A 56703-nucleotide genomic window follows, 5' to 3' on the forward strand; every position below is an offset into this window, starting at 1 on the left:
CGCGAAGGCGGTGTCTCAGGCGACAGTGATATCGACTGAGACACCGCCTTCGCGAGCAAGCCCGCTCCCACCGGTACTGCGCAAGCTTCGGGTCTACGGTTCGACTTGCGACCACTGCTTGTTCAGGCGCTTGTCGGAGATCGGCACTTTGGTCCCCAATTGCTGGGCAAACAGCGACACCCGGTATTCCTCCAGCCACCAGCGATACAACTCCAGCTGCGGATCGCGCTTGCCTTCCTGGGCGTGTTTGTTGGCACGGGTCTGGTATTGCGTCCACAGGCCGCTCAATTCGCCGCTCCAGACCCGGTCCCGCTGGACCTGGGCGCCGATTTTTTCGAAACGCTGCTCGATGGCCTTGAGGTAACGCGGCAACTCCTTGAGCCACTGCATCGGTGTTTCCCGGACAAACCCCGGATACACCAGATGGCTGAGTTGCTGCTTGATGTCGTTCAGGGCCACGGCTTGCGCCAGATCGATCTTGCCCTTGAAGCGCTTTTGCAGGCCATGCCAAAGCTTGAGGATTTCCAGGGTCAGCTTCGCCACACGCTCGGCGTGCTCGGTCCAGGCACCACGCTTGCGTTCGGCCAGCGACGCCAACCCGGCGCCATCGCGTGGCAGCGGGTCTTCGCCTTCGAGAATGCAGCTGTCGAGGCTGGCCAGCAGAATGTCTTCCACCAGCGCATCGACACGCCCCATGTCGCGGTACAGCAGGCCAAGTTCGGTCAGGCCCGGCAACTTGCCACGGAGGAATTTTGCCGACTCGGCCAGTTGCTGCATCAGCAAGCGTTGCAGGGCACGGCGATGCTGGAACTCGGCTTCGGCCGGGGTCGAGAAACGCCCTTCCTTGACCGTGCCGGCCTCCTCCACCAGCGCCGGATACACCGTCATCGACAGCCCGGCGATCTTCTGCTGAGTTTTCTCGGCCACGGCGGCGAACACTTTCGGCTCCACCGGCTGCTGGTTCTTCGCGGTTTGCGGCACCGCCAATGCGGCCTGGCTGGCCTCGGCGAAACGTGCAGTCAGTTCGGCCAGATCGCGCCCCTCACCGAGGAACTTGCCCTGGCCGTCGACGATTTCCAGGTTCATCCGCAGATGATTTTCGACCTGCTGCACCGCCTCGGCCCAGGCTTCATCGCTGACCCGCGCACCGGTCATGCGCAGTAGCTCGCGGCCCAACGCCTGGGGCAGCGAGCCCTCGGCAAAGGTCATGCGCTGCAAGGCGGCCTTGACGAAGTCCGGCACCGGCACGAAGTTCTTGCGCAAGGCCTTGGGCAGGTTGCGCACCAGCGCAATGCACTTGGCTTCGATGACACCCGGCACCAGCCATTCCAGGCGCTCCGGTGGCAGCATCGGCAACAGCGGTGCCGGCACGCGCAGGGTCACGCCATCCCGTGGATGGTTGGGTTCGAAGTGGTAGCTCAGGGCCAATTCCAGATCGCCGATGTGCAGCGTATCCGGGTAATGCTGGGCGGTGACTTCACTGGCTTCGCGGGCCAGCACGTCTTCTTCGCGCATGATCAGCAACTGCGGATTTTTCTGGCTGTTGATCCGATACCAGCTGTCGAAAGTCGCCGTCTGATGGATCTCCGCCGGCAACCGCGCATCGTAGAAGGCGTACAGGGTTTCTTCATCGGCGAGGATGTCGCGACGGCGGGCCTTGGCTTCCAGTTCGTCGAGTTGTTCCAACAACTGTTTGTTGTCCGTCAGGCATTTGGCCCTGGACTGAATCTCGCCGCGCACCAGCGCTTCGCGGATGAACAGTTCGCGGGACACTACCGGGTCGACCGGGCCGTAATGCACCGGCCGGCGCCCGACCACGATCAACCCGAACAGGGTGATCTGCTCGAACGCCACGACCTGGCCGCGCTTCTTCTCCCAATGGGGCTCGAAGTGGTTTTTCTTGATCAGGTGCCCGGCCAGCGGCTCGATCCAGTCGGCGTCAATCTTGGCGACCATACGTGCATAGAGCTTGGTGGTTTCCACCAGCTCGGCGGTCATCAGCCATTGCGGGCGTTTCTTGCCGATGCCCGAGGACGGGTGAATCCAGAAGCGCCGCTGACGCGCGCCAAGGTAATCGCCCTCTTCGGTTTTCTGGCCGATCTGGCTCAGCAACCCCACCAGCACGGCTTTGTGCAGTTTCGGATAGTCCGCCGGCTCTTTATTGAGGCTCAACTGCATGTCGCGGCAGATCAGGCTCAACTGACGATGGGAGTCGCGCCATTCGCGCAGGCGCAGGTAATTCAGGAAGTTCTTGCGGCACCAGTTGCGCAGCGGGCTGGCGGTCAGCGCCTGACGCTGCTCTTCGAAGCCGCGCCACAGATTGACCAGTCCGGCGAAGTCCGAGTCGGCGTCTTTCCACTGAGCGTGAGCCTGATCCGCCGCCTGCTGACGCTCCGGCGGACGCTCGCGCGGGTCCTGGATCGACATGGCGCTGGCAACGATCAGCACTTCCTGCAAGCTGCCGAGTTTCGCCGCTTCGAGCAGCATGCGGCCCATGCGCGGGTCCACCGGCAGACGCGCCAATTGGCGACCGAGGGGCGTCAACTGGCTGTTGCGATCCACCGCCGAGAGTTCTTGCAGCAAGTTGTAACCGTCGCTGATGGCCTTGCCATCCGGCGGCTCGATGAACGGGAACGCGCTGACCTCGCCAAGGCGCAGATGCAGCATCTGCAAAATGACCGCCGCGAGGTTGGTACGCAGGATTTCCGGATCGGTAAATTCCGGGCGTCCGAGGAAATCCTCTTCGCTGTACAGGCGCACGCAAATGCCCGGCTCGACCCGTCCGCAACGGCCCTTGCGCTGGTTGGCGCTGGCCTGGGAAATGGCTTCGATGGGCAGGCGCTGGACCTTGGCGCGGTAGCTGTAGCGGCTGATGCGTGCGGTGCCGCTGTCGATCACGTAGCGGATGCCCGGCACGGTCAGCGAAGTTTCCGCAACGTTGGTCGCCAGTACCACGCGACGGCCCGGGTGCGACTGGAAAATCCGCTGTTGCTCGGCCGGTGATAGCCGCGCGTATAACGGCAGGATTTCGGTGTGCTTGAGCTGAGCCTTGCGCAGCATGTCGGCGGCGTCGCGAATCTCGCGCTCACCGGGCAAAAACACCAACACGTCACCGGGACTGCGACGCTCGCTGCGCTCATAGGCGGCGATTTCGTCGAGGGTGGCGAGGATCGCCTGATCCACGGTCAGGTCGTCCTCGACACGATTGCCCTCTTCGTCCTGCTCAAGCGTCAGCGGGCGATACCAGGTGTCCACCGGGAAGGTGCGCCCGGACACTTCGACAATCGGCGCATCGTCGAAGTGCTTGGAAAAGCGCTCCAGATCGATGGTCGCCGAGGTGATGATGACCTTCAGGTCCGGGCGGCGCGGCAGCAGGGTTTTCAGGTAGCCGAGCAGGAAATCGATGTTGAGGCTGCGTTCGTGGGCTTCGTCGACGATGATCGTGTCGTAGCGTTCCAGATAGCGGTCGTTCTGGGTTTCCGCCAGCAGGATGCCGTCGGTCATCAGCTTGATCAGGGTATTGGAATCGCTCTGATCCTCGAAACGCACCTGATAGCCGACCAACGCGCCCAGCGGCGTGCCGAGTTCTTCGGCAACCCGGCTGGCCACGCTGCGCGCAGCGATCCGCCGTGGCTGGGTGTGACCGATCAGGCCATGCTGGCCGCGACCGATTTCCAGGCAGATCTTCGGCAACTGGGTGGTTTTACCCGAACCGGTTTCGCCAGCGATGATCAGCACCTGGTGCTTTTCCAGCGCTTTCTTGATTTCGTCACGCTTGGCGGCAATCGGCAAACTGTCGTCGTAACGAATCACCGGCAGGCTGGCCTTGCGCGCCAGCACCTGCTCGCAGGACGTCTGCATCCGCGCCACCCACTGGCCCAGCTTGGCCTCGTCGGGTTTCTTGCGCAGCTCAAGCAACTGCCGCCGCAGCCGGTGGCGGTCGGCGAGCATGGCGTGATCGAGGTTTTTCAGCAGTTTGTCGATGGAGGGCGATTCGTCGGTCATCGGGTACGCAATTCAGTCGTCTAGTGGCGCAGGGTGCGGATTGTCGCAGATTTGAAGGACGAGCGAGATCCCTTGTAGGAGCTGGCTTGCCAGCGATGGCGGTGAATCAGTCACATCATGGGTGTCTGTCAGCCCGTCTTCGCTGGCAAGCCAGCTCCTACAAGGGGGTGAGGTATTACTCGTTATCGAGGCCCTTGCGGCGGTATGGGAATACATCGATCACTTTGCCGGCGCGAATCGCCTCCTGCAGGCTTTTCCAGTAATCAGCGTTGTACAACTCGCCATGCAACTGATCGAACAATCTGCGCTGCCCCGAGTCGGCAAACAGGAACGGCGGAAACTCTTCCGGGAATACGTCCAGCGGCCCGATCGAATACCACGGCTCGGAGGCCATTTCGTCCTCGGGGGTGCGCGGCGCCGGAATGTGGCGGAAGTTGGCCTCGGTGAGGAAGCAGATCTCGTCGTAGTCGTAGAACACCACCCGGCCGTGACGGGTAACACCGAAGTTCTTCAGCAGCATGTCACCGGGAAAGATGTTGGCCGCCGCCAGTTGCTTGATTGCCAGTCCGTAATCTTCCAGGGCTTCGCGCACCTGCGCCTCATTGGCGTTTTCCAGATACAGGTTTAGCGGGGTCATGCGGCGTTCGGTCCAACAGTGGCGGATCAGCACCGTGTCATCTTCCACCGACACCGTCGACGGTGCGACTTCCAGCAGTTCTTCCAGGCACGCCGGATCGAACTTGCTCAGCGGGAAACGGAAGTCGGCGAACTCCTGGGTATCGGCCATGCGCCCGACGCGGTCGACGCTCTTCACCAAACGGTACTTTTCGATCACCGTGGCGCGGTCAACGTTTTTCGACGGCGAGAAACGGTCCTTGATGATTTTGAACACGGTGTTGAACCCCGGCAGGGTGAACACACTCATGACCATGCCGCGTACGCCGGGGGCCATGATGAACTGGTCGTCGGTGTTAGCCAGGTGATTGATCAGCGCCCGATAGAACTCCGACTTGCCATGTTTGTAGAAGCCGATCGAGGTGTACAGCTCGGCAATGTGCTTGCCCGGCAGGATGCGCCTGAGGAAGCCGATGAACTCGGCGGGCACCGGCACATCCACCATGAAATACGAGCGGGTGAACGAGAATATGATCGACACGTCCGCTTCGTCGGTGATCAGCGCATCGATCTGGATGCCGCGACCTTCGAGGTGCAGCAATGGAATTGCCAGCGGCCATTGCTCATCGGTGGTGTAGATACGCCCCACCAGGTATGCACCTTTATTGCGGTACAGCACCGAGGAAAACAACTCGACGCTCAGCTCCGGGTCCTTGCACACCCAATCCGGCAGGTTCTCGCGCAGCTGCGCTTCGAGGCGTTGCAGGTCACCGGGCAGGTCGGCGTAATCTTCGCTGAAGCGGTAGTCGGCAAAGATGCTGGCGAGCATGGCCGACAATTGGCCTTGCGGCTTGTAGGTGCGGGTTTGCGCGGCCCGGGCACGGCGCAGGCTCGGCCGGGTGGTGTGGATGAACATGCAGCCGTCGCTGATCAGGTCATGGCTGAACAGCCCGCAGAAGATCGAGTTGTACCAGGTCTCGGACAGTTCATCGTCGAAGCGCAGGTCGATCAGGCTGATGTAGGCGCTTTTGACCAGCGGCCAGCAACTGACGTCCAGCGTGTCGGTGTCGAACGCGGTGCGCAATCGCTCCACCGTTTCACCGACCTTTTCTTCGTACAGATTGATCCGTGCCGCCGACGCCGATTGCGTCTCTTGCCACCGGGCCTGTTCGAAGCGGGCCCGGGCGCCATCGGTGATCTGGCGAAAATGCTCGCGGTAATCGTCAAAGCCATCGAGGATCAAGCGGGCGATGTCGGCGGCTGGCCACTGCTGCGGCATGGTGAGACCTCTGCGGGAATTCGGAAGGCTGAGCTTAGCCAGTGAACCGGGTGCAGGAGAAGCGTAATTTTCCCGGCGAATTGAATGCCCGGTTTTCGGTTGCCATCGATCACACACTCAGCAACACTTTCGCCCCTCCATCAAGGAAGGACCGCGCTGTGAACACCGTCGATATTTTCCGTTTACTGTCCCTGGCGGCCATTTGGGGAGCGAGTTTCCTGTTCATGCGCATCATCGCCCCGGTGATTGGCAGCATTCCTACCGCTTTTTTTCGTGTATCAATAGCCGCCGCCGGACTGCTGGTGATTCTTGGGCTGATGCGCATCAGTTGGGATTTCAAGGGCAAACTCAAGACTGTGATGCTGCTCGGGGTGATCAACTCCGGGATTCCAGCGACGCTCTATTCGGTGGCCGCGCAGGTGCTACCTGCCGGTTATTCGTCGATTTTCAATGCCACGACGCCATTGATGGGCGTGCTGATCGGCGGCCTGTTTTTCCATGAAAGGCTCACTGGCGCCAAGCTCGGCGGCGTGTTCCTGGGGTTGTTTGGCGTGGGGGTGCTGACCCGTGCCGGTCCGGTGGCGTTCGATATGGAACTGCTGATGGGAGCCGTTGCCTGCCTGCTCGCGACCACTTGCTACGGCTTTGCGGGGTTTCTGGCCCGGCGCTGGCTCGATCAGGCCGGTGGCCTCGACAGTCGTTTGTCGGCACTGGGCAGCATGCTCGGCGCGACGTTGTTCCTGCTGCCGCTGTTCGGCTACAGCGTGTTCAGCCAGCCACCGGCGAGCTGGGGCGGCTGGAGCGTCTGGCTTTCGTTGCTGGGGTTAGGTTTGGGCTGCACAGCGTTTGCCTACATTATTTACTTCCGGCTCCTGAGCTCGATTGGCCCGGTGAAATCGATGACCACGACCTTCTTGATCCCGCTGTTCGGCGTATTGTGGGGGGCGCTGTTTCTCGATGAGCCATTGTCGATGGCGCATATCTATGGCGGGTTGTTGATTGCACTGGCGTTGTGGTTGGTGTTGAAGCCGGCTGCTGTGAAAACTGGCCTGGTGGCTGACCGGTAGGATTGTTGCGAGGCGGCTGATCAGACGCCAAAAATCACAAAGGCCCGGAGCAATGCTCCAGGCCTTCTCGGGTTTACGCCGATTTACGGAACACAAACACCAGTCCGACGATGATCAACAGCATGCCGAACAGGCTCAACAGCGCCAGGCGGTTGCCAAAAATCAGGTAGTCCATCACCGCCGTTACCGCCGGCACCAGATAAAACAGGCTGGTGACGTTCACCAGATTGCCCCGGGCGATCAAGCGGTACAGCAACAGCGTCGCCAGCACCGACACCACCAGTCCCATCCATAGCACCGGCAGGAAGAAACCGCTGCTGTGTTCGAAGTGAAACGGCTGGAAGGGTACGAAAGCTCCGCACAACAACAGCCCTGCGAGGTACTGCACCGGCAGCGTGCCGAGGGGATTGTCGGTGATGCGTTTTTGCATGATCGAACCAAACGTCATGCTCGCCAACGCCAGTAAACCGAAAAGCATCCCGGCCAGCGACATCCCGGCCAGTCCGATGCCCTGATAGACCACCATGATCAAACCCGTCAGCCCCAGGGCCAGACCGAACATCCGGCTCCAGGAGCGCTGACGCTCCATCAGCACCACGGTGAGGATCGGCTGCACACCCATGATGGTCGCCATCACCCCGGGCGTGACTTTCAGGTCGAGGGCCAGCAGATAGAAAATCTGATAAGCCCCCAACAACACCACACCGGTGGCCATCGCATACAGCATCGGTTTGTCGCCCTTGGGCAACTTCAGCTTGAGCAACGGCACCAGCAACACCAGACCGCAGAGCGCGATGACGAAACGAAACATCAGGAAGGCGAAGGGCGACGCGTGGGCCAGCCCCCATTTGGAGAATATCGCCCCGCTGCTCCACAGCAGAACGAACAGGCTCGTGGACGCCGCCGCGAGCGCGGACTTTTTCGAAAGGACAAACATGAATACCACCTGTAGTCAGGCAAAAAGCCAACTCAGCAAGAGCTGAAGTTCAGTAGTTTTTTCAGGCGGGCATGGGACAGCAGATGAAAGCTGATCAGCCCGAAATGCCAACGCCTGGCGGTGATACGACTGCGCACACCGGCGTGCTACTGACAGGTGGGGGGTAATGACTGATCTGCCCGGGCTGCTGATTCCCGCACGGCACGACACCAGCGTTGACCGCTGAATCGACTACCGCGTTGATGTGGAATGCAGGCATTGGGCTGATCTTTGATCGAGGAAGAAAAAAGTGAGTCCGAAACTCACCGCGCGCCGACTATAACCAGCCCTCGACATGGATTGCAACGACTTGGTCAAAAGGCCAGTAACGACAAGTACAAGGGCGCTGCCTAGGCTTGAGAGCAACTGCAACGCCCACGATGGGGAATGGAATGCAAGAGATCACATGCCAAGGGAAAGGACTCATCTTCGGTATCAGCTGTACAGGTCGAGAGCAAGGAAGCTTGCGGGCATCAAGACCGCCCAATTGCAACATAGACTGGAGCTGGCCGGCCCAACGGAACTCGATTTATCGAGGGTACGCTTCGAAGCGATCAGCACACAGGCACTGAATACTTGGGAGCGCTGGGAGGATTCACACTTTTCATGGGGTGAGGTTGCCGGGTGGAAAGCGAAGGAGCCATTAGCCTTGGACATTGCCATCTGGTTCGATGAACAACTGTGCGGGCTATGCTTCGCCAATCCAAACAACAGTCGGCAAAGAATCCGCATTGTGCGATTGGAGGGATGTCCTGCAAAGGCTCACCCTCTAAAAAAACGTATCGCACCACTGTCCATACTGGTCATCGAGCAATACGCCCGAATCATCGGCAGCACGCTAATGGAAGTTCAAGAGCCGCTGGACGGAGCAGTTTCAATTTATAAACGACTCGGCTTTGACTTCGACGCTGATCGCCGACTTGTCAAAGCTGTGGAGAGCCTAGTATCGTGAAAAATGTTCAATTAACAGTCAACTCTGGAGGAAATATGCGCAAAGCGATTAAAAAGCCTTCCTCAAGAAAGCGTTCCCCCCCAGTGAAAAATAGAGACGCGGCTCTGGAGCTGACAGCCAGTGAGCGCCGAATACTGCAATTCATCGCAACAGGTATCGACGACGAACCTGTCGGCGTTCTCGCAGGCGCTTCCTTTAAATTTTCGTCATAAAAAAACCGCTCCCAGTGAGCGGTTTTTTATTGCGTGACTGACCTTAGCCAATCAACCAATACCCCAACAACGTCAGCACCACCACCGCCAGCACCGGTCGCAATACGCGGTAGGCTTTGGGATTGCGGCGTTTCCATTGCTTGACCACACCGCTGAATTTATCGCTGGAGTTCTTGCTCCAGGCGTAAGCCTTGTTAATCCCGCCAACACGCTCGTCATCGAGGTTTTGCGGCGCAGTTGCACGCCCCAGCCAAGCGCTGATGTTGCGATTGATGCGGGTCATGAGGCGGTTGCTCAGCGGACGCTCGATATCGCAGAACAGAATAACGCGGGTCTTTTCCGTTTCGTTCTTGACCCAGTGCACATAGGTTTCGTCGAACATCACGTCTTCACCATCGCGCCAGGCGTAAACCTGTCCGTCGACAAAGATGCGGCAATCGTCGGAGTTCGGTGTCGACAACCCCAAGTGGTAACGCAGGGAACCGGCGAACGGATCGCGATGCGGGTTGAGGTGGCTGCCGCCCGGTAGCAACGCGAACATGGCGCCTTTGACGTTGGGAATGCTGCTGACCAGCTCCACGGTTCTCGGGCACAGGGCTTCGGCAGAAGGCAGCGGTTTGTCATACCACTTGAGGTAGAAACGCTTCCAGCCCTTCTTGAAGAACGAGCCAAAACCGGCGTCGTTGTTCTTTGCCGCCGCGCGGATATACCCCTCGTCGAACAAGTGCATCGCTTCGTCGCGAATCACTTCCCAGTTGTCCTTGAGCACATCCAGTTCCGGGAACTTGCTGCGGTCCAGGTACGGTTTCGAAGGCACACCGGAAAACAGGTACATCAAGGCGTTATAGGGTGCGAACAGTGCCGAATGGTTAACGAACTGACGCAAAACCGGTAGACGCGCCTTGCCGCGTAAATGCACATAGAGGGTGCTGCCGAGAAACAGCAGCAACAACGAGGCCTTCGCGGCAAACGATAAGGTCATCAACAACTCCTTTGAAGATAAACGACATTGCGCCATGCCCATTACCCGGCATGGCTGCCGGCATGATAAACACTACCGACCCGGTGAAAAACCCGCACTTTTCAACATTCAATGTTGATGAATGTGCAACAAAGCATTTCTTAACATAAGACGCCTGAACGCCGGCTGATGCAAATCCATCATCAACCGGACCAGATCAATAGATCGCAACCAGCGAAAACGCCTCAGGCATCACCGCCAACCTCGACCCGCCAATGTTTAGCGCTTACTGCTGATTCTCCTGCTCGGTAAACAGATCACTGAACAGCATGCTCGACAGGTAACGCTCACCGGAATCCGGCAGGATCACCACAATGGTCTTGCCCTGCATTTCCGGAGTTTCCGCCAATCTTACGGCCACTGCCATGGCGGCACCGCAGGAAATCCCGCACAAGATTCCTTCTTCCTGCATCAAGCGCAAGGCCATGGTCTTGGACTCTTCGTCACTGACCAGCTCCACCCGATCGACGATCGACAAATCGAGGTTCTTCGGCACAAAACCGGCACCGATGCCCTGGATCTTGTGCGGGCTCGGCTTGATTTCTTCACCGGCCAGGGCCTGGGTAATCACCGGCGACACCGCCGGTTCCACTGCCACCGAGAGTATCGGCTTGCCCTGGGTATTCTTGATATACCGTGAAACCCCGGTGATGGTTCCACCTGTTCCGACGCCTGCCACCAGCACGTCGACCGCGCCGTCGGTATCGTTCCAGATTTCCGGGCCAGTGGTTTTTTCGTGGATGGCCGGGTTGGCCGGGTTGTCGAACTGTGCCGGCATGAAGTACTTCGACGGATCGCTGGCAACAATATCACCTGCTTTATCGATGGCGCCTTTCATGCCTTTGGCCGGCTCGGTCAACACCAGCTCGGCACCCAGTGCCTTGAGCACTTTGCGGCGTTCGATACTCATGGATGCCGGCATGGTCAGCATCAGTTTGTAGCCACGGGCGGCGGCCACGAAGGCCAGGCCGATGCCGGTATTACCGGAGGTCGGCTCAACGATGGTCATGCCTGGCTTGAGTTTGCCGCTGCTTTCGGCATCCCAGATCATGTTCGCGCCGATCCGGCACTTGACCGAGTAACCCGGGTTGCGCCCTTCGATCTTGGCCAGAATGGTCACACCACGCGGCGCAATGCGATTGATCTGCACCAGCGGCGTATTGCCGATGGAGTGGGCGTTGTCAACGAAAATGCGGCTCATGGCTGGGTCCTTAACGACAGCATTGAAATAGGGCATCAAGGTAAGCCTCTTGCCCGCATGCGTCCAGTCAGGTCGAACGTCCGCTTATCGGTGCAGTCAATGGCTTTGGATCGACAGAGATTTGCCGCCATGAAACGTCGAAACAGCTGGCCCCTGCGGCCCCTCATCGGCAACGCCCACCAGCAAGATATCAGCGCGTTCCAGGCGTTTTTTGCAGATTTTATGCAATGGATTCATCCAGGCGTTCAATGCGCAGTATGAACGGCCCAAGCTGGATGCAGACTGAGTCACAGAGTGACGCCTCATTCAGAGACTGAATAAGCCGTCTGCGTTCACAGTCGACCGGGCGGCGCGTTATAGTCGGGGCTGACTCTTTTATTGTGCCCCCCGCCCTGCCTCGCTCAGGTCGGCGTTACCGTTCGAGGATTAGCAGATGAAGTTCGAAGGCACCCAGGCCTATGTCGCCACCGATGACTTGAAGCTGGCGGTCAACGCCGCCATCACCCTGGAGCGGCCGTTGCTGGTCAAGGGCGAACCGGGCACCGGCAAGACCATGCTCGCCGAGCAACTGGCCGAATCCTTTGGCGCCAAGCTGATCACCTGGCACATCAAGTCCACCACCAAGGCTCACCAGGGCCTGTACGAGTACGACGCGGTCAGCCGCCTGCGCGATTCGCAGCTCGGCACGGAAAAGGTCCACGACGTTCGCAACTACCTGAAAAAGGGCAAGCTCTGGGAAGCCTTCGAATCCGAAGAACGGGTCATCCTGCTGATCGACGAAATCGACAAGGCCGACATCGAATTCCCGAACGACCTGCTGCAAGAACTCGACAAGATGGAGTTCTATGTTTACGAGATCGACGAGACCATCAAGGCCAAGAAGCGCCCGATCATCATCATTACCTCCAACAACGAAAAAGAGCTGCCGGATGCGTTCCTGCGCCGCTGCTTCTTCCACTACATCGCTTTCCCGGATCGCGTGACGATGCAGCGGATCGTCGACGTGCACTATCCGGACATCAAGAAAGACCTGGTCAGCGAAGCGCTGGACGTGTTCTTCGATGTGCGCAAGGTGCCGGGCCTGAAGAAGAAGCCTTCGACCTCCGAGCTGGTGGACTGGCTGAAGCTGCTGATGGCTGACAACATCGGCGAAGCGGTGCTGCGCGAGCGCGATCCGACCAAGGCCATTCCACCGCTGGCCGGCGCTTTGGTGAAAAACGAACAGGACGTGCAACTGCTGGAGCGTCTGGCGTTCATGAGCCGTCGCGGCACCCGCTAAGAGGCTGACGCCATGCTGCTCAACCTGTTCAATGAAATGCGCGCAGCCAAGGTACCGGTCTCGGTGCGTGAGCTGCTGGACCTGATCAACGCGCTGAAACAGCGCGTGACCTTCGCCGACATGGACGAGTTCTATTACCTGTCCCGGACGATCCTGGTGAAGGACGAACGGCATTTCGACAAGTTCGACCGCGCGTTCGGTGCCTACTTCAATGGCCTGGAAAAACTCGACGACCACCTGCAGGCGCTGATTCCCGAAGACTGGTTGCGCAAGGAGTTCGAACGCTCGCTGACCGATGAAGAGCGCGCGGCGATCCAGTCCCTCGGCGGCCTGGACAAGCTGATCGAAGAGTTCAAGAAACGCCTCGAGGAACAGAAGGAACGCCACGCCGGTGGCAACAAGTGGATCGGCACCGGTGGTACCAGCCCGTTCGGTTCCGGCGGTTTCAACCCGGAAGGCATTCGGGTCGGCGACGCCGGCAAGCGCCAGGGCAAGGCGGCCAAGGTCTGGGACCAGCGCGAATACAAGAACCTCGATGACTCGGTCGAGCTGGGCACCCGCAACATCAAGGTCGCCCTGCGCCGTCTGCGCAAATTCGCCCGTCAGGGCGCGGCGGAAGAGCTGGACATCGATGGCACCATCGATCACACCGCCAAGGATGCAGGCTTGCTGAACATCCAGATGCGGCCGGAACGGCGCAACACCGTCAAGCTGTTGCTGCTGTTCGACATCGGCGGCTCGATGGACGCACACGTGAAAATTTGCGAGGAGTTGTTCTCGGCCTGCAAGACCGAGTTCAAGCATCTGGAGTACTTCTACTTCCACAACTTCATTTATGAATCGGTGTGGAAGAACAACATGCGCCGCACTTCCGAGCGCACTTCGACCATGGACCTGCTGCACAAGTACGGCGCCGACTACAAAGTGATCTTCATCGGCGACGCCGCCATGGCGCCCTACGAAATCACCCAGCCGGGCGGTAGCGTCGAGCACTGGAACGAAGAAGCCGGCTACGTGTGGATGCAGCGTTTCAAGGAAAAGTACAAGAAACTCATCTGGATCAATCCGTATCCGAAGGACACCTGGGGCTATACCTCATCGACCAACATCGTGCGGGACTTGATCGAAGACCAGATGTATCCGCTGACCCTTCGCGGGTTGGAGGAAGGGATGCGGTTTCTTTCCAAGTAATCCCCCCTCGCTCTGTAGGAGCTGGCTTGCCAGCGAAGGCGTCCGATCTGTCGCTACAAGGATCAAGATTGCTTTCGCCGGCAAGCCGGCTCCTACAGGGGGTCACCTGAACCGGTGCAGATATTCGACATGCTCGCGGTGCGCAACATCCTGCACCACCGGCCGCAACCTCACCGATGCACCCGGCAAGCACTGCGCCAGCCGCGCCAGCGCCAACGGCGTCAACGCCCCCAACCGGGGATAACCACCAATGGTCTGCCGATCATTGAGCAGCACAATCGGCTGTCCGTCCGGCGGCACCTGGACGGCCCCCAACGGAATACCTTCGGAAATCATCGGTTTGCCCTGGTACTGCAACGCCGTACCCAACAGGCGAATCCCCATCCGGTCGGCACGGCTGTCGAGGTTCCACATGCTATTGAACGCGTCGAACAGGCTTTGCCCGCTGAACTCGCCAATCTGCGCACCGAGCACCAGATCCAGCACTGGGTCACGGGTGAAATCCGGCAAGCATTCGCTTGGCAACTCCCGCAGTAATACCAGCGAGTTCCCCGAGTAGCTCAATGACGCGCCTTTACCCAGCGCATGGCCCATTCCGTCCAGGCCACCGAGCTCCTCACGGACCACCGTCGCGCTACTGCCCAGCACTTTCGGCGCATCAAACCCACCCGGCGCCGCCAGATAAGCCCGGGCGCCGAGCAACGGCTGAGTGAATTGCAAACGCTGGCCTTTGTGCAGCCTGAAACTGCGCCACGGGGTCAAAGCCTCGCCGTCCACCCGCGCGCCAAGATCCGCTCCGGCCAAGGCCAGCACACAATCGTCCTCGGCAACGACGGTGAACCCGCCAAGAGTGATTTCAATCACCGGCTTATCCAGTCCGTTGCCCAACAGCCAGTTGGCCCAGGACATCGAACACCAATCAGCCGCTCCGCCCTGGGTCACGCCCAGATGGCGCACGCCGAATCGACCGGCATCCTGCAACAGGCACAGAGCCGTACTCGCTTCAATCTTCAGACGGCTCATGCCTGGACCTCCAGTGGCGTATCGTCACCGCCCAGGTTAATGAACTCGGCATGGCCGATCGCTTCGAATCGTACGGTGTCACCTGGCTGCATCAGGCTGTAACCGTCACGGTTGCGATCGAATAATTTGGCCGGCGTGCGGCCGATCAGGTTCCAGCCGCCCGGCGACACCACCGGATAAGCCGCTGTCTGTCGTTCGGCGATGCCGACACTGCCGGCGGCGACTTTCTTGCGTGGTGTGTTCAGACGCGGCGCCGCGAGCATCTCGTCCACCAGCCCCATAAAGGCGAAGCCCGGCGCAAAGCCCAGGGCGAACACCTGATATTCACGCTCGCAGTGACGACGGATCACCTCCTCCACCGCCAATCCGCTGCGCTGCGACAACAGGCTCAACTCTGGACCAACACTCAAGTCGTACCACACCGGCAACGCATGACAGGTACCGCGAGTACGCGCGTTGGGCGACAGATCGATCAGCGCCTGGGCAATCAATTCCCGTGCTTGGCTCGGGCTCAATGCAGTCAGGTCGTAATGCACCATCAATGTGGTGTAGGACGGCACCAGATCGATCAGGTGCTCACCGAATGCCGTGCGCAGACTTTCACTGGCCGCCAGCATCCACGGCATGTTGCTTTCGGCGATTTCATCGAACAGGCGCACCATCAGGCAATCCAGCGCCACCACTTCCACCCGCAGCTTCATGACGCACTCTGCCGATTCAAGGCTTCACGGATGCGTTGCACGGCAGCGACCGAACTGGCGTTGTCACCGTGCACGCAGAGGGTGTTGGCCTGCAAGTGCAGGGCACTGCCGTCGCTGGCGGTGAGGTGATCGCCACGGGCAATGGTCAGCGCCTGCTCGATGATTTTTTCCGGGTCGTGATGCACCGCGCCCGGCAGTTGTCGCGAGACCAGCCTGCCGGCGCTGTCGTAGGCACGATCGGCAAAAGCCTCGAACCACAGCGTCACGCCGTATTCATCGCCCATTTGTTGGGCAGCGCTGTTGTCACGGGTCGCCATCAGCATCAATGGCAGAGTGCGGTCATAGGACGCCACCGCTTGCAGCACGGCGCGCAACTGCGCCGGGTTGGCCATCATGTCGTTGTACATCGCGCCATGGGGTTTGACGTAACTGACCCGGCCACCCTGGGCCCGGCAGATACCGTCGAGGGCGCCGATCTGGTAATGCAGAATGTCTTGCAGCTCCTGGGGGGCATACGCCATGGAACGGCGGCCGAATCCCACCAGATCCTGATAGGCCGGATGCGCGCCAATTTGCACACCGTGGCTGAGGGCCAGGCTGACGGTCTTGCGCATGATGCTCGGGTCGCCGGCGTGAAAACCGCAGGCGATGTTGGCGCAATCGATGAAGGGCATGATTTCTGCGTCCAGACCCATGGTCCAGCTGCCGAAACTCTCGCCGATGTCGCAGTTCAATAGCAGGCGGCTCACGCTGAACACTCCTGTAGGCTTTGTTCTTTTTAGCTGCGGGACATATCTGTAAGACATGCCCGCAGGTTATCAGTTACTGGGCGTCGAGTTGCTTGCCACGGGTTTCCGGCAAACTCAGGGCCGCGAGTATCACCACACCGTAGGAAACCGCCGCAAAGGCACCAATGCCCACACTCAGCGGTACGGTCTGGCTGAGCAGTCCGATCAGCAGCGGGAACAACGCCGCCAGCGCCCGGCCGATGTTGTAGCAAAAACCCTGGCCCGAACCGCGAATGCGCGTGGGGAACAACTCGGTCAGAAACGCGCCCATGCCACTGAAAATTCCCGAGGCGAAGAAGCCCAGCGGAAAGCCCAGCCACAGCATCACGCCGTTGCTGACCGGCATTTGCGTGTACAGCAACACAATGGTGAACGAGCCGACGGCGAACAGGATGAAGTTCTTTTTACGTCCGAGGATGTCGGTCAAATAGGCGCTGATGACATAACCCACGTAGGAACCGATGATCACCATCGCCAGATAACCGCCAGTGCCGAGTACGCTCAAACCACGCTCGTTTTTCAGGAACGTCGGCAGCCAGGACGTGATCGCGTAGTAACCGCCCAGCGCACCGGTGGTCAGCAACGAAGCGCGAATCGTGGTGAAGAGCATGCCGGGGGCGAAGATCTCGTAGAACTTCGAAGGATTGCTCGGCGCCTCCTTGGCTTTGGCTTCACGATAGATTTCCGGATCCTTGACCAGGCGGCGGACAAAAATCACGAAGATTGCCGGTACGATGCCGAGGATGAACAGCGCACGCCAGGCGTCTTCCGGTGGCAATACCGAGAATAGCAGCGCATACAGAATCGCGGTCAGTCCCCAACCCAACGCCCAACCGGACTGCACCATGCCCACGGCCTTGCCACGGTCCTGGGCACGAATGACTTCACCGATCAACACGGCGCCGGCTGTCCACTCGCCGCCAAAACCGAAGCCCATCAGGGTCCGCGCAATCAGCAGTTGCTCGTAGCTCTGGGCAAAGCCGCAGAGGAAGGTGAAGAAGGCAAACCACAGTACGGTCAGTTGCAAGGTGCGTACACGACCGATGCGATCGGAAAGAATTCCCGCCACCCAGCCACCGATGGCCGAGGCGATCAGTGTGCTGGTGTGAATCAGCCCGGCCTGGCCGGTGGTGATGCCCCACATGGCAATCAGGGTCGGCACCACGAAGCTGAGCATCTGGGTGTCCATGCCATCCAGGCCATAGCCGATCTTGCAGCTCCAGAAGGTGCGGCGTTCCTGCTGATTGATGTTGCGGTACCAGTCGAAAGGTCCAGGGCGAGCCGTGGCTTTCGCAATGACGGGGGTGTCGGGCGCACTCATGGCAAATCTCCGCGCTGATTTTATTGGTATTGTTCTGAGCCCCGACGACGCCTATCGTGGGAACCGGATGCGTCGATTCTTGGACGCGCGCCCCTGCTGAGTCCAACTAATAAAACCCCGCCTTAGGCATAAGAAATCTTTATCCCATGAACCTGAAGTTTCTCGAGACCTTTGTCTGGGTCGCCCGACTCAAGAGTTTCCGCCTGACCGCCGACAAGCTCTTCACCACCCAGGCCTCGATTTCCAGCCGTATTGCAGTGCTTGAAGGCGAGCTCGGAGTGAAGCTGTTCCTGCGTGATTCGCGCGGCGTGAGCCTGACGCCGGAAGGTCTGAAAGTGCTCGATTACGCCGAGCAGATGATGGACACCATGCAGGCGCTCAAGCAGTCGATCGAGACCCGTTCGAGCAAGGCCGGACGGGTGCGCATCGGCGTGATGGACACGGTGATCCATACCTGGCTCAGCCCGTTGGTGGCGCAGATGACCGATCACTACCCGTTGGTGGAAATCGAGCTGGTCGCCGATACCTCGCTCAACCTCTGCGATCAGCTGCAAAAAGGCTTTCTCGATGTGATTCTGCAAACCGACCTGCTGCGTCAGGAAAGCGTGCGCAGCCTGGAACTGGCCAGCCACCCGATTGGCTGGATCGTCGCCAGCAACTCGATCTACAACCGCAACTACACAAACGTCGCCGAACTGGCGCGTGAGCGAATCATTACCTACTCGAAAAACTCCCATCCTCATCAGGACGTGCTCAGCCTGATGCAAGCCAACGGCGTGCTCGCGCCACGGCTCAACTGCGTGAACTCGGTGTCGGCGATAACCCGATTGCTGCGTGACGGCTTCGGTATTGGTGCGTTACCACCGGTGCTGGTCAGCGAAGAATTGGCCCGCGGCGAATTGACCTTGCTGGCGATCGACCAACGCCCGCCCAACCTGCAAGTAGTGGTGTCATGGCGGGTCGGCGCAGAGTGGGTCGAAGAGATCGTGACGTTGTGTCAGCACGTGGTGGAACACTATGCGCAGAAGGTGGGCGAGCACTACATGGTCTTGAGCAAACCCCAGGCCAGACTCTGAAAAGGAGCTTTCCACATCACAAGTAGTAATTACTATCATTTGCATTATTATTTTGAAAATGTATTCTCTGCGCGCATTCAGCTAAACCACTGTCCAGAAGGAGTCGGACTTGATGCGCGCTTACACGCAAAAACAGCAGCAATTGCTCTCGCACTGGAGCGAAGCCCTCGGCACTCAGGCCTTCCAGTCCCACCGCATCACCCTCGACCATTTGAGCAATGCCCTGGAGCCCGCCGCGCAGCGCTGCTTCCAACGCCTGATCCAGGCGCTGTTTCGCGAAGGTCTGATCAACCCCGACGCCTGCGAATACGACGATAACAGTCGTTGCTGGCTGCCGCTTGGCGACGGTGCGCACCTTTGCTTCGATCACCTGTCGGGCGGAAGAATGAACAGCTGGGACGTGCGCGGCAGCATCGTCCTGCACACCCCCGACAGCCTGCCCCACAAGATCCAGTTGCCCAGCGAACTGCTCGCGCACCTCAGCACTCAGCTCAACCCGCCCGCCTCCCCGCAGGTACTGGAACGTCTGGCCTGCGAGCTGGACGATAGCTACAGCAACGACACCCTGTGCCTGGCGTTCCACCATGGATGGACCGAGCGCCTGAGAGAGCAGATCGACACCAGGCACGACAACAATCTGCTCGCCTGGCTCAAAGCCAGCCCCGACCACCAGAACCCGACGTCACTGCTCGAACAGTGGGGCACGCTCGGCCATCCCTGGCATCCGAACTACAAGACCAAACTGGGCTTGAGCGCCGCGCAAGTCATCGCTTTCTCGCCGGAATTCGAAGCGAGTTTTCCGATTGTGCTGTGCGCCCTGCACCGTCAGTACACACACGTCGAGTCACTGGCCGGTACCGCCGATTACTGGGACTGGTGGCAGGGACACTTCCCGCAGGCCGCCGAACAATTGCAGCGCCATTTGCAGCAGCGGGGCCTGGAGGTAACGGACTACCTCCCGCTGCCGTCGCACCCATGGCAGGCCAATGAAGAACTGCCCAATTTGTTCGCCGGCGAGATCGCCGACAACCTGCTGATCATCACCGACATCGTTGCCTTCACTGGCCACCCGACCATGTCCTTCCGCACGGTCGTACCAGAGGCCAGCCGCGTTGCGCCGATGGTCAAGCTGCCGGTGGCCCTGCGACTGACCAGCGTGCAGCGCACCGTGTCGCCGCGCTCGGCCCGGATGGGACCGCGCATCAGCCAACTGATACTGCAGATTCTCGATCATGAACCGCAGATTCAGCGCCTGCTGAACATCGTGCCGGAGCGCATCGGCGTGCACTACGCGCCACAACCGGCCAATGACGAACGGTCCCGGCATGCCGCTGTGCTGTACCGCGATAACCCGCTGACCCTGCTGCAGGAAGGCGAACTGGCCGTGCCGGTCGGCAGCCTGTTCGCCGTCAACGAATTCGAACAACCGTTGCTGCGTGACTGGGTGCAACTGGCTCAGGGCCGTGACGACAGCGAGGCCATGCTGGCGTTCTTCGATGATTACCTGTCGATTGCCGTCCCGAGCCTGCTGGGCATCTACCTGATGTATGGCGTGGCGTTCGAAGCGCACCAGCAAAACAGCTTCATGGTGATGGGTTCTGACGGGCAGTTGAATCGGCTGTTGCTGCGTGACTTCGGCGACATTCGCATTGATCGCAAAACCCTGCACGCCAAGGGCCTGGATATCCCGCTGCACGATCCGAAAATGACCCTGTACGACGACGCCGGATTTGTCCGCGACAAACTCCTGCACACCACGTTCATGTGCCACCTCGGTGAGTTGACGTTGCTCTGCGCCCGCCACTGGAATGTGCCGGAAAATAGCCTTTGGGAACGCTTGGCTACGCACGTTGAACAGTGCTTCGAGAGCGTGCGCGGGCACGTCGAACCGGCACGCTGGGAAAGCGAGCGCCAGGCCCTGCTGGAACAGGATTGGCCGGCCAAATCGTTCATGCGCATGCGCTTGCACGACAGCCACGCCGACATCGTCGGACGCCTGAGTAATCCGCTGCGAACCAACGCCGATGCTCGCTGAGGGTCGTGCGTTGCGACTGCTGATCGTCATCCAGTTTGTCTCCATGGGTGCCATGGAAATGAGCGGCCCGTTCTGGCCCTTGCAGATCCAGCATCTGCTTGGACCAGAGGGCGCCGGCTACACCGCGCTGCTGTCGGCGCTGGTCTATGCCGGCCCGATGCTGGCGGCCATGCTACTGACGCCCGCGTGGGGACGGTTGGGTGATCGCACCGGGCACAAGCCGATGATCATTCGGGCGTTGCTGGCACTTGCGCTGTGCCAGGGGCTGGCGGCCATGACCCTCGACCCGTGGCTGCTGGTGGGCATTCGCGTGATGCAAGGCGCATTGGCCGGGTTTCTCGCTGCCGCGCAAGCCTATGCCCTGGCCTGCTGCGACAGCTCCCGGCGCGGTCACACCCTGGCCCGTCTGCAATCGGCGACCGCCGTCGGCTCGTTGATCGGCCCGGTACTGGGCGGCTGGCTGATGGACATCTCGGGGTTTGCCCTGCTCTGTTATGGCGCGACGGCGATTTGCCTGCTGTGTGCACTGGGGAGTTTTTTCCTGCCGGCCGACAAGGCGCGAGCCTCGACAAAGAAACCGGTGGCGCCAGTGGCCCTGCCCAAAGGCTGGCTCGGTGGAATCCTGTTGGTGATCGTGTTGATTCAAGCCGCGAAGATGATGCCGCAACCCTTCTACGCGCTGTACGTCGCCGACATTCTGCACGCGCCGAGCTGGCTGATTGGCGCAACTTACGCCGCGAGCGCCGCGACCCTGGCCATTTCCGCACCGCTGTGGGGGCGTCTGTTCGACCGCTGGCAGCCGGCTTACACCTTGCGCGTCATTGAAGGCGTTGCCTGGCTCTGCGCCCTGACGCTAGCGGCCACGGCACTGGCTAACGAATGGCTGGGTTTTCTCGTCAGCCGGTTGGTCTGGGGCATCTGGCAAGGCGCACTGCTCCCCGTCGCCTATGCACTGATCGCCAACACCGTGTCTTCAAGCCAGCAGGGTTTTGCCCTCGGCCTGGGCAACAGCGCGGCCAAGGCTGGCGCCCTGCTCGGTGCCGTCCTCGGCGGGATCGGCATGGGGCTGGTCGGGCTGGCCCACAGTTTCTGGCTGGTGGCGCTGACCTACGCACTGGCCGCCATCGGGATCCGCTGGGTGCGCTCATTCACCTCCACACCTGCCCCCGCAGTTTTATCTACCCACACTTATCACGACTAAAAAAAAGACTTTCTCATGACCCGAACCAAACTTTCTTTGCTGATTCCGCTGCTCGGCTCCGTCAGCGCCCAGACCTGGGCCGAGGACACCGAACAGCAACCCGGCACATTGACCATGCAAGCCACCGTCGTTTCCGCGACTCGCAGCGAAGCGACGATTGCCTCGATTCCAGGCTCGGTCCAGGTGATCGACGAACAACAGATCCGCCAACAGAGTGGCGCGGGGCGTCGGGTCTCCGACATTCTGGGGCAACTGGTTCCCGGCCTGGCGCCATCCAGCGGCGGGATGAGTAACTTCGGCCAGACCCTGCGCGGGCGCAACATGCTGGTGTTGATCGACGGCGTGTCGCAGAACGCCACGCGTGACAACTTCCGCCAGCTCAACAGCATCGCGCCGGCCAGCATCGAGCGCATCGAGGTGGTTTCCGGCGCCAGCAGCATTTATGGTGCCGGTGCTTCGGGCGGCATCATCAACATCATCACCAAGCGCAATCAGGGCCAGGACCTTGCCTACAGCAGCAAACTGGGCCTGACCAGCGGCAACAACCTCAACAGCAAAGGTTTCGCCTACGAGGCCTTTCAGAGTGCGACCGGGCGCAAGGATGCCCTGGACTGGTACGTGTCCGCCGACCTGACCCAGCGCAACGATCAGTACGACGGCAACGGCAATCGCATCCCTCAGGACACCTCCCAGGGCAGCAACATGGACACCGAAACCTATGACCTGCAAGGTCGTTTCGGTTACGAGCTGGATGCCGATAAAAAACTCAGCCTGTCGCTGCAGGACTACAAGGACCAGCAGGACACTGGCTACACAAAAGACCCGAAAAACCTGCAACAGGCCGTGGCAGTCAAAGGACTGAAACTCGACGACCAGCCCTACACCCATAACCAGGCAGCCAACCTCAACTACACCGACAACGACTTCTACGGCCAGGGCCTGCAACTGGAAAGCTACTGGCGCCGGGCCGACGCGCTGTTCTTCCCGGACCTGTCGCGGGGCAAGGCCGGGATCGCCGACAACAACAGCGTGCAGGATGTTTACGGCCTGCGCGCGGCCATCGACACGCCGTTGCCGGCCATCGGCAGCGCCACCGGCAACCTGGTCTGGGGCGCCGACTATGATCACGAACGCTCCCGTCAGCGCGGTGACCAATACACCCTCAATGGGCTGACCTACACCAAGACTGGCACCACTTACGAGATGGGCCCGGACATCGAAACCACCACCAAGGCGCTGTTCGGGCAAATGTCCTGGGACATCGGTGACTGGACCTTGCGTGGCGGTGTGCGCCGCGAATGGATCGAAAGCGAGGTCTCCGACAGCATCGCTTACGGTCAGATCGTCCAGACCGGCGTACGCGCCATCCTGCCCGGTGACACCCTCAAATACGACGCTACGCTCTATAACCTGGGCGCGGTCTATCACCTGAGTGAAAACCAGGACGTCTTCGCCAATTTCAGCCAGGGGTTTTCGCTGCCGGACATCCAGCGCTTCTTGCGTGACGTGAACAGCACCTTCGACATCCAGAGCCTCAACGCCCAGGCCATCAAGGTCGACAGCTATGAGCTGGGCTGGCGCGGTAACTGGGACCGGTGGCAGGCCGACGTCACCGTCTATGAAAACACTTCGGACGTGACCCAGTTCTACGATGCCAATGACCGTGTATTGCGTCTGATCAACCAGAAGGAACGGGTTCGCGGCATCGAAAACAGCCTCACCTACCTCGCGACCGATCACTGGTCGGTGGGTGGCACCTATGCCTGGGCCAAAGGCGAGACCGAGCAGAACGGGAAATGGATCGATCTGCCGGCAACACGCATTTCACCGGCCAAAACCACGCTGTTCGTCGGCTACACCGAAGACGACTACAACCTGCGCCTGCAAGGCATGCACCTGTCCAGCTACGACGCTGCCGCCAAGGACAACAACGGACGCGACATCGAAGGCTATACGCTGGTGGACCTGCTCGGCTCCGTGTACTTGCCGGTCGGTCGTCTGGAAGGCGGGGTGTACAACCTGACCAACCGCACGTACGTCAATCTGTTCGCCCAGGCCAACGCCAGAGCACCATTCCCCAACGCCGAAGGCCGTACCTTGAGCATGACCTATTCGGTTGATTGGTAATTAAGCAAGGAGCCGGCTTGCCGGCTCCTTGACGTTCGACGGTGTTACAAACCGCGTAAATCCCGCTCTTCGATCGGCCGGCTCTGGCGCAGGCGTTTGCCGCCCAGCACCACCCAGTCGATCAAGCGATACAGGCATTCAAGGCCGAACGACAGCAGCATTGCGCCACTCATGCCCCAGACCATCGCTTCGGGCGTCAACAGAATCTGGTAGCTGTAGCCATTCCAGGTTTCCTTGCGAATGTCCGGATCGGCAGCCAGCACCACTTGCAGGAAGCGGATATACCACGGCCCCTGCATCGCCTGGAATTGCTTGTCCAGCGCCAGTTGACGGGTCAGCAGGTTGCTCAGGCTGTCGGCGTCGCTGCGGAAGATCGGGTCTTCGCTGGCGCGGTAATGGGCCACCAGGGCCTGCATGTCACCCTTGAAGAACTGATTGGCGGTGTTCTGAAAGCCGCTCAACCCGGCTTGCGCCTCGATCAGATGGGCTTCGACACGCTTGGCGTAATCGTTGATGAAGCCTGGCACCTGGACACCGATCAACAGGCCCGCCGCAAATAACACCAGCCGTAGATAACTGAGCAACATGGAAAGCAGATCCTTATTCGGTCTTGCCCTGGCTGACGCATTCGCCGCGTCGCCACAGGCTCCATTGGCCCGGTTCGTAGCGGGTCCAGGTTTCGTTTTCGGTCAGGGGTTCGGTGGCAATGACGGTAACCACATCGTTGGGCGTGGTTTCGGCTTGAAAGTCGACGATCACGTCGACATCTTTCAAACGCGCCGGGCCAAACGGTGCGCGACGGGTGATTTGCGCCAGTTTGGTCGAGCAATAGCAGAACAGCCAGTCACCATCGCTGAGCAGGCAGTTGAATACGCCTTTGCTGCGGTACTCGGCGCAAGCGGCCACCAGATCCGGCAGCAGCGCTTCGACCTCGACCGGCTCGGGGAATGCCGCACGCACACGGTTGAGCAAATCGCAGAACGCCGCTTCGCTGTCAGTATCGCCCACGGGGCGATAGAAACTGGCCGCTGGCTGCAAATCCGCCAACTGGCCGTTATGGGCGAAACACCAGTTGCGCCCCCATAGTTCACGGACGAACGGATGGGTATTGGACAGGCAGACCTTGCCGACGTTGGCCTGGCGGATGTGCCCGATCACCACTTCGCTCTTGATCGGATAGCGCTGCACCAGGTTCGCGACTTCCGACTCGCAGCTCGCCGCCGGGTCCTGGAACAGCCGCAGCCCGCGGCCCTCATAGAAGGCAATACCCCAGCCATCGCGGTGCGGGCCGGTGCGTCCGCCGCGCTGCATCAGCCCGGTAAAACTGAACACGATATCGGTCGGGACATTGGCGCTCATGCCCAATAACTCACACATGCTCGGACTCTCGCTCAATCGCAGGGGCAAGGTTACAGACGGGGTTCGACTCGCATCCGCTGAGGACTGCTCGGCACGGGAGGCCGACCGTAACGATCATCGCCGGCACCGCCGAACGGTTGATCATCCTCAGGCTCGTCGGCGCGGACGGCAGCCTTGGCGACGGCCTCACGCTCCTTGCGGGCGTTGGAGGCGCGTTCGATGGGGAAACGGATCGCCACCAGCACCAGATAGAGGCCGAATGCGATCATGCCGTACATGAGCAGATCGGAAATCGCCCGCCAGGCGTTGTTGCCGACCTTGAACAGCAGGTCGAGCGCGGTGATGGCGACGGCCGGTGCGACTTTATCCTTGACCGGGTCGATGATGGTCGGGCTGAACAGCAGCACCGCCATCGCCAGCCGCAGTGGCTCACGTAGCCAGCGCCACATCCAGCGGGTCAAGCGCATCCACACCAACAGGCAGCCCAAAGCGGCAAAGGCGTAGAGGCCCCAAGCGATCAGATAGTCGTTCTCGGTCATGGTGTCCATGGCAAGGCAGGCAAAGAGGCGCTTATGATAACGGCTTTTCGCCCGTCAGGCTGCATCAATGCCTGACTGTTGAGCGTTATCCATGTGGGAGCGGGCTTGCTCGCGAATGCGGCTTATCATTCAACAATGATATTGACTGACCCAACGCCTTCGCGAGCAAGCCCGCTCCCACAGGTTGCCAAACCCCTATTCCGTACACTGCTCGAGAACCCTTCATGCCCCTATCCGCCAACACTTGCGACGCTCCAATTGCCCACAAGGCTGAAGGTTCCGACCCGTATGCCTGGCTGCAAGAGCGCGACACCGATGCAGTGCTCGACTACCTCAAGGCTGAAAACAGGTATCAGGAAGCGCAAACCGCCGACCAGGCCGGATTGCGCGAAACCCTGTTCGAGGAGATCAAGGGGCGGATACTCGAGACCGATTTGTCCCTGCCCTCGCCATGGGGACCGTATCTGTATTACACCCGCACCACGGCGGGTGACGAATACGCCCGGCACTACCGCTGCCCGCGCCCGGCCGATGACAGCCTGACCCTCGACGAAAGTCGCGAACAACTGCTGCTGGACCCGAACGAACTGGCCAACGGCGGTTTCTTTTCGCTCGGGGCGTTCAGCATCAGCCCGGATCACCAGCGCCTGGCCTACAGCATCGACTCCAGTGGCGACGAGATTTACACGCTGTTCGTGAAGGAACTGTCCGACGGCCGTGTCAGTGAGCTGGAATTCCAGGACTGTGACGGCAGCATGACCTGGGCAAACGACAGCCTGACGTTGTTCTTTGGCGAACTGGACGACACCCATCGCCCGCACAAACTGTACCGCTATCGCCTGGACGGCACCGCGGCCGAAGAAGTGTTCCATGAGCCGGACGGCCGCTTTTTCATGCATTGCTACCGCTCAAGCTCCGAACAGCAACTGCTGCTGTCCGTGGGCAGCAAGACCACCAGCGAAGTCTGGGTCCTCGATGCCTCCCAGCCCCAGCAGGCGTTCACCCGCCTGGCGCCACGGGTTGAAGATCATGAGTACGACGTCGACCACGGCGCACTCGACGGTGTATGGACCTGGTTCATTCGCAGCAACCGTGACGGCATCAATTTCGCCTTGTACACCGCCGTCGATACCGGCACCGCGCCGACCGAAGCCGACTGGCAGAACCTGATCCCCCACAGCGACACGGTGATGATCGACGGCATCAGCCTGAACACCGGGGCCATGACCCTCAGCCTGCGGGTCGGCGGCTTGCCGGTCATTGAAGTTCACCCCCAAGGCCTGGCGCCCTATCGCGTACAACTGCCGGATGCAGCCTATAGCCTGCACGTGCAAAACAGCCTTGAGTTCGACAGCGCAAGGATCCGCCTGCGTTACGAGGCATTGAACCGTCCTGCGCAAATCCGTCAGCTTGAACTGGCGACCGGCGAGCAGAAAGTGCTCAAGCAAACCCCGGTACTCGGTCCGTTCGACGCCGATGCCTACGTCAGCCAGCGCCTGTGGGCGACCGCACCGGACGGTACGCAAGTGCCGATCAGCTTGGTGATCAAACGCGATGACCTCGGCAAACCCGTGCCGCTGTACCTCTACGGCTATGGCGCCTATGGCGAAAGCCTCGACCCGTGGTTTTCCCATGCACGCCTGAGCTTGCTGGATCGCGGCATGGCGTTTGCCATTGCCCATGTGCGTGGCGGCGGCGAACTGGGGGAAGCCTGGTATCGCGCCGGCAAGCAGGAGCACAAACACAACACCTTCAGCGACTTCATCGCCTGCGCCGAACACTTGATGGCCCAGGGATTTACCAGCGCTTCGCAACTGGCGATCAGCGGCGGCAGCGCCGGTGGTTTGCTGATCGGTGCGGTGCTCAATCAACGGCCGGAGCTGTTTGGTGCCGCCATCGCCGAAGTGCCGTTCGTCGACGCACTCAACACCATGCTCGACCCTGACCTGCCGTTGACCGTGACGGAATACGACGAGTGGGGTAACCCTGAAGAGCCGGACGTCTATGATCGGATCAAGGCCTACGCCCCGTACGAAAACGTCACCGCGCAAGCGTATCCGGCGACCCTGGTGATCGCCGGCTACAACGACAGTCGCGTGCAGTATTGGGAAGCGGCCAAGTGGGTGGCGAAATTACGCGCGACCAAGACCGACAGCAATCCCCTGCTGCTCAAGACTGAACTGGGCGCCGGGCATGGCGGGATGAGTGGTCGGTATCAGGGATTGCGTGACGTAGCACTCGAATATGCATTTTTGTTCAAGGTTTTGGGTATTGCCTGAGGAACTTGGCGCGGTGTGCCGGTCTTAATTGCGCACACCGACGGCCGATACAACACAAACCCCATGTGGGAGCGGGCTTGCTCGCGAAGGGGCCGTAACATTCAGCAGAGATGTTGACTGACACACCACCTTCGCGAGCAAGCCCGCTCCCACAGGGGATGTGCAGTGAATTCAAGTCAGCAACAATCACAAAAAAGACCGTGACGACATGTCCGAATCAACCTTCCTGAACAACGAAATTCGCGACTGGCTGATGGATTGCGGCCTGTTCAATCAACTGCTGCCGGCGGACTTCGCCGCGGCTTCGGGCTACTTCAGTATCAGCACCATTGCCCAGGGCGAGGAGATCTTCCAGGAGGGCGATGCTGGCAGTTTCATGTGCATCATCCATACCGGCCAGGTGGCGGTGCAGAAAACCACCGCTGACGGACAACGAGTCACCATCGCCACCTTGCGCAGCGGCCGCTCGTTCGGTGAAATGGCCGTGCTCGACGGCGAGCGGCGCTCGGCCAGTTGCGTGGCCGCGAGCAACTGCCAGTTGCTCAACCTGGGCAAGGATTCGCTGGAAAAGATGCTCAACGACGCACCGAAAATCGCCGCCAAGATCATCCGCGCCCTCGCCGTTTCCCTCTCCAAACGCCTGCGCATGGCCGACGGCCAACTGCTTTCGCAGCAGGTCTAGCCGCCCGGTGATTTGACTTTCGGCGGGTTCGGTTCGATTCCCGGCACGGGCTGATCCTTGGTTGGCGGGCTGGGCATTTCAATCGGCACCAACGGCGGACCGCTACTGCCGGGGCCGACTCTAGGCAAAGGTGCCGGGCTGATTTGCGGGTACGGCGTGGGCGTCGCGGTGCCGGGCGAACCGGGCATCGGCGCGGGGCTGACAGGAATCGATTGCAGCTGTTGAGCCTGCCCTGCAGTTATCGAGAGCGCGGCCAGGGCAATGACCGTTAGAATGGTGCGCTTCATCAATGGCTCCGTTGGCCTTGTCGTCATAAACAGGCTACTCCCAACTGCGTCTGTTTGCCCTCCCGTGTTCTGCCAATTTTCTTCAAGTGAGCCCCATGAAACGTTTCGTTCTGCTGGACACCACCCCCATACCTGAAAACGGCGGTGCCCTGTGCCTGTTCGAATACGGTGAGGATTTCGTCATCAAGATCCAGGGCGGCGATGGCGGACAATTGATGAACACGCGCATGCATGGCTCCGAAGATGCTCTGGCCGAAATTCCGTGTCGCAAAGTCGCCGGTCGGCCGAATTCGCGGGTGCTCATCGGCGGCCTGGGCATGGGTTTCACCCTCGCTTCGGCGCTCAAGCACCTGGGCAAGACTGCCGAAGTGGTGGTCGCCGAACTGGTCCCCGGTGTCGTTGAGTGGAACCGTGGACCGCTGGGCGAGAAGGCTGGCAATCCGCTGCTCGACCCGCGGACCGTGATTCGCATGGAAGACGTGGCCAAAGTCCTGCAAGCCGAACCCCAGGGTTTCGATGCCATCATGCTCGACGTCGACAACGGCCCCGAAGGCCTGACCCAGAAAGCCAACAGCTGGCTGTACTCCGCCGCCGGACTGAACGCCTGCGCCAGGGCCATGCGCCCCAAAGGCGTACTGGCGGTCTGGTCGGCCAGCGCTGACCGGCAGTTTTCCGACAAACTGAAAAAGGCCGGCTTCAAGGCCGAGGAAGTGCAGGTCTTCGCCCATGGCAACAAGGGCACCCGCCACACCATCTGGATTGCCGAGAAGCTCAAGGGCTAGGCTAAACTTCACCCTATAACCGTCATTAGTCTTTCTACAAAGGTGAACCCATGAGTTCGTCCACCCCAACCAACACTTCGAAGCTGGATCGCATCCTCGCCGACAACCAGCGCGACAAGGAAATGGGCTACCGCGACAAGGCCCTGAAAATGTATCCGCACGTCTGTGGCCGCTGCGCCCGTGAGTTCTCCGGCAAGCGCCTGAGCGAACTGACCGTGCACCACCGCGACCACAACCACGACAACAACCCGCAGGACGGCTCGAACTGGGAGCTGTTGTGCCTGTACTGCCACGATAACGAACACTCGCGTTATACCGACCAGCAGTATTTCGACGAAGGTTCGCTGAGCACGCCAAAAATCGCCAAGGCCACGCACAACCCGTTTGCGGCGTTGGCGGGGTTGATGAAGAAAGAAGACTGATATCTTCAGCGCCTGAACCGGCCCCTTCGCGAGCAAGCCCGCTCCCACAGTTGTTCTGCCATGACCACAAATTAGTGTTCAACAGTGATCCCTGTGGGAGCGGGCTTGCTCGCGAAGGCGGCCTCAGGTACACCGCCAATCTGTGAACTGACCACTGCCACCCAATCCCCGTATAATCGCGCTTTTTTCCCGAAAGGCACCCCGCTCGTGGCAGACAAACGGTACAGCTGCATTGGTTTGTATAACCCCAAATCACCGGAGAACGTCGGTTCGGTGATGCGCGCCGCTGGCTGTTATGGCGTGGCGTCGGTGTTCTACACCGGCAAGCGCTATGAGCGCGCCGCCGACTTCGTCACCGATACCAAGCGCGTGCACTACGACATCCCGCTGATCGGCATCGACGACCTGAAAAAGATCCTGCCCCTCAATTGTGTGCCTGTCGCCGTGGAACTGGTCGAAGGCGCCCGCCCGTTGCCGGAATACACCCACCCGGATCGCGCGCTCTACATCTTCGGCCCGGAAGACGGATCGCTGGATAAAGAGATTCGCGACTGGTGCGAAGACGTGGTCTACATTCCGACCACCGGGTGCATGAACCTGGCTGCCACCGTCAACGTCGTGCTCTACGACCGTATGGCCAAGGGTCTCAATACCCGCTCGGGGCCAAAATTCCGCTGAATCGCCGCACCTCCGATTGAACAAGCTGCCCGTCCAGGCAGTCAGCTTAACTATCGATCACTGAAGCCTGGAGTCAGACCATGAGCGAACTCAAACGCGTCGAGCGTATCGAATCCACCCCGTTCCAGAGCCCTTCCGAGCAGAACGTGCAGGGCTGGGAACGCATCGGCTCCCTGGCCGGCGGCGTGGTGATGGTGGGCAAGGGCCTGCGTCGTGGCGGGATCTTTGGCCTGATCCAGGTGGCCATCGGCGGCGTGGCCATGGCGCGTGGCATTACCGGCCACAGCTCGGCGAAAAGCCTGCTGGAGAAAAGCCGTCAGGACATGAACAACGTGCGGGCGAAAATCCAGCGGGCGGCTGAAGAACTGAACCAGTTGAAGGCCAATGCCGAGGCGGCGACCAAAACTACCACCGTGACCGGCAATGATTCGTTGAAGTCGCCAAAAGCCGGGGTTTGATCCAAAGGTTTCGGTGAGGCTACTGGCCTCTTCGCGAGCAAGCCCGCTCCCACATTGGTTTTGTGTATGGCACAGATCAAATGTGGGAGCGGGCTTGCTCGCGAATGGCGCTGTTACTGAAGCAACTCGGTACTCAGTACCTTTGAAGAACCACCGATCACGCTCTCACTGAGCTGAACAAACGCCTGGGTATCGATATCCCCCAGCCGCATCGCCCCGTGCAACACGTCATCCAGCGAACGCTTGTTATGGGTTTTCAGGCGAATCTCTTGGTCCAGCTCCTGCAGCAACACCACCGCCCTGGTCACTTGCGCCGGGCCGATCTGCTCACCGCGTAGCGTGGTGACTTTCTGGCTGCTCCTGACCAGTTTGCCGTGCAGGTTTTCGTAGCGCTCATCGCTCATGCCGCCGGCCCGGCGCACCAGTTCGATGGCGTAATACTCGGCAAAGCCTTCGCCAATCCAGTCACTGCGCTGCGTGCCGTTGATCCGCCCGAACACCTGGGCCAATTCACGAACCAAGGCACTGGTACCGCTTTCGCTGACCAACGGCAGGTGACTGTTGAGGTAGATCGACTCGTGCGCCGACTGACTGCCGCGCCACATCGGATCATTGGCCCCGACGATCAGCAGCTTGCCAGGGTGTCGCGGATACAGCGCCTGCACTTGCGGCCAGACGAAAGTCAGCAGCGTCAGCACATCCATACGGCGCATACCCTGCCCCAGCGGCGAGGCGACGGTAACTTCAGTCTCGCCCAGACGGGTACGGCGGCTGCCAAGCTGGCCGGCGAGCATCCAGCCCGTGGGCCGGTCGAACAGTCTGGAAGGGTTATCGATACGGAATTTGTTCTGGCCAATCCGTGGCCAGGCGGTTTCAACGCTTTTCCAGCCACCGGGCAGCTCGAATACAAGACGAGAAACCAGTTCGATGCCGTCCTGTTGATCGAGTCTGGCGGCGGGCACCAGATTGTCGCCGCGTATCAACGCCCAGTTTGGCGTCATGCGCGTGTCGAAGCTGCCGTTCTTGCGTCCATGACTGATATTCACGCGATAGGTCAGGCTGGCCTTGTCAGCAGACGGACGCCAGACACCACGCGCCGTTTTGCCGGAGGTCAGCTGCCATTGGCCGTCGGCCTTGAAATCGCTGTAGTGGCTGCCATCACCGAGGTCGAAATCCAGGCTGCGTACCGCCGAGCCCTGGGCGAGCGTCAGGCGGACTTCGGCCTGATCACTCTGCGGCAACAGGCGCACGTGATAATCCAGATCGACCTTGTTCGCGGCCCACACGGGCGAATTCATAGCCAGTAATCCAACGACCCACGCCTGCCGCCATCCCACAGCCATACACACTCCTGATGTGGCGAGCGAGCTTGCTCGCACTGGGCCGCATAGCGGCCCCAAATCCTTGTTATCACTACCGACGTTGTGAGTGCTACGCACTGGTGCGCCAGCCCGGTCAAGCGGGACGGTGCGGTGTTCCGACAAGCTCCCTCACCACAAAAAAGCGATGAGCCTTAACCCGCGCGGAAAATCAGATGATCTTCCCAATCGTCTTCCGGCACGCTGCCTTCGGCCAGCATGCGCCCGGACTGTGAGATCCGCTCGTGATGCACGGCATCGCGATCACCGCACACCAGGTGATGCCACAACGGCAAGTCCTTGCCTTCGCTGACCAGGCGATAGCCGCAGGTCGGCGGCAGCCATTTGAATTCGTCGGCCTTGCCCGGCGTAAGCTGGATGCAGTCCGGAACAGAATCACGACGGTTAGGATAGTCCGTGCACTGGCAGGTTTTCAGGTCCAGCAATTTGCAGGCAATGCGCGTGTAATAGACGCTGTTGTCGTCTTCGTCCTCAAGCTTTTGCAGGCAGCACAATCCACAGCCGTCGCACAGCGACTCCCATTCCTCCTGATCGAGTTGATCGAGGGTTTTGCGTATCCAGAACGGTTCTACTTTGGCGGCCATGGTTCGAGCATCGACATCAGGTGGTGAAAAGGCCGCCAGTCTAGTACCCGAAGCCCCGTGGGCCAAGCATTGGCGACTGTCGGTAGAACGGGCTTGTCAGTTTTTGCGCTGCCAAGTAGCTTTGCCAATCGCAAGGAGCCCTACCCGCGTGCCATTAACGCTCAACCGCGTTGCATTACGGTGAACTGCCACGGCTCTCGAAAAACCTCACGGCCCAGCTCAACTGCGCCCGCAGGTTTCGGACGACCCTCACTTTCAAACCTAGCAAGGAATCTCTTGATGAGTGCCAACCCACGCGTTGCCGATTACGCCATTCACCCTCAGTTCACCGACCGCTGGTCGCCCCGCGCCTTCACTGGCGAAACGATTCCAGAGGAAACCCTGCTGAGCTTCTTCGAAGCCGCACGCTGGGCACCCTCGGCTTACAACTCGCAGCCTTGGCGTTTTCTTTACGCACGTCGCGATACGCCGAACTGGGAGCGTTACCTGGGGCTGTTGAACGAATTCAACCGCAGCTGGGCGCAACACGCTTCGGCCCTGGTGATCGTGATTTCGAAAACCACCTTCGCCGTACCCGGCGCCACCGAAGAAACCCCGGCCCTGTGGCACACTTTCGACACCGGTTCCGCCTGGGGCCACCTGGCCTTGCAAGCGAGCCTGAGCGGCTGGCACACCCACGGCATGGCCGGCTTCGACCAGGAACTGACCCGCAAGGAGCTGAACATTCCTGAAGGCTACGCCCTGCACGCCGCCGTCGCAGTAGGTAAGCTGGGGGACAAGGCTAGCCTGGCGGATTACCTGCAAGCCCGTGAAGAACCAAGCCCGCGTCGTCCGTTGAGCGAGTTGGCGGCTGAAGGCGACTTCACCCTCTAAGCCACTGCACAGACCAATGTGGGAGCGGGCTTGCTCGCGAATGCGGTGTATCAGTCACTAAATTGTCGACTGACACTGCGTATTCGCGAGCAAGCCCGCTCCCACACTTTCTGATTGCGGTGAATCAATACCCGCGATCGAAATCCACTTCCCCGCGCAACGCCTCTCCCGCCTGATACGCCCGCAGGTTCTCGACAAACAGCTTCACCATCATCGACGGCGAAGTCGGTGCCGAGCTGTGGCCGGTCAGCAGCAGACCCCAGGCCGTCCAGAATGGATGACGCTGGGGCAATGGCTCCTGACGGCACACGTCGATCACCGCGCCCGCCAGATGCCCTTCTTTCAAGGCGTCCACCAGATCCGCATCGACCACCGCGACACCGCGCCCGGCGTTGATGAACAATCCGGTCGGCTTGAATTGCTTGAACAGCGCCGCGTCGTAGATATCGTGGGTTTCCGGTGTGTTCGGCAGCAGATTGACCACGTAATCGACTTCACCGACCAGCCGCGGCAGATCCGCCAGTGAACCGACTTCGATAAACGGTGCCTGCTCCCGCGCGCTGCTGGCAACGCCATACAGCTCGACGCCGAACGGCACGAGGAACTGCGCGACACTTTGACCGATGTCACCCGTGCCGACGATCAACACCTTACGCCCGGCCAGGCTCTGGCCCTGGCGGCTGTCCCATTTGCGCTCGACCTGGCTGACCAGCCGTGCCAGCACTTCACGTTCGTGACCGAGCATATACGTGAGCACGTACTCGGCCATGACCTGTCCGAAGATGCCGACGGCACGCGTCAGCCGATAGTGCCGCGGCAAACCGTCGGCCAGCAGCGGCGTAATGCCGGCCCAGGTCGATTGCAGCCATTGTGGTTGATGGCCCTGGCGCAACAGAGTCGCCAGCAAATCAGGCTGGCCCAGCCACACCGGACAATCGGCGGCCTGACTGGCCAGTTCGGCGGAATCACCGCTGGTCAGCACCTCCAGATCCGGCGCCGCCTCGCGCAATAGTTGGGCGTACACGGGGTGGTCGTGTTCAGCAATCAGGACGCGCATGCTTCAAACCTTTCAAAAACGGTGCAGACGGCCGCGACAGAGCGGTGCTCCGTCGATGCTGCCGTCGCTAAAATCAATCAGTGTTTCACAACCACTCTGAACAGAGCCTGTCTGCCGCTCAAACCGGATCGTTGCGACGCAACAATTCTTCCGGCAAGTGCTCGATGTACTCGTCTTCGGCAGGTGGCATTTGCAGGTGATAACCCTGTTTTTCGAGGTTTTCCAGCACGACCGTGATGTCCTCGCGCGACAGTTTTCGCTCAGGACTCAGCACCAGGTCGAACGCGTGGATGGCCTTGCCAAAGGCTGCCATCAGGGCATCCGGCACACGCTCCAGAGCATCGCTCTTGAGCACGTACAGGTACATTTCGTTTTTCTTCGAGCTGCGGTAGATGGAGCAAATACGTTTCAAGGCTGTTCTCCGGCGGTGGCCAGGCTGTCGAGCAGCGCCTGGCCCATCAATTCGCGGCGCCAGCCACGCAGCGAATCAGGCAATTGGTAGGGACCATTGGGGAAGCCGCTCTTGAGCAGCGCTTCCAGGTTTTTCTTGCGCAGCATCAGTTCCGGCGCGATGTTCAGGCGCTCGGCCTCGGCCTGGCCGATGGCTTTCAGCTGTTTGAGCAATGCGGCGGCATCCACCGGCAGCGGCTCCGGAACGGCTGGCGGCCATTGATCAGGCGACACACTGCCAGAGCGCTTGATCAGATCAAGCAGAAACTCGCCGTCCTGACGCACGGTACGCGGGTGCATGTCTTCGATTTTCGCCAGAGCGCCGAGGTTATCCGGTTGCGTACGCGCCAGCGGCCACAACGAGTGCTCGCGGATGATCCGGTTGCGCGGCAGGTCACGGGCCCGGGCTTCCTTTTCGCGCCAGGCGCAGAGCTCACGCAAAACGGCGAGTTGGGCGCGGGACAGCTTCCAGGCCAGCTTGGCTTCGCGATAGACCTCGTACGGGTCAATCTCGCGGCGCAGGTTGGCCACCAGTTCGGCGCCGTCTTCCAGGACCCAGGCGTTTTTCTCGTCAGACAGCTTTGGACGCAGTTTTACGAAGACTTCAGCCAAGTGCACGGCATCTTCGGCGGCATAGCTGACCTGAGTTTCGGAAAGCGGACGTTGCAGCCAGTCGGAACGGGTTTCACCCTTGGGCAGGTCAATGCCGAGCACTTCCTGCACCAGCCGTGAATAGCCCATGGAAAAACCGAGGTTCAGGTAAGCGGCAGCCAGTTGCGTATCGAACAGCGGAGCCGGCAGGCTGCCGGTCAGGCGTAGCAGGACTTCGAGGTCTTCGCTGCACGCGTGGACAACTTTGACCACGGCGGTGTTTTCCAGCAGCGCGGCGAATGGTTGCCAGTTGTCGATGGTCAGCGGGTCAATCAGGTAGGCGCGTTCGCCATCGCCGACCTGCAGCAGGCCCGCGATCGGATAGAAGGTGTCGACCCGCATGAATTCGGTGTCGAGGGCAACGAACGGCAATTGCTGCCACTCGGCACAAAACCGTCCGAGGCTATCGTTGTCGCGAATCCAGTGAATATCGATGGCCACACGGCTCTCCCTTGAAGAATGGCGCGCAGTATATATCGCCCCCGGCGATTTCCGCGCATCCACTGAACAAGAGCGTTAGCGAAAATTACTGCGTGACATAAAGAATAGTCCGACAAAGTCGGGCTAGCTGGTCTTACCCAGCACGTAGACCCGCATCCGCGCACAACCGGGCAAAAAGTCCTGATGGCTGAGCAAACGGAAACCCGCCTGCCTGAACTCGCTTTCCACCTCGGCCTTGCTCGGTAACGGCTGGGCCGGAACACCCTCCACACCCGGACGCGCGCCCCTGAAACGACCGTCGAGGCGCACCGCGACAATCACCGTATCGCGACTGACCCGGTAAAACTCGCCAAGCATCGCCAGACGATGTTCTGAGAGGGTGAGGTGCTGAAACAGTTGCATGCAAAAAATGCAGTCAACCGCGTTCTCCGACAAGCCAATCGTGAACGCGGAGCTTTGAAAGGTCTTTATCCGCTTCAACAAACTCTGCGGGTGATGTGTGCGGGCATGATCGAGGATGTCTTGAGACGGATCCGTCGCGAGGATCACCCGATTCGCATGCTCGGCCAACACCGACCAGAAACGCCCCACACCGCAGGCCACATCAAGGATCAGACCGGGCTCGCCGGCGACGTTGAGCGCATTACGCACCAGACGCTCTTCACGCCAGAGCGTCAGACGCCCGGCCAGGCCCGGCGCTTGCGGCTGTTGGCAGACGCGCGCGTGCTCCTGGTCGTAGCGCCGGGCAATCTCAAGCTCGATGGCGGATGGGGGCTGAGCGGACATGTGCATTGGCTCTTGATGAAAGTTCTACAGGCCGCAGGTCGGCGGCCGCCGCGTGAAACAAAATCGGGGCACTCAATCTTTGGCCAACACGCGGTCGACCACTGGACCACGACATCCGGCAAACATGTCCAGATCCTGGTTGTAGACCTTGCTGTTGACCTCCAGCAGCCCAAGCATCGAATGAAACAGGTTGTCCTGGCTCAAGGGCTTTTCACGACTCTGTTGCAGGCAATGCGTATCTACCGCAAACGATTTTTTATAGCTGTCGGAGAACCAGGCAAACATGGCTACATGCTTTTGCTGCTCCGGGGCCAGCATGTAAGGCGTGCCGTGGAGGAACAAGTTGTATTCACCCAGGGACTCGCCGTGGTCCGACAGATACAGCATCGCGGTATCCACTTTGTCCTGTTTACTGCGCAACAGATCGATCAGGGTCGACAGCACATGGTCGGTATACACCAGGGTGTTGTCGTAGCCGTTGACGATACTTTCACGACTGCAATTGTTCAGGGCGTTACTCTCGCAAACCGGGGTGAAGCGTTCGAATTCTTTCGGATAACGCTTGAAGTACTCCGGCCCGTGGCTGCCCATCTGGTGCAATACCAATACCGTGTCCTTGTCCAGGGTATCGATGAAATGTTGCAGTCCTTGCAGCAGGATTTCGTCGCGGCATTCACTGTTGGCACACAGCGCCGGATCCTTCAGATTGCTGACGTCCTGAATAGTGACGCGATCGCAGGTACCTTTGCAGCCTGACTGGTTGTCACGCCAGATCACGTCGATACCCGCACGCTTGAGCACATCCAGCAGGCCTTCTTCGTTCTTGGCCTTGCTGGCGTTGTAGTCCTTGCGCCCCATATTGGAGAACATGCAAGGCACCGATACGGCGGTTTCAGTACCGCAGGAATGCACATCGGTGAAGGCGATCAGGCCGTCTTCCTTACTCAGTTTCGGAGTGGTGTCACGGCTGTAGCCAAGGATGCCGAAGTTCTCTGCCCGGGCACTTTCACCGACGACAAGTACCGTCAGGGATTTGCGGCTGTGAGTTTGCCAGGCCGGATTGCGCTGGGCATCTTCACCGATTTTGACAAAGGGTTGCTGTGCCGTTGCTACTTTCTCGCGCAAGAAACCAACCGAGGCACCGATGTAGTTGCTTGGCACCACCATCAGGCGCAACTCGTGGTGATTGCGAAACAGCGAGGACAGGCCTTGATAGTTAACCAGTGCAACACCACCAATGACCGCTGCCGAGGCAAAAGTCACCAGAACTTTACTGAGTAGTTCACGGTGCCAACGACGATAATCAATCGGTGTCTTCCACAACAGCCAAGACGGTAAAACGCCGAGCAGCACAATATAAACAAACAACTTGAGCGACAGTAAGTCGCGCACTTCCGTAGCATTGGTTTCAGCGAAGTTACGCAACATGCCGGTGTCGATCAGAACACCATACTGGCTCATGAAATACGCCACGCCGGCACTGATCAGGAACAGCAGGGTCAGGACCGGCTTCAGCACCGGCCGGAATGCCAGCAGGGTCAGCACAATATTGAAGGCCGCGAAGATCATTGCCCCGAAGGCCACGCGCATGACGATGCCTTTGCCATCGGACGTGGTGATTTCGAACAGGTGCTGCCAGAGTACAAAATTGAAGCCAACTAACAAAAATGCGCTGGCAATCAGTGTCACCCATTCGGGGCGCACGGCTTTAATCTTAAGCATGAGATTCGGCGAGTCCTGAAAATAAGCGCCTTCGGCAAATGTGAAAATTTCATTTACCGAGGCAGCTCTAATTTTAGATAGCCAAGCATCAATTTTTTGTGAAAAAGAAGCCAACAATTAGTTGGCTTATAAAACCTGCCTGAAACGTTCAGACTATTTGAGAATGGTTCAGCCCTGATTCAGACTCGACTCAAGCCTGGTGCAAATACCAGCGCCAGTCCTGCTCACCGACTTCCCCCATGAATTGGCGATATTCGGCGCGTTTCACCGCCAGGTAGACGCCGAGGAATTCGCCGCCGAAGGCTTCTTTAGCCCAACTTGAACCTTCCAGCGATCGCAAGGTGGTCAGCCAGTCCGTCGGCAACAGTTTCGCGGCCTGGGCGTAACCATTGCCTTCCACCGGCGCACCAGGGTCGAGTTGCTCGCGGATACCGCGATGAATACCGGCCAGAATCGCCGCAGCCGCCAGATAAGGATTGGCATCTGCGCCACAAATTCGATGCTCGATGTGCCGGGAATACGCCGGCCCGCCGGGTACGCGCAAGCTCACGGTGCGATTGTCCACGCCCCAGGTGGCCGCCAGGGGCGCATAACTGTTGGCCTGGAATCGACGGTAGGAGTTGGCGTTGGGGCAGAACAGCAACAGCGAATCGAGCAAGGTACTAAGCATGCCTGCGACGGCCTGCTTGAGCAGTGGCGTTCCATCCGGGGCTTCGCTGGCGAAGAGGTTGTTGCCGTCCTTGTCCGCCAGACTCACATGCATGTGCATCCCGGTGCCGGCAAGGTCATCGAAAGGCTTGGCCATAAAGCAGGCTGTCATGCCGTGCTTGTGCGCCACACCCTTGACCAGACGCTTGTAACGCACCGCTTCATCCATCGCCTGTAGCGCATCGGTGCGGTGTTCGAGGGTGATTTCCACTTGCCCCGGTGCGTATTCGGAAATTGCCGTGCGCGCCGGAATCCCCTGGAGCTTGCAGGCGCTGTAGAGATCGGCCAGGAACGGCTCGATCTGTTCAAGTTCGCGCAACCCATAGACCTGTGTTCCGCGCGGACGCCCGCCATCGACATCCCGTGCCGGTTGAGGCCGGCCGTTGCTGTCGCGTTGCTGATCCAGCAGGTAGAACTCCAATTCCGCCGCCATGACCGGGTAATAACCGTCAGCCTGCAGACCTTCGATCACTTTCGCCAGCAAATGCCGGGGATCGGCAATGGTGGCGGGCATTCCTTCCGTCGGATGCATGCTGACTTGCACGGCCGCGGTCGGTATCAGACGCCAGGGCATGCGGGTGAGACTGCCGCTGATCGGGTAGGCGCGGCAGTCGATATCACCGACATCCCAGACCAGACCGGAGTTTTCCACGTCATCGCCGTTGATGGTCAGACCGAGGATGGTGCTTGGCAACGGCCGCCCGCTTTCATAAACCGCCAGCAACTCGTCACGATGCAGCAGCTTGCCCCGGGGCACACCGTTGTTGTCGAGGATGAACAGCTCGAACATTTCAATGTCCGGGTTCTGCTCCAGAAAGGTCAGGGCTTCTTGCTTGGTGGCAAACGAGGTCGTGGCACAACTCATGGGAACTCTCTTTTTCCGTGTCAGGCGGGTACGCAAAAGCACCCGCACTTAAATCCCGGCATCAACCGGAATATGTAGGAACAATCAGCGGAAAAAGCAGGAATCCGGCGGGCGCGCATGGCGGCAATGCCACAGCGCCCAGAAGGCCAGTTCAGAAGGTAGTGCAGAGAGGTTTGGCGCGGTGGCAGGCGTGAATCGACGACCAAGGCTCGACGCACGGGCGTCGGTGGATGCCTTGAAGTGGATTGCGACTGGCCAACCGTCCATAGAGAGAACCGCAGAAAACAGATGACCCGCAGCGTCACACGACGGGTTGAGTCGTTAAATCGGGATTTGAAGAACTTTGGATGTCGCCTGGCTAAACATTTGGCTGTTCAATGGTGCCCCCTGTGGGAGCGACTTGTATTTAATTTCTCAATACCACGCCGGACTTTCTGATTTGCCGCCTCCAGGCCTCATGCGTCTAATCGGAACCCTACTGTTCAAGGTCCGATCATGGAAAGCACCCGAGTCACTTCCCGCCCTGCCCTCTGGTTCATGTTCAGCATTGTCCTGGTTGCCCTGAATCTGCGCCCGTCCATGGCCGCTGTCGGACCTTTGCTCTCGGCGATTCGCGTCGACATCCCGCTGAGCTTCAGCCTGGCTTCACTGCTGACCATGTTGCCGGTCATGGCCATGGGACTGGCGATGTTTGTCGGCCTGCGCGTCAGCCAGCGACTCGGCGATCAGCACACGGTGGTGTTCTCGTTGCTGATCATCGGCGCGGCCACGGTTTCGCGGTTGTTCCTTGATTCAGCAGCGGAGTTGATCCTCAGCGCGGTGCTGGCAGGTATCGGGATCGCCCTGATCCAGGCCCTGATGCCAGCGTTGATCAAATCCCGATTCAGCGACCACGTTGCCCTGTGCATGGGGCTCTACGTCACGTCGATCATGGGCGGTGCCGCCATTGCTGCTTCCTTTGCACCGCTGGTGATGCAGGGCACCGGCAGCTGGCGTATGGGCCTGGCGATCTGGGCCGTTCTCACCGTGCTGGCATTGCTGTTCTGGTGCACCCAACGCGCGGGGATGCCGACACTGGATTCAAAGACATCCAGCAACGTTTCGTTCTTCGCCAATTCCCGCGCGTGGTTACTCGCGATCTTCTTTGGCCTGGGCACTGCGTCCTACACCTGTGTTCTGGCCTGGCTGGCGCCGTACTACGTGGAAAAGGGCTGGAGCGAACAGCACGCCGGGTTGCTGCTCGGATTTCTGACCGCCATGGAAGTGCTGTCGGGGCTGCTGACCCCCGTCATCGCCAATCGCAACCGCGACCGCCGCGTCGTGCTGATGGTATTGCTGGCGCTGATCATCGCCGGTTTCAGCGGACTGATTCTGAGCCCGCAGCATTTGAGCCTGATGTGGCCATGCCTGCTGGGGCTGGGCATTGGCGGCCTGTTCCCGATGAGCCTGATTGTATCGCTGGATCACCTGGACAATCCCTTGCGCGCCGGTGGCCTGACTGCGTTCGTTCAAGGCATCGGCTACCTGATTGCCGGCCTGTCGCCGCTGCTGGCCGGGATAATCCGCGACCAGCTCGGCAGCTTCGAATGGGCCTGGTGGTCGCTGACGGCGGTCATGGCGCTAATGATGTTGATGGTTTTGCGCTTCAACCCAAGGCACTACACCCGACACATCCACTGACCCGGAGCCTGCCATGAAAACCACCGGTTTCGCCGTCGCTCACGCCAGCATGCTGCTTTGGGCCTTGTTGATCGCCGCGTCGTTTTCCGCGGCAGCGCAAGTCAGCCAGGCCATCGATCCGATCCTGCTGACCGGTTTGCGCCTGCTGTTTTGCGCCGTGGTATTTCTGCCGCTGTTACTGCTTAAAGGCGATGTCGTCATGACCGCGCGCGGGCTGCTCGGTCATGCCGTGCTCGGCCTGCTGCTGGCGTTGTACTTCGGCTCGCTGTTCGAAGCATTGCGCTACACCTCGGCCGTCAACACCGGGACGATGTTCACGCTGGTGCCGCTGATGACCCTGGCGTTCGAAGCCGTGCTGACACCTGACAGCCGCCTGAAACAACGGATTGTGCCGATGCTGCTTGCCGCTGCCGGGGCGGTCTTGCTGATCATGAAGGGCACCGGCCCCGGCGAGTTGCCATCGCCGTACGCATTGACGGTGTACGGCATCGGATGCCTGGCGATGGCACTCTACGCCCCCCTCAGCCAACGCCTGAAAGCCAATAGCCTCAAGGGGCGCGGGCCGGTGACCATGACGTTTTGGAACATGCTGTTCGGTGCGCTGTTTCTGCTGGTGTTCTGTGGATTCAGTGGCGGTTGGCGCTCAGCATCATTACTGACGCTCAACGACTTCTATTGGCTGTTGTACCTGGCTGTGTTCGCCACGCTGGCGACGTTCTGGCTGCTGCATCGGGCCATCGGTGTGATCGCGCCTTCCTCGGTGATTTCCTACATCTACCTGAGCACGCTGTTCATCACCCTGTTTCACTGGCTTTGGGGGCGCCAGATGCCTCTGCCGCTGGAGTTGGCCGGTGCGGTACTGGTGGGCATCGGCATGTTCGCGCTGCTGATGTCCAGCCGCCGTACAGTGTCGCCGGTAGTCCAGAGCTGACTCGGCCCTGGGAGAAACCTCCTGCAAATCATTCTCCATGCGCCCTCGTTCCGCTAGGATCATTCGCTCACACTTGCGCACAGTCAGCGCAAGGGGCCAGCGAGACAGAACGGATGCTGAACAGTAATTCGCTTAGAAAACTCGATATGCAGGACCTCATGGTGTTCGTCGCCGTGTATGAGCAAAACAGCGTCACCGGCGTATCCGAGAGGCTTTGCGTCAGCCAGTCAACGGTGAGTTACTGCCTGAAAAAACTGCGTTCCAGTTTCGCGGACGAACTGTTCATCAATACCCGTACCGGCGGCATGCAGCCCACCCGCAAGGCCGGCACGATGTACCCTCACGCGCTGAAAATCCTGGAAAGCATCAACCTGTGCCACGCCGGCTCCCTCGCATTCGACCCAGGCCTGCAACCTGTGACCTTCAACATCTGCGCACCGGAATACTTCGAACAGTTGATTCTTCCGCGCTTGTTGAAAACCTTCGACCTCGCCGATCTTCCGGTGATGGTCAATGTGTTCAAATTCGAAGCGGACATCCCTGCCGAAGCGTTGCGCGACGGCAGCCTCGACCTGGTGATGTGCTTCGGCCCGAACTTTCATCGCAGCCACGTCGATTTCAAATCCCGGACGCTGCTCGAAGACGATCTGGTCTGTGTTTTCGATAAACGCGCCACGCCGGCGGAACCACGCCTGAGCCTGCAAACCTATGCCGAACGTCGACACGTGTTCCCGACACCCTGGACGTCTGCCACCAACATGGTCGACGGCTGGCTTGCGCAACAGGCAAGACAACGCCAGATTATTGCGCGCGCCAACAGCTACAGTGCAGCGCTGAAGCTGATCACCGGCACCGACTATGCCCTGACCCTGCCGCGCCGTATCCAGCAACTACTGGCCAGCGCGGACACCTTCAATTACTGCGAAGCACCCGAAGGCTTGCCGGGTTTCACCCTCGATATGCAGTGGAGCCAAGGCGTTGATCAGGACAGCGCCAACACCTGGCTACGAGAGCAAGTGATTCAGGCCTGCGCCGAGCAGGAAACGGCCTGATACTCAGTTGTTGATGGCGGTCTTGCTGTAGGAATCGCGATCGATGTCGAGAATCTCCACGCACAACTGGACTTCAACGCCGCTCGGCCACTCACACAGGTCCTGCACCACCGCCAGCAGGCTTTCAGACAGCTGCTGCTTGATCTGTGCGGATCGACCACTCAACAACGCCAGCTTCACATGCACGAACGCCCGATCAGCCAATGCCGTACCGACCTTGAACGTCTCGACCTTGACTGCGCGGCTCTTGATGTCGAATTCGGCAGCAAACTGACCGGAGGCCACCAACGTATTGTTCAAACGCATCAATGCCACATCGGCATTCAGATCAGTCAGGTTTACGGTGTATTCCATGTGCAGGTGAGGCATGAACGGGTTCCTGGAAGTGGATGGACAGGTCGTACATATAACACAGCGCCGCCAGTCTCATTCGGGCAGCGGCAAAACGGCGCGCTCACTCATGAACGCTTCCAGGCGCGAGCGTAACCAGCGCTCGGCGGGATCGGTATCGACATGACTGAGCCAGACCATGGACAGGTCCAGGGTGGGTGTCTTGATCGGAAAGGGTTCTTTGAACAGCATTCCCGATGCAGCCATCGCCTCGGCGGTGTAGTCCGGCAGGCTGGCAATCAAGTCCGTCCCGGCGAGCAGTGCCGGCAATGAACTGTATTGCGGAACCGAGAGCACCACCTGGCGCGTGCGGCCGATTTCCGCCAGCCACTCGTCGGCATAACCGCTGACGTTGGCGGTATGGGACACCAGCACGTGCGGTCGCGCGCAATATTCATCGAGGGTCAGCAGAGTGTCGGAGGCATCGGCGCGCAAAATGCTGGGCTGGATATGCCGCAACAACTTTCGCTTGGCATTGGCCGGCAAGCCACGGGTCTGGCTGATACCTACAGTGATATCGCCGGACGCCAGCAAGTCGGGAATCCGCCAGTAATCGACATGTTGCACCACAAACACCACGTTGGGCGCTTCCTGGCGCAGGGTTCGCAGCAACGGCGGCAACAGGCCAAACTCGACATCGTCGGACAACCCGATGCGGAACGTCATCGTGCTGCTGGCCGGGTCGAAATCATGGGTCAGGCTCAAGGCCACGGACAAGGAGTCCAGCGCCGGCGACAAGTGCTTGATGATCTCCTCTGCCCGCGCTGTCGGCTCCATGCGATGTCCAACGCGTATGAACAGCGGATCATTGAACATCGCACGCAAGCGGTTGAGGGCGGAGCTGATGGTCGGCTGACCGAGAAACAGCTTCTCCGCCACCCGAGTGACATTACGCTCAAGCATCAATGTTTCGAATACCACCATCAGGTTGATATCCGCCTTGCGAAGTTCGTTGCGATTCATCCACTGCCCCCGATCCCCAAATCTGCTGACAGTTTAGGTAGCTGGCACGACTGCCGTCCATCCAACTCAAGTTCAACAGCCTGATGCCGTTCACGTTTAAGAAAAATGCTGTTCAACGCTTCGTCTTACAACCCCTTCCTTTTTACCTGGAACCCCTGGCAGGCAGCCCGTTAGTCCCTAAGCTCAGCGACGAACAGGGAAAACCACCCTATTCATCCAAAACTTGCGCAATCAAAAGGAGCGGCACCATGGCCAGAGACAAAGCCAAAGACGACAAGCATTTCAATTGCACCCAGGCCCACGAAGCCGACTACGTCGCCAGCCTGTACCCACACGCCAGGGAAGAGGTCAAAACATTCCTCAACTCGGCCTGCAAGGACAAATCCCTGCACAACTCCACCCACAAGGATGTCTACGAACTGATCAAGAGAAAACTGGGCCATTCCCAGCCGTAAGGCGGGTTGAAATGAAGCTGCTCTGAACGAGCAGCTTCCCCTCCCTCAATCTAGATTTCCTTGATCGGGGTCTGATCGCAGGTCCCTTTGATCAAACTGATTGCGTGCACGCAATCGGCCTTGTTGACATAAGCCTCCCCGCTGGCAATCGTTTCATGATTCCCCGCCCTCAACCGCCACCGCCATTGGCCCTTGCCAGTCAGGACGGTGCCGCGGATTTGCCTGTAAATCTCAAAATACATTGCTCGCTCCTTGCGATTGCTGGTGACTGCAGATCAGTGGCCTGCGAAACCAGAGTAGAGGAGGAATTTCCGGGGCGATTGTTTTCAGTGTCAGAGGATATTTCGCAACGGAGACCCTGATTGACTGGGCGCCCAATGGATCCGGGGACAGGTAAATAGAGTGACCTGGACAGGTAATTTTTCCTGGGAACAGGCTTATTTTTCCGACTTCGATGCGATGCCTGATCCGACAAAGTTTCAGATACAGGGGCAAGATACCGGCACCGATAGACCACTGGAAAAAGCATCAGAAACGAAAAAGCCCCGCAGCTTTTCAGCTACGGGGCTTTTTCCATGTAATGGCGGAGAGATAGGGATTCGAACCCTAGGTACCGGTGAAGGTACAACGGATTTCGAATCCGTCCCATTCGGCCACTCTGGCATCTCTCCAACGGCGCGCATCATAACAACACTTTCGCAGGAAGCGAACCCCCTAAGCGAAATATTTCTGTGCTTTCAGATGCTTGCGTCGATTAAAGCGGTACGCCCAGACGATTGGCAACTTCTTCGTAAGCTTCGATGACGTCACCGAGGCCCTGACGGAAGCGGTCCTTGTCCATTTTCTTGCCGGTGGCCTTGTCCCACAGACGGCAGCCGTCCGGGCTGAATTCGTCGCCCAGCACGATGGAACCATCGTGGAACACACCAAATTCCAGCTTGAAGTCGACCAGCAGCAGGCCAGCGTCGTCGAACAGCTTGCTCAGGACTTCGTTGACCTTGAGCGACAGTTCTTTCATGCGAACCAGCTGCTCGGCGGTACCCCAACCAAATGCCACGACGTGGGATTCGTTGATGAACGGGTCGCCCTTGGCGTCGTCCTTCAGGAACAGTTCGAAGGTGTAAGGGTTGAGCTTCATGCCTTCTTCGACACCCAGGCGCTTGACCAGGCTGCCCGCGGCGTAGTTACGCACAACGCACTCGACCGGAATCATGTCGAGCTTCTTCACCAGGCATTCGTTGTCGCCCAGCAATTTGTCGAACTGGGTCGGCACGCCAGCGGCTTCGAGTTTCTGCATGATGAAGGCGTTGAACTTGTTGTTCACCATGCCTTTGCGGTCGAGCTGCTCAATACGCTTGCCGTCGAACGCCGAAGTGTCGTTGCGAAACAGCAGGATCAAACGGTTAGCGTCGTCGGTCTTGTAAACCGATTTGGCTTTGCCGCGGTAGAGTTCTTCACGTTTTTCCATGATGGGCTCCGCTTGCTAAGTAGATGGGCTAGGCGATGTGGCGCCAGTCGAGCCCTGAATCTTGATCGGCCAGTTGCAGCCAGTCCGGGTCGCACCCGAGGGTGTCGACAAAACATTGCCGGGCCAGCTGCGGCAGGTTGTTCTTGCTGCTCAGATGGGCCAGGACCAGGTGTTGCAGGTCTTTCCAGCCCAACTCGGCCACCAGGAATGCCGCCTGATGGTTATTCAAATGTCCCAGTTCACCGCCCACCCGCTGCTTGAGAAAGTACGGGTAATGACCGCGAGCCAGCATGTCACGACAGTGATTGGACTCGATCATCAACGCATCGAGGTCCCGATAGCCGTCCAACACCTTGTCACAATATGAGCCCAGGTCGGTCAACAGGCCAAAGCGCCGCTCACCGTCACTGAAAACATATTGCGTCGGTTCTTGTGCATCGTGGGCCACGGCAATGACACCAACGCTCAAGTCGCCGATTTGCAGCTGTTCGCCGCCAGCCAGAAAGCCTGCGGGTTCAATCGGTTTGCGCATCCCGCGCAAGGTCCCGCGACTGAGGTAGACAGGCAGATTGTAGCGCCGAGACAGCAAACCCACGCCATGCACGTGGTCGGCATGTTCGTGGGTCACGAGTATCGCACTCAGCTGCGCAGGGTTCACACCCAGGCGCAGCAGGCGTTTTTCGGTTTCCCGCAGGGAAAAACCACAATCCACCAGCACGTACGTATCAGCGCTGGCTATCAGCGTGCCGTTCCCTTGACTACCGCTGCCGAGAACGGCGAAACGCATAGGATCAGCCCAGGTTGTCCTGAATCTTGCTCAACACTTTACGCGCCACGTCTGCCGGCGCCACGGTGTTGATGTTTTTCTCGACGGTGACCTGGACGTTCTCGCCAACCTTGCTCAGGCGAACCTGATAACGCTCGGCGCGGGCGTCAAGCTCTTCCTTGCTCGGCGCGCTGCCGAACAGACTGCTGAAGAAGCCCGGCTTGTCGTCTTTCTTCTCGGCTTTTTCGGCCAGGTTGATGTAGTACAGACCCAGACTGCGGTTGATGTCTTCAACGCGCCATTCGCCTTGTTCCAGCGCACGACCGACGCTCGACCAGGCACGATCCAGGTCGGTACCGACGTTCAGCACAGGGTTGCCGCTGCCGTCTTCACTCAGGCTGACACGACTAGGCGCGTCAAAATCACGCGAAGCCAGCATCGAGACCGAACCGCCCTTCTCCGAGATACGGCTCATGCTCGCGAGCATGTCGTCGACCAGTGCCGCGTCCAGGCCAGTGTTGACCGAACGGTTGGTGAAAGCCACGTCAGCTGTACTGCCGGCAGGACGCTCGGCGCTGACCACATAGACTTCACTGGTGTTGCGCTGCACGCCCGGCTCGATGCGCACCCGTACGCGGGTTTCGCTGTCCGTGCTGACGCCGGCCGCGCTCAGGCGCTTGGCCATGGTCGCAGACAGTTCATCGGAATGCTGCCAGGTCGTGGTGAATTCGCCGGTTTGCGGACGCTGTTCATCCAGACGGAAACCGTTGTCCTGGAAGAACTGAACGGCCACAGGCCAGACTTCAGCCGGCGGGTTCTGCGCCAGGATGGAGCTGGAGCCACCGCTCTTCTGCAGGGAGTAGGCACTGGCGTCGGCAGCCGCCGTCAGCGGCTGCGGCCGGGGAACGACGTATTCGCCCTTGGCGGTGTCATCGGCCACGTTGCGCGGGATCGGCAACAGCGGATCCAGACGCTTGGCGGTACGGACATCCGGTGGCATTTGCATCGGTGCAGTCTGTTGCGCTTCCAGGTAATCGCTACCACGGTCACGGAAATAACCTTCCGGGCCCCAGATCCATCCGCAGCCACTGGTGCTGGAGATAATCAAGGCAAGTGCGGAAAGTCCGGCCATTCGCTTCATGCGTTGTACTTCCTCAATTAAACCAGGACGCTGCACTGGCGCAGGGCCGTGCGGAGCGTTTCGTGACAAGGTGCGCTCAGCCAGGTCAACGGCAGGCGAATGCCTTCGTGCATCAGGCCCATTTCAACCAAAGCCCACTTCACCGGAATCGGGTTGGCTTCGATGAACAGGTCCTTGTGCAGCGGCATCAGTTTTTCGTTGATTGCCCGCGCAGTCTCGGCATCACCCTTGAGGGCGGCCTCGCACAGATCGGCCATTTCACGTGGAGCAACGTTGGCGGTGACGGAGATATTGCCCTTGCCGCCCATCAGGATCAGCTCGACGGCGGTCGGATCATCGCCGGAAAGGACGATGAAGTCCTTGCTTACGCCATCGAGAATGGCTTTGGCGCGCTTGAGGTCGCCGGTCGCTTCCTTGATGCCGATGATGTTCGGCACGGTGGACAGGCGGATCACGGTTTCGGCCTGCATGTCGCAGGAGGTGCGGCCGGGAACGTTATAGAGAATCTGCGGGATGTCCACCGCTTCGGCGATGTGCTTGAAGTGCAGGTACAGGCCTTCCTGGGTCGGCTTGTTGTAGTACGGCACTACCAGCAGGCAGGCATCGGCGCCGGCTTCCTTGGCATTACGGGTCAATTCGACGGCTTCGCGGGTCGAGTTGGCGCCGGTACCGGCGATCACCGGAATGCGGCCATTGACCTGTTTGACTACCGCCTTGATGACGGCAATGTGTTCATCGACATCAAGGGTTGCCGATTCGCCGGTGGTGCCGACGGCGACAATGGCATGGGTGCCGTTTTCAAGGTGGAAGTCCACGAGTTTGCTGAGGCTGTCCCAGTCAAGACGACCCTGTGCATCCATGGGTGTGACCAGTGCCACCATACTGCCCGCAATCATGAAACCGCTCCTGCCGGAAAAAGAGAGCCGTAATGGTACTGGCGCCAAGATGCTTGCACAAGCGAAGTACTGTGCTGCCGCCATTCCCCTTGGCGCCGGTTTTCGCTACCCTTCAGACTTTGATCGGTACAGACAAGCTCGTCCGTCGGGTTTCAGCCTCCATTTTCGGCATCACAAGCCCTGTTCCAGCGTTGCCACCTCTCGCTCCCGCCCTGCCGGAGCACGTCGCAACCTGCCGCTCGGGGTTTTCTGAATTCGCATCCGCAGGCTCGCTCCCGGCAAAACACCCCTTCGACGTATCGACCGCTCATCGCTTTAGGAATGCTGCATGTCCACCCCCACAGTTCGCGAACAATTCCTTGTTATCAGTGCCCTCGGCGCCAACCCCATGGAGCTGACCAACGTCCTGTGCCGCGCCAGCCATGAAAACCGCTGCGCCGTGGTCACCTCTCGCCTGACCCGTCATGGCGAATGCAGTGCGCTGGTGCTGGAAATCTCCGGTAGCTGGGATGCCCTGGCACGCCTGGAAGGCAGCCTGCCAGTGCTGGCCAAGCGGCATGCGTTCACGGTCAACGTGGTGCGCAGCGCCGCCCTGGAAAACCGTCCCCAGGCCCTGCCGTACGTCGCTTATGTCAGCTCGGCCTACCGCTCGGACATCATCAACGAGCTGTGTCAGTTCTTCATGGACCACAATGTCGAACTGGAAAACCTGACCTGCGACACCTATCAGGCTCCGCAGACCGGCGGCACCATGCTCAATGCCACGTTTACCGTGACCTTGCCGCCTGGCGTGCAGATCAGCTGGCTGCGCGATCAGTTCCTGGATTTTGCCGACGCGCTGAACCTTGATGCCCTGATCGAACCCTGGCGCCCACAGAACCCAATGTAAGGAAGCTTTCATGGCCGTTGCCATCGACCAACCGGTTGCCGATTTCGAAGCCCCCGCCACCAACGGGCAGACCGTCAGCCTCGCCGGCCTGAAAGGCAAGCAGGTGGTGATCTACTTTTACCCCAAGGACAGCACGCCGGGTTGCACGACAGAGGGGCAAGGCTTTCGTGATCAGTATGCTGCGTTCAAGGCCGCCAATACCGAAGTGTTCGGCGTGTCTCGCGACAGCCTGAAATCCCACGAGAACTTCAAGTGCAAGCAAGAGTTCCCCTTTGAGCTGATCAGCGACAAGGACGAAGCCATCTGCCAGCTGTTCGACGTGATCAAGCTGAAAAAGCTCTACGGCAAGGAATACATGGGCGTGGATCGCAGCACGTTCCTGATCGACGACAAAGGCGTGCTGCGTCAGGAATGGCGCGGCGTGAAGGTACCGGGGCATGTGGATGCGGTTCTGGCTGCTGCTCTGGCCCTCAATAACGCCTGAATTATCTGACGCCTGTCAGGACGCCTTCGCGAGCAAGCCCGCTCCCACATTTTGGACCGTGTTCGCCTGAACAACTCGGTCAACTGTGGGAGCGGGCTTGCTCGCGAAGAGGCCATCAGCCTCACCGAAGAATTAAAGCAACGGCGCGACTTCCGGTTCCTTGCGCGGCCAGGCATCCAGTACGGCTTTGAACAGCGTCGCCAGGGGAATCGCAAAGAATACGCCCCAGAACCCCCACAATCCGCCAAACAGCAGCACCGCGCAGATGATCGCCACCGGGTGCAGGTTGACCGCCTCCGAGAACAGCAATGGCACCAGCACGTTGCCATCCAGCGTCTGAATGATCCCGTAAACCGCCATCAGATAAATGAACTGATCGCTCCAGCCCCACTGAAACAGAGCAATCAGAAACACGGGCACTGTCACCACCACGGCGCCGACATAAGGCACCACCACCGAAATCCCCACCAGCAATGCCAGCAGCGCCGCGTAGTTGAGCTCAAGAACAACAAAGGCAATGTAGGTCACACCACCGCAAATGAAGATTTCAATGACCTTGCCGCGAATGTAATTGGCGATCTGCCGGTTCATTTCATGCGCGACCCGGGTGATCAACGCCCGCTCACGGGGCAGGTAACCACGCACCCACTGGCCGATCATGGCCCGATCCTTGAGGAAGAAAAACACCAGGATCGGCACCAGCACCAGGTAGATCATGATGTTCACAAGCAATGGCAGGCTCGACAGCGAGAACGTCAGTGCCCACTGACCAAACTTGCCGATTTCGCCCCGCGCCACTTCGATGGCTTGCAGCACTTGCTCATCAGACACCAGATGCGGATAGCGCTCGGGCAGCAGCAGCAATAGCGACTGCCACTTGGCGAGCATGCCGGGCAACTCGTTGAACAGCGTGATCAGTTGATGCCAGAGCAATGGCACGACAACCACGATGAATACGAGCAGCACCCCCATGAACAACGCAAAGACCAACCCCACCGCGACCCCGCCCGGCACCCGCAGGCGCTCGAGGGTCACAACCAACCCCTGCATCAGGTATGCCAGCACCATCCCGGCGAGCACCGGCGCCAGCATACCGCCCAGGGTCAGCACGGCGGTGAACGCCAGAAACAGCAGGACAGCCAACACCACTGCTTCTTCATCGGAGAAATAGCGCTGAATCCAGTCGCGTAACACTTTGAACATCAATAATCCTTAGGAGCAAACGCAGCCGATTTCAGGCTTTTTTCAACCAGTAGCGGTAAACACCCGCGTCTTCTTCTTCACGAAGCAGGGTATGACCGGCCAATCGGGCAAAGGTGCGAAAGTCACGCTGCGAACCTGCATCGGTGGCGATGACCTTGAGTACCGCACCACTGGTCAGCCGGTTGAGCTCCATCTTGGCCTTGAGCAATGGCAACGGACAATTCAGGCCACTGGCGTCCAGTTCAACGTCATGCTCTACAGCGTCGGTCATTGCATCACTCCGGATCAGGTGGTTGAGTTGCCTAGAATATCTGGTCGCAACGCTGGTGTCCGGCTACAGTAAGGTCTTTGTCGACTAAGGCTTTGTGCATGACATTTTTGCGCCCCACCCTGCTGACGCTCGCTTGCCTGCTCGCCTCACCGGGCTTCGCCGACGACCTGCCGTCACTCGGCGACGCCAGTTCTGCCATTGTCTCGCCACAACAGGAGTACCAGCTCGGCCGCGCCTGGCTGGCCATGTTGCGCAGTCAGGTTTCGCAGCTCAACGATCCGCAACTCAAGGATTACGTGGAATCCAGCGTTTACCGACTGGTGGAGACCAGCCAGGTCACTGACCGGCGCCTGGAATTCATCCTGATCAACAGCCCGCAGCTCAACGCCTTTGCGGCGCCCGGCGGTATTGTCGGGGTTAACGGTGGCTTGTTCCTGAATGCCCAGACCGAGGGCGAATACGCTTCGGTACTGGCGCACGAATTGGCTCACTTGTCGCAGCGCCACTTTGCCCGGGGCGTCGAAGCGCAAAAACGCATGCAAGTGCCGATGATGGCGGCATTGCTGGCCGGGATCGTGGTTGCAGCCGCCGGCGCCGGTGACGCCGGGATCGCGGCCATTGCCGGCACACAGGCAGCGGCCATTCAGGAACAGCGGCGATTCTCTCGCCAGAACGAGCAAGAAGCCGACCGTATCGGCATTCTCAATCTGGAAAAGGCCGGTTACGACCCCCGGTCGATGCCCACGATGTTCGAGCGCCTGATGCGTCAGTACCGCTACGATGCCAAGCCACCGGAATTCCTGCTGACTCACCCGGTCACCGAATCGCGTATCGCCGACACCCGCAACCGCGCCGAACTGGCGCCACAAGGCGGCATCGAAGACAGCATGCGTTATCAACTGATTCGCGCACGCGTCCAACTGACCTATGAAGAAACCCCGGGGCTCGGTGCCAAGCGCTTTCGCGCCCTGCTCGACGAGAACCCGAAAAACGACGTAGCACGCTACGGCCTGGCGATTGCCCAGATCAAGGGCGGCCAACTGAACGAAGCCCGGGAAAACCTCAAGCTGCTGCTGGCCAAGTCACCCAACGAAATCATTTACAACCTGGCTCAGGTCGATCTGGACATCACCAACAATCGCCTGCCGGACGCACAGTCCCGGGTTGACCGGTTGATGACCCAGTATCCTGGCAACTATCCACTGAATCAGGTGCGCGTCGACCTGCTGCTCAAGCAGAACCGCGCTGCGGATGCGGAGAAGGCCCTGGAAGGCCTGCTCAAATCACGCCCGGATGATCCGGACGTGTGGTATCAGGTTGCCGAGACGCGTGGCCTGTCGGGCAATATCATCGGTCTGCATCAGGCTCGCGCCGAATATTTTGCGCTGGTCGGGGACTACAAACAGGCTATCCAGCAACTGGACTTCGCCAAACGCAAGGCAGGCAGCAACTTCCCGCTGTCTTCGCGGATCGACGCGCGGCAACGCGAGCTGATGGAACAGGAGCGCATGATCAAGGACATGATGGGCTGACGCCCCCCCCCCGGAGACAAAAAAATCCGGACAAAAAAAACCGCCTCTTTCGAGGCGGTTTTTTTTATTCAACCAACAACCGGATTATTCAGCCAGTTTGAAGGTGATGAAGCTCGCACGCCCCTGACGCAGAACCCGCATCGACACCGAGCGGTTCTTTGGCAACGCCTTGGCGATGTCCGCGAACTCCTTGGTGGAACCGATCGCCTGGTTGTTCAGGTGGGTGATCACATCACCCGGCTGCAAGCCGATCATGGCGGCAGGACCGTCCTGGACTTCCTTGATTACCACACCACCTTTGAGGTCGTAGGTTTTCTTCTGGTCGTCGGTCAGCTCGACCACGGAAACACCGAGGCGATTGCTGCTGCGCTCGATGCTGGATTTCGGCTCGGCGCCCAGCTCTTTACCTTCTTCCGGAATGGCACCAACGGTCAGCTCGACATTCTTGCGCTTGCCGTCACGAATGACTTCCAGATTGGCCTTGGAACCAGCCTTCAACGCGCCAACGAGGTGCGGCAAGTCGGCCGACATAACGATTGGCTGACCATTCATGCTCAGGATCACGTCGCCCACTTGCAGGCCACCCTTGGCAGCCGGGCCATCATCCTGGATCTGGGCAACCAGCGCACCCGCCGGTTTCTCCAGACCGAACGACTCAGCCAGATCCTTGCTCACTTCCTGAATCACGACACCCAGCCAGCCACGGCTGACTTTGCCACCGGATTTCAGCTGGTTGGAAACATCCATGGCCACGTCGATCGGGATTGCAAACGACACACCCATGAAGCCACCGGAGCGGGTATAAATCTGCGAGTTGATCCCGACCACCTCACCGTTCAGGTTGAACAGCGGGCCGCCCGAGTTACCCGGGTTGATCGGCACGTCGGTCTGGATGAACGGCACATAGTTTTCGTTCGGCAGACTGCGACCGACGGCGCTGACGATGCCTTGGGTCACCGTGTGGTCAAAGCCAAATGGCGAACCGATCGCGACAACCCATTGGCCGGCCTTCAGGTCCTGGGATTTACCGAGCTTCAACACCGGTAGATCCTTGCCTTCGATTTTCAGCAGCGCCACATCGGAACGTGGATCGGTACCGACCAGCTTGGCTTTCATTTCGCTACGATCAGCCAGGCGGACGAGGATTTCGTCAGCATCGGCGATCACGTGGTTGTTGGTCAGGATATAGCCATCGGAAGAGATGATGAAACCCGAGCCCAGGGAGGTTGCCTCGCGTTGACGGTCACGAGGTGAACGCGATTGTGGCGGCATGCCCCGTTCGAAGAATTCGCGCAGCATCGGCGGCAAGCCTTCGAGATCAGGCATCTGCTGGCTGACTTTGCGATCCGGCAGCTTTTGCGTGGTACTGATGTTCACAACGGCAGGCGAGGCCTGCTCGACCAATTGCGTAAAGTCAGGCAATTCGACCGCTTGGGCGGTGACCGCCTGCCCGAGCACCAGCACGGTGGCAATAATGGAAAGGTAAGACTTCAAACGTGGTATCGACATA

General features: G+C 59.6%; 54 protein-coding genes, 1 tRNA gene and 1 pseudogene. 24 read left to right on the plus strand and 32 right to left on the minus strand.

From position 1 onward, the window contains the following. Window positions 1-93: 93 nt before the first annotated feature. Window positions 94-4005, minus strand: a complete 3912-nt coding sequence (gene hrpA, locus AC07XF_RS17880; protein ID WP_495027479.1) for an ATP-dependent RNA helicase HrpA — start codon at window positions 4003-4005, stop codon at window positions 94-96. 175 nt (window positions 4006-4180) lie between these two features. Next, window positions 4181-5899: a bifunctional isocitrate dehydrogenase kinase/phosphatase gene (gene aceK, locus AC07XF_RS17885; protein ID WP_495027480.1), complete on the minus strand. Its 1719-nt coding sequence runs from the start codon at window positions 5897-5899 to the stop codon at window positions 4181-4183. Window positions 5900-6057: 158 nt separating this feature from the next. Here aceK and AC07XF_RS17890 point away from each other — a divergent pair, with 158 nt between their 5' ends. Continuing rightward, entirely contained in the window at window positions 6058-6966 is a 909-nt protein-coding gene (locus AC07XF_RS17890) for a DMT family transporter (RefSeq protein WP_495027481.1), read from the plus strand. Window positions 6967-7039: 73 nt separating this feature from the next. Here the strand turns inward: AC07XF_RS17890 and AC07XF_RS17895 are convergent, their stop codons facing one another. Next, a complete protein-coding gene (locus tag AC07XF_RS17895; protein ID WP_495027482.1) occupies window positions 7040-7903 on the minus strand; it encodes a DMT family transporter in 864 nt (287 codons plus the stop codon). Window positions 7904-8591: 688 nt separating this feature from the next. Between AC07XF_RS17895 and AC07XF_RS17900 the strand changes: the two genes are divergently transcribed. Then, window positions 8592-8894 carry a hypothetical protein gene (locus AC07XF_RS17900; protein WP_495027483.1) on the plus strand — a complete coding sequence of 101 codons (303 nt, stop codon included), beginning with the start codon at window positions 8592-8594 and terminating at the stop codon, window positions 8892-8894. Further along, window positions 8891-9106: a hypothetical protein gene (locus AC07XF_RS17905; RefSeq protein ID WP_495027484.1), complete on the plus strand. Its 216-nt coding sequence runs from the start codon at window positions 8891-8893 to the stop codon at window positions 9104-9106. Before AC07XF_RS17900 ends, AC07XF_RS17905 begins: the two co-directional genes overlap by 4 nt. Before the next feature lie 43 nt (window positions 9107-9149). Here AC07XF_RS17905 and AC07XF_RS17910 read toward each other — a convergent pair whose 3' ends face one another. After that, window positions 9150-10088: an aspartyl/asparaginyl beta-hydroxylase domain-containing protein gene (locus AC07XF_RS17910; protein WP_495027485.1), complete on the minus strand. Its 939-nt coding sequence runs from the start codon at window positions 10086-10088 to the stop codon at window positions 9150-9152. Window positions 10089-10353: 265 nt separating this feature from the next. Continuing rightward, on the minus strand, window positions 10354-11328 hold the full coding sequence (gene cysK / locus AC07XF_RS17915) for a cysteine synthase A (protein ID WP_495027486.1): 975 nt from the start codon (window positions 11326-11328) through the stop codon (window positions 10354-10356). Between the two features lie 162 nt (window positions 11329-11490). Between cysK and AC07XF_RS17920 the strand changes: the two are divergent. The 3 genes and pseudogenes from AC07XF_RS17920 to AC07XF_RS17930 all read left to right on the plus strand — a co-directional run. Further along, window positions 11491-11614, plus strand: a pseudogene (locus tag AC07XF_RS17920) (DUF748 domain-containing protein); the annotation flags it as partial. A gap of 147 nt (window positions 11615-11761) precedes the next feature. Further along, complete coding sequence (locus AC07XF_RS17925) at window positions 11762-12607, plus strand: AAA family ATPase (protein WP_007984829.1); 846 nt, start codon at window positions 11762-11764, stop codon at window positions 12605-12607. Window positions 12608-12619: 12 nt separating this feature from the next. After that, window positions 12620-13798, plus strand: coding sequence for a vWA domain-containing protein (locus tag AC07XF_RS17930; RefSeq protein WP_116262267.1), 1179 nt, complete (start codon window positions 12620-12622; stop codon window positions 13796-13798). A gap of 102 nt (window positions 13799-13900) precedes the next feature. On the opposite strand, the gene AC07XF_RS17935 is transcribed toward AC07XF_RS17930, so the two are convergent. The 4 genes from AC07XF_RS17935 to AC07XF_RS17950 form a co-directional block, all read right to left on the minus strand. Then, window positions 13901-14821 carry a 5-oxoprolinase subunit C family protein gene (locus tag AC07XF_RS17935; RefSeq protein ID WP_495027487.1) on the minus strand — a complete coding sequence of 307 codons (921 nt, stop codon included), beginning with the start codon at window positions 14819-14821 and terminating at the stop codon, window positions 13901-13903. Then, window positions 14818-15522, minus strand: a complete 705-nt coding sequence (locus tag AC07XF_RS17940) for a 5-oxoprolinase subunit B family protein (RefSeq protein ID WP_495027488.1) — start codon at window positions 15520-15522, stop codon at window positions 14818-14820. The genes AC07XF_RS17935 and AC07XF_RS17940 overlap by 4 nt, the downstream gene beginning before the upstream one ends. Further along, window positions 15519-16271: a 5-oxoprolinase subunit PxpA gene (locus tag AC07XF_RS17945; RefSeq protein ID WP_495027489.1), complete on the minus strand. Its 753-nt coding sequence runs from the start codon at window positions 16269-16271 to the stop codon at window positions 15519-15521. The genes AC07XF_RS17940 and AC07XF_RS17945 overlap by 4 nt, the downstream gene beginning before the upstream one ends. A gap of 73 nt (window positions 16272-16344) precedes the next feature. Beyond that, window positions 16345-17631 carry an MFS transporter gene (locus tag AC07XF_RS17950; RefSeq protein ID WP_495027490.1) on the minus strand — a complete coding sequence of 429 codons (1287 nt, stop codon included), beginning with the start codon at window positions 17629-17631 and terminating at the stop codon, window positions 16345-16347. A 146-nt stretch (window positions 17632-17777) separates the two neighbouring features. Between AC07XF_RS17950 and AC07XF_RS17955 the strand changes: the two genes are divergently transcribed. From AC07XF_RS17955 to AC07XF_RS17970, 4 genes are all read left to right on the plus strand, one after another. Continuing rightward, a complete protein-coding gene (locus tag AC07XF_RS17955; RefSeq protein ID WP_495027491.1) occupies window positions 17778-18707 on the plus strand; it encodes a LysR family transcriptional regulator in 930 nt (309 codons plus the stop codon). A 112-nt stretch (window positions 18708-18819) separates the two neighbouring features. Next, window positions 18820-20742 (plus strand): IucA/IucC family protein, encoded by a 1923-nt coding sequence (locus AC07XF_RS17960; protein WP_495027492.1) that lies wholly within the window; start codon window positions 18820-18822, stop codon window positions 20740-20742. Next, on the plus strand, window positions 20732-21943 hold the full coding sequence (locus AC07XF_RS17965; protein ID WP_495027493.1) for an MFS transporter: 1212 nt from the start codon (window positions 20732-20734) through the stop codon (window positions 21941-21943). Before AC07XF_RS17960 ends, AC07XF_RS17965 begins: the two co-directional genes overlap by 11 nt. A gap of 15 nt (window positions 21944-21958) precedes the next feature. Beyond that, the gene (locus AC07XF_RS17970; RefSeq protein ID WP_495027494.1) at window positions 21959-24070 is read left to right on the plus strand and encodes a TonB-dependent receptor; all 2112 of its coding nucleotides are present in this window, start codon (window positions 21959-21961) and stop codon (window positions 24068-24070) included. Window positions 24071-24114: 44 nt separating this feature from the next. Here the strand turns inward: AC07XF_RS17970 and AC07XF_RS17975 are convergent, their stop codons facing one another. The 3 genes from AC07XF_RS17975 to AC07XF_RS17985 are packed head-to-tail and all read right to left on the minus strand — an operon-like array spanning window position 24115 to window position 25977. Beyond that, window positions 24115-24657 carry a DUF2937 family protein gene (locus tag AC07XF_RS17975; RefSeq protein ID WP_495027495.1) on the minus strand — a complete coding sequence of 181 codons (543 nt, stop codon included), beginning with the start codon at window positions 24655-24657 and terminating at the stop codon, window positions 24115-24117. A gap of 13 nt (window positions 24658-24670) precedes the next feature. Beyond that, window positions 24671-25447 (minus strand): class II glutamine amidotransferase, encoded by a 777-nt coding sequence (locus AC07XF_RS17980; protein WP_495027496.1) that lies wholly within the window; start codon window positions 25445-25447, stop codon window positions 24671-24673. Window positions 25448-25479: 32 nt separating this feature from the next. Further along, on the minus strand, window positions 25480-25977 hold the full coding sequence (locus AC07XF_RS17985; protein ID WP_495027497.1) for an MFS transporter: 498 nt from the start codon (window positions 25975-25977) through the stop codon (window positions 25480-25482). Between the two features lie 215 nt (window positions 25978-26192). Between AC07XF_RS17985 and AC07XF_RS17990 the strand changes: the two genes are divergently transcribed. Both AC07XF_RS17990 and AC07XF_RS17995 read left to right on the plus strand, forming a co-directional pair. Beyond that, the gene (locus tag AC07XF_RS17990) at window positions 26193-28247 is read left to right on the plus strand and encodes a S9 family peptidase (protein WP_495027498.1); all 2055 of its coding nucleotides are present in this window, start codon (window positions 26193-26195) and stop codon (window positions 28245-28247) included. 208 nt (window positions 28248-28455) lie between these two features. Next, window positions 28456-28929, plus strand: coding sequence for a cyclic nucleotide-binding domain-containing protein (locus AC07XF_RS17995; RefSeq protein ID WP_008015977.1), 474 nt, complete (start codon window positions 28456-28458; stop codon window positions 28927-28929). On the opposite strand, the gene AC07XF_RS18000 is transcribed toward AC07XF_RS17995, so the two are convergent. Further along, window positions 28926-29216 carry a hypothetical protein gene (locus AC07XF_RS18000; protein ID WP_495027499.1) on the minus strand — a complete coding sequence of 97 codons (291 nt, stop codon included), beginning with the start codon at window positions 29214-29216 and terminating at the stop codon, window positions 28926-28928. The genes AC07XF_RS17995 and AC07XF_RS18000 overlap by 4 nt on opposite strands. Before the next feature lie 95 nt (window positions 29217-29311). On the opposite strand from AC07XF_RS18000, the gene AC07XF_RS18005 reads away from it, so the two are divergent. The 4 genes from AC07XF_RS18005 to AC07XF_RS18020 all read left to right on the plus strand — a co-directional run bounded on the left by AC07XF_RS18005 (window position 29312) and on the right by AC07XF_RS18020 (window position 31556). Beyond that, the gene (locus AC07XF_RS18005; protein ID WP_007972413.1) at window positions 29312-29998 is read left to right on the plus strand and encodes a spermidine synthase; all 687 of its coding nucleotides are present in this window, start codon (window positions 29312-29314) and stop codon (window positions 29996-29998) included. Between the two features lie 50 nt (window positions 29999-30048). Then, complete coding sequence (locus AC07XF_RS18010; protein WP_007898702.1) at window positions 30049-30420, plus strand: YajD family HNH nuclease; 372 nt, start codon at window positions 30049-30051, stop codon at window positions 30418-30420. Window positions 30421-30627: 207 nt separating this feature from the next. Further along, window positions 30628-31098 carry an RNA methyltransferase gene (locus tag AC07XF_RS18015; protein ID WP_007911337.1) on the plus strand — a complete coding sequence of 157 codons (471 nt, stop codon included), beginning with the start codon at window positions 30628-30630 and terminating at the stop codon, window positions 31096-31098. Window positions 31099-31178: 80 nt separating this feature from the next. Then, window positions 31179-31556: a YgaP family membrane protein gene (locus AC07XF_RS18020; protein ID WP_495027500.1), complete on the plus strand. Its 378-nt coding sequence runs from the start codon at window positions 31179-31181 to the stop codon at window positions 31554-31556. Window positions 31557-31669: 113 nt separating this feature from the next. On the opposite strand, the gene AC07XF_RS18025 is transcribed toward AC07XF_RS18020, so the two are convergent. Both AC07XF_RS18025 and AC07XF_RS18030 read right to left on the minus strand, forming a co-directional pair. After that, window positions 31670-32899 (minus strand): hypothetical protein, encoded by a 1230-nt coding sequence (locus AC07XF_RS18025; protein WP_495027501.1) that lies wholly within the window; start codon window positions 32897-32899, stop codon window positions 31670-31672. Between the two features lie 170 nt (window positions 32900-33069). Next, complete coding sequence (locus AC07XF_RS18030; protein WP_008015986.1) at window positions 33070-33519, minus strand: YcgN family cysteine cluster protein; 450 nt, start codon at window positions 33517-33519, stop codon at window positions 33070-33072. A 279-nt stretch (window positions 33520-33798) separates the two neighbouring features. Here AC07XF_RS18030 and AC07XF_RS18035 point away from each other — a divergent pair, with 279 nt between their 5' ends. Further along, entirely contained in the window at window positions 33799-34392 is a 594-nt protein-coding gene (locus AC07XF_RS18035; RefSeq protein WP_007984791.1) for a nitroreductase family protein, read from the plus strand. Between the two features lie 124 nt (window positions 34393-34516). Here the strand turns inward: AC07XF_RS18035 and AC07XF_RS18040 are convergent, their stop codons facing one another. The 6 genes from AC07XF_RS18040 to AC07XF_RS18065 form a co-directional block, all read right to left on the minus strand. After that, complete coding sequence (locus tag AC07XF_RS18040; RefSeq protein WP_007984789.1) at window positions 34517-35449, minus strand: D-2-hydroxyacid dehydrogenase; 933 nt, start codon at window positions 35447-35449, stop codon at window positions 34517-34519. Between the two features lie 118 nt (window positions 35450-35567). Further along, entirely contained in the window at window positions 35568-35861 is a 294-nt protein-coding gene (locus AC07XF_RS18045) for a YcgL domain-containing protein (protein ID WP_007984787.1), read from the minus strand. After that, a complete protein-coding gene (gene rnd / locus AC07XF_RS18050; RefSeq protein ID WP_495027502.1) occupies window positions 35858-36991 on the minus strand; it encodes a ribonuclease D in 1134 nt (377 codons plus the stop codon). The genes AC07XF_RS18045 and rnd overlap by 4 nt, the downstream gene beginning before the upstream one ends. Window positions 36992-37114: 123 nt before the next feature. Next, the gene (locus AC07XF_RS18055) at window positions 37115-37777 is read right to left on the minus strand and encodes a class I SAM-dependent methyltransferase (protein ID WP_495027503.1); all 663 of its coding nucleotides are present in this window, start codon (window positions 37775-37777) and stop codon (window positions 37115-37117) included. A 72-nt stretch (window positions 37778-37849) separates the two neighbouring features. Further along, window positions 37850-39499: a phosphoethanolamine transferase gene (locus tag AC07XF_RS18060; protein ID WP_495027504.1), complete on the minus strand. Its 1650-nt coding sequence runs from the start codon at window positions 39497-39499 to the stop codon at window positions 37850-37852. A 190-nt stretch (window positions 39500-39689) separates the two neighbouring features. Continuing rightward, window positions 39690-41072 carry a glutamine synthetase family protein gene (locus AC07XF_RS18065; protein ID WP_495027505.1) on the minus strand — a complete coding sequence of 461 codons (1383 nt, stop codon included), beginning with the start codon at window positions 41070-41072 and terminating at the stop codon, window positions 39690-39692. Between the two features lie 495 nt (window positions 41073-41567). Between AC07XF_RS18065 and AC07XF_RS18070 the strand changes: the two genes are divergently transcribed. The 3 genes from AC07XF_RS18070 (at window position 41568) to AC07XF_RS18080 (ending at window position 44735) form a co-directional block, all read left to right on the plus strand. Next, on the plus strand, window positions 41568-42752 hold the full coding sequence (locus tag AC07XF_RS18070; RefSeq protein WP_495027506.1) for a cyanate transporter: 1185 nt from the start codon (window positions 41568-41570) through the stop codon (window positions 42750-42752). 13 nt (window positions 42753-42765) lie between these two features. Beyond that, a complete protein-coding gene (locus tag AC07XF_RS18075) occupies window positions 42766-43683 on the plus strand; it encodes a DMT family transporter (RefSeq protein WP_495027507.1) in 918 nt (305 codons plus the stop codon). A gap of 113 nt (window positions 43684-43796) precedes the next feature. Beyond that, entirely contained in the window at window positions 43797-44735 is a 939-nt protein-coding gene (locus AC07XF_RS18080) for a LysR family transcriptional regulator (protein WP_495027508.1), read from the plus strand. Window positions 44736-44738: 3 nt separating this feature from the next. On the opposite strand, the gene AC07XF_RS18085 is transcribed toward AC07XF_RS18080, so the two are convergent. Beyond that, window positions 44739-45104 carry a 5-carboxymethyl-2-hydroxymuconate Delta-isomerase gene (locus AC07XF_RS18085; RefSeq protein WP_495027509.1) on the minus strand — a complete coding sequence of 122 codons (366 nt, stop codon included), beginning with the start codon at window positions 45102-45104 and terminating at the stop codon, window positions 44739-44741. A 57-nt stretch (window positions 45105-45161) separates the two neighbouring features. Beyond that, window positions 45162-46088, minus strand: coding sequence for a LysR substrate-binding domain-containing protein (locus tag AC07XF_RS18090; protein ID WP_495027510.1), 927 nt, complete (start codon window positions 46086-46088; stop codon window positions 45162-45164). A 248-nt stretch (window positions 46089-46336) separates the two neighbouring features. Here AC07XF_RS18090 and AC07XF_RS18095 point away from each other — a divergent pair, with 248 nt between their 5' ends. After that, window positions 46337-46543, plus strand: coding sequence for a hypothetical protein (locus tag AC07XF_RS18095; RefSeq protein ID WP_495027511.1), 207 nt, complete (start codon window positions 46337-46339; stop codon window positions 46541-46543). A 50-nt stretch (window positions 46544-46593) separates the two neighbouring features. Here AC07XF_RS18095 and AC07XF_RS18100 read toward each other — a convergent pair whose 3' ends face one another. The 6 genes from AC07XF_RS18100 to dapA all read right to left on the minus strand — a co-directional run bounded on the left by AC07XF_RS18100 (window position 46594) and on the right by dapA (window position 50814). Continuing rightward, window positions 46594-46785, minus strand: a complete 192-nt coding sequence (locus tag AC07XF_RS18100; RefSeq protein WP_495027512.1) for a YegP family protein — start codon at window positions 46783-46785, stop codon at window positions 46594-46596. A gap of 339 nt (window positions 46786-47124) precedes the next feature. Next, window positions 47125-47214 (minus strand) — tRNA-Ser (locus tag AC07XF_RS18105). Window positions 47215-47297: 83 nt separating this feature from the next. Continuing rightward, on the minus strand, window positions 47298-48011 hold the full coding sequence (purC, locus tag AC07XF_RS18110) for a phosphoribosylaminoimidazolesuccinocarboxamide synthase (protein ID WP_007944067.1): 714 nt from the start codon (window positions 48009-48011) through the stop codon (window positions 47298-47300). A gap of 28 nt (window positions 48012-48039) precedes the next feature. After that, window positions 48040-48798, minus strand: coding sequence for an MBL fold metallo-hydrolase (locus AC07XF_RS18115; RefSeq protein ID WP_495027513.1), 759 nt, complete (start codon window positions 48796-48798; stop codon window positions 48040-48042). Window positions 48799-48802: 4 nt separating this feature from the next. Then, entirely contained in the window at window positions 48803-49918 is a 1116-nt protein-coding gene (bamC, locus tag AC07XF_RS18120) for an NlpB/DapX family lipoprotein (RefSeq protein ID WP_495027514.1), read from the minus strand. A 17-nt stretch (window positions 49919-49935) separates the two neighbouring features. After that, the gene (dapA, locus tag AC07XF_RS18125) at window positions 49936-50814 is read right to left on the minus strand and encodes a 4-hydroxy-tetrahydrodipicolinate synthase (protein WP_007979774.1); all 879 of its coding nucleotides are present in this window, start codon (window positions 50812-50814) and stop codon (window positions 49936-49938) included. Between the two features lie 328 nt (window positions 50815-51142). On the opposite strand from dapA, the gene AC07XF_RS18130 reads away from it, so the two are divergent. Then, window positions 51143-51703, plus strand: a complete 561-nt coding sequence (locus AC07XF_RS18130) for a glycine cleavage system transcriptional repressor (protein ID WP_007984753.1) — start codon at window positions 51143-51145, stop codon at window positions 51701-51703. 10 nt (window positions 51704-51713) lie between these two features. Beyond that, on the plus strand, window positions 51714-52187 hold the full coding sequence (locus AC07XF_RS18135) for a peroxiredoxin (protein WP_495027515.1): 474 nt from the start codon (window positions 51714-51716) through the stop codon (window positions 52185-52187). Between the two features lie 132 nt (window positions 52188-52319). On the opposite strand, the gene AC07XF_RS18140 is transcribed toward AC07XF_RS18135, so the two are convergent. Continuing rightward, entirely contained in the window at window positions 52320-53390 is a 1071-nt protein-coding gene (locus tag AC07XF_RS18140) for an AI-2E family transporter (RefSeq protein ID WP_495027516.1), read from the minus strand. A 31-nt stretch (window positions 53391-53421) separates the two neighbouring features. After that, window positions 53422-53661: a sulfurtransferase TusA family protein gene (locus tag AC07XF_RS18145; protein ID WP_008023781.1), complete on the minus strand. Its 240-nt coding sequence runs from the start codon at window positions 53659-53661 to the stop codon at window positions 53422-53424. A gap of 98 nt (window positions 53662-53759) precedes the next feature. Between AC07XF_RS18145 and AC07XF_RS18150 the strand changes: the two genes are divergently transcribed. Then, entirely contained in the window at window positions 53760-55193 is a 1434-nt protein-coding gene (locus AC07XF_RS18150; RefSeq protein ID WP_495027517.1) for a M48 family metalloprotease, read from the plus strand. An 84-nt stretch (window positions 55194-55277) separates the two neighbouring features. On the opposite strand, the gene AC07XF_RS18155 is transcribed toward AC07XF_RS18150, so the two are convergent. Beyond that, on the minus strand, window positions 55278-56702 hold the full coding sequence (locus AC07XF_RS18155) for a DegQ family serine endoprotease (protein WP_495027518.1): 1425 nt from the start codon (window positions 56700-56702) through the stop codon (window positions 55278-55280). Window position 56703: the final 1 nt, after the last annotated feature.

This window comes from Pseudomonas sp. GW821-FHT01C01, from assembly GCF_059422645.1.

Bases quoted from the DNA above. Each gene is read 5' to 3' on its own strand.
- dapA (WP_007979774.1), bottom strand. From the start codon at position 50,814: ATGATTGCGGGCAGTATGGTGGCACTGGTCACACCCATGGATGCACAG.
- AC07XF_RS18005 (WP_007972413.1), top strand. From the start codon at position 29,312: ATGAAACGTTTCGTTCTGCTGGACACCACCCCCATACCTGAAAACGGC.
- AC07XF_RS17950 (WP_495027490.1), bottom strand. From the start codon at position 17,631: ATGAGTGCGCCCGACACCCCCGTCATTGCGAAAGCCACGGCTCGCCCT.
- purC (WP_007944067.1), bottom strand. From the start codon at position 48,011: ATGGAAAAACGTGAAGAACTCTACCGCGGCAAAGCCAAATCGGTTTAC.
- AC07XF_RS18030 (WP_008015986.1), bottom strand. From the start codon at position 33,519: ATGGCCGCCAAAGTAGAACCGTTCTGGATACGCAAAACCCTCGATCAA.
- cysK (WP_495027486.1), bottom strand. From the start codon at position 11,328: ATGAGCCGCATTTTCGTTGACAACGCCCACTCCATCGGCAATACGCCG.
- bamC (WP_495027514.1), bottom strand. From the start codon at position 49,918: ATGAAGCGAATGGCCGGACTTTCCGCACTTGCCTTGATTATCTCCAGC.
- AC07XF_RS17955 (WP_495027491.1), top strand. From the start codon at position 17,778: ATGAACCTGAAGTTTCTCGAGACCTTTGTCTGGGTCGCCCGACTCAAG.
- AC07XF_RS18060 (WP_495027504.1), bottom strand. From the start codon at position 39,499: ATGCTTAAGATTAAAGCCGTGCGCCCCGAATGGGTGACACTGATTGCC.
- AC07XF_RS18080 (WP_495027508.1), top strand. From the start codon at position 43,797: ATGCTGAACAGTAATTCGCTTAGAAAACTCGATATGCAGGACCTCATG.
- AC07XF_RS18020 (WP_495027500.1), top strand. From the start codon at position 31,179: ATGAGCGAACTCAAACGCGTCGAGCGTATCGAATCCACCCCGTTCCAG.
- aceK (WP_495027480.1), bottom strand. From the start codon at position 5,899: ATGCCGCAGCAGTGGCCAGCCGCCGACATCGCCCGCTTGATCCTCGAT.
- AC07XF_RS17910 (WP_495027485.1), bottom strand. From the start codon at position 10,088: ATGACCTTATCGTTTGCCGCGAAGGCCTCGTTGTTGCTGCTGTTTCTC.
- AC07XF_RS18070 (WP_495027506.1), top strand. From the start codon at position 41,568: ATGGAAAGCACCCGAGTCACTTCCCGCCCTGCCCTCTGGTTCATGTTC.
- AC07XF_RS18010 (WP_007898702.1), top strand. From the start codon at position 30,049: ATGAGTTCGTCCACCCCAACCAACACTTCGAAGCTGGATCGCATCCTC.
- AC07XF_RS18155 (WP_495027518.1), bottom strand. From the start codon at position 56,702: ATGTCGATACCACGTTTGAAGTCTTACCTTTCCATTATTGCCACCGTG.
- AC07XF_RS18065 (WP_495027505.1), bottom strand. From the start codon at position 41,072: ATGAGTTGTGCCACGACCTCGTTTGCCACCAAGCAAGAAGCCCTGACC.
- AC07XF_RS18150 (WP_495027517.1), top strand. From the start codon at position 53,760: ATGACATTTTTGCGCCCCACCCTGCTGACGCTCGCTTGCCTGCTCGCC.
- AC07XF_RS18075 (WP_495027507.1), top strand. From the start codon at position 42,766: ATGAAAACCACCGGTTTCGCCGTCGCTCACGCCAGCATGCTGCTTTGG.
- AC07XF_RS17960 (WP_495027492.1), top strand. From the start codon at position 18,820: ATGCGCGCTTACACGCAAAAACAGCAGCAATTGCTCTCGCACTGGAGC.
- AC07XF_RS17970 (WP_495027494.1), top strand. From the start codon at position 21,959: ATGACCCGAACCAAACTTTCTTTGCTGATTCCGCTGCTCGGCTCCGTC.
- AC07XF_RS18100 (WP_495027512.1), bottom strand. From the start codon at position 46,785: ATGTATTTTGAGATTTACAGGCAAATCCGCGGCACCGTCCTGACTGGC.
- AC07XF_RS17925 (WP_007984829.1), top strand. From the start codon at position 11,762: ATGAAGTTCGAAGGCACCCAGGCCTATGTCGCCACCGATGACTTGAAG.
- AC07XF_RS18055 (WP_495027503.1), bottom strand. From the start codon at position 37,777: ATGTCCGCTCAGCCCCCATCCGCCATCGAGCTTGAGATTGCCCGGCGC.
- AC07XF_RS18145 (WP_008023781.1), bottom strand. From the start codon at position 53,661: ATGACCGACGCTGTAGAGCATGACGTTGAACTGGACGCCAGTGGCCTG.
- AC07XF_RS17930 (WP_116262267.1), top strand. From the start codon at position 12,620: ATGCTGCTCAACCTGTTCAATGAAATGCGCGCAGCCAAGGTACCGGTC.
- AC07XF_RS18140 (WP_495027516.1), bottom strand. From the start codon at position 53,390: ATGTTCAAAGTGTTACGCGACTGGATTCAGCGCTATTTCTCCGATGAA.
- AC07XF_RS18000 (WP_495027499.1), bottom strand. From the start codon at position 29,216: ATGAAGCGCACCATTCTAACGGTCATTGCCCTGGCCGCGCTCTCGATA.
- AC07XF_RS18025 (WP_495027501.1), bottom strand. From the start codon at position 32,899: ATGGCTGTGGGATGGCGGCAGGCGTGGGTCGTTGGATTACTGGCTATG.
- AC07XF_RS18090 (WP_495027510.1), bottom strand. From the start codon at position 46,088: ATGAATCGCAACGAACTTCGCAAGGCGGATATCAACCTGATGGTGGTA.
- AC07XF_RS18135 (WP_495027515.1), top strand. From the start codon at position 51,714: ATGGCCGTTGCCATCGACCAACCGGTTGCCGATTTCGAAGCCCCCGCC.
- AC07XF_RS17995 (WP_008015977.1), top strand. From the start codon at position 28,456: ATGTCCGAATCAACCTTCCTGAACAACGAAATTCGCGACTGGCTGATG.
- AC07XF_RS17980 (WP_495027496.1), bottom strand. From the start codon at position 25,447: ATGTGTGAGTTATTGGGCATGAGCGCCAATGTCCCGACCGATATCGTG.
- AC07XF_RS17990 (WP_495027498.1), top strand. From the start codon at position 26,193: ATGCCCCTATCCGCCAACACTTGCGACGCTCCAATTGCCCACAAGGCT.
- AC07XF_RS17895 (WP_495027482.1), bottom strand. From the start codon at position 7,903: ATGTTTGTCCTTTCGAAAAAGTCCGCGCTCGCGGCGGCGTCCACGAGC.
- AC07XF_RS17975 (WP_495027495.1), bottom strand. From the start codon at position 24,657: ATGTTGCTCAGTTATCTACGGCTGGTGTTATTTGCGGCGGGCCTGTTG.
- AC07XF_RS18040 (WP_007984789.1), bottom strand. From the start codon at position 35,449: ATGCGCGTCCTGATTGCTGAACACGACCACCCCGTGTACGCCCAACTA.
- hrpA (WP_495027479.1), bottom strand. From the start codon at position 4,005: ATGACCGACGAATCGCCCTCCATCGACAAACTGCTGAAAAACCTCGAT.
- AC07XF_RS17985 (WP_495027497.1), bottom strand. From the start codon at position 25,977: ATGGACACCATGACCGAGAACGACTATCTGATCGCTTGGGGCCTCTAC.
- AC07XF_RS17940 (WP_495027488.1), bottom strand. From the start codon at position 15,522: ATGAAGCTGCGGGTGGAAGTGGTGGCGCTGGATTGCCTGATGGTGCGC.
- AC07XF_RS18035 (WP_007984791.1), top strand. From the start codon at position 33,799: ATGAGTGCCAACCCACGCGTTGCCGATTACGCCATTCACCCTCAGTTC.
- AC07XF_RS18115 (WP_495027513.1), bottom strand. From the start codon at position 48,798: ATGCGTTTCGCCGTTCTCGGCAGCGGTAGTCAAGGGAACGGCACGCTG.
- AC07XF_RS18130 (WP_007984753.1), top strand. From the start codon at position 51,143: ATGTCCACCCCCACAGTTCGCGAACAATTCCTTGTTATCAGTGCCCTC.
- AC07XF_RS18095 (WP_495027511.1), top strand. From the start codon at position 46,337: ATGGCCAGAGACAAAGCCAAAGACGACAAGCATTTCAATTGCACCCAG.
- AC07XF_RS17935 (WP_495027487.1), bottom strand. From the start codon at position 14,821: ATGAGCCGTCTGAAGATTGAAGCGAGTACGGCTCTGTGCCTGTTGCAG.
- AC07XF_RS17965 (WP_495027493.1), top strand. From the start codon at position 20,732: ATGCTCGCTGAGGGTCGTGCGTTGCGACTGCTGATCGTCATCCAGTTT.
- AC07XF_RS18085 (WP_495027509.1), bottom strand. From the start codon at position 45,104: ATGCCTCACCTGCACATGGAATACACCGTAAACCTGACTGATCTGAAT.